At 68.5% G+C, this 53,330-nt stretch carries 56 protein-coding genes and 1 pseudogene (1 of these 57 only partly in view); 23 read left to right on the forward strand and 34 right to left on the reverse strand.

Going from position 1 to position 53,330, the window contains the following annotated elements:
- Positions 1-682 carry the 5' portion of a TauD/TfdA dioxygenase family protein gene (locus FHP25_RS23935; RefSeq protein ID WP_147849496.1) on the reverse strand. 167 nt of this gene lie to the left of the window's left edge, so the window shows 682 of its 849 coding nt (coding positions 1-682); it begins with the start codon at positions 680-682; its stop codon lies off the left edge, out of view.
- Positions 683-738: 56 nt separating this feature from the next.
- Between FHP25_RS23935 and FHP25_RS23940 the strand changes: the two genes are divergently transcribed.
- A complete protein-coding gene (locus tag FHP25_RS23940) occupies positions 739-1,377 on the forward strand; it encodes a TetR/AcrR family transcriptional regulator (protein WP_178133740.1) in 639 nt (212 codons plus the stop codon).
- Here the strand turns inward: FHP25_RS23940 and FHP25_RS23945 are convergent.
- Positions 1,374-2,195, reverse strand: coding sequence for an NUDIX hydrolase (locus tag FHP25_RS23945; protein ID WP_147849498.1), 822 nt, complete (start codon positions 2,193-2,195; stop codon positions 1,374-1,376). The two genes, FHP25_RS23940 and FHP25_RS23945, sit on opposite strands and share 4 nt — an antisense overlap.
- A 65-nt stretch (positions 2,196-2,260) precedes the next feature.
- Positions 2,261-3,286, reverse strand: a complete 1,026-nt coding sequence (locus tag FHP25_RS23950) for an NADP-dependent oxidoreductase (RefSeq protein ID WP_147849499.1) — start codon at positions 3,284-3,286, stop codon at positions 2,261-2,263.
- A 212-nt stretch (positions 3,287-3,498) separates the two neighbouring features.
- Between FHP25_RS23950 and FHP25_RS23955 the strand changes: the two genes are divergently transcribed.
- Positions 3,499-3,687 carry a hypothetical protein gene (locus FHP25_RS23955; protein WP_147849500.1) on the forward strand — a complete coding sequence of 63 codons (189 nt, stop codon included), beginning with the start codon at positions 3,499-3,501 and terminating at the stop codon, positions 3,685-3,687.
- Between the two features lie 45 nt (positions 3,688-3,732).
- On the opposite strand, the gene FHP25_RS40910 is transcribed toward FHP25_RS23955, so the two are convergent.
- Positions 3,733-3,900 (reverse strand): hypothetical protein, encoded by a 168-nt coding sequence (locus FHP25_RS40910; RefSeq protein ID WP_178133741.1) that lies wholly within the window; start codon positions 3,898-3,900, stop codon positions 3,733-3,735.
- 158 nt (positions 3,901-4,058) lie between these two features.
- Here FHP25_RS40910 and FHP25_RS23960 point away from each other — a divergent pair, with 158 nt between their 5' ends.
- The 4 genes from FHP25_RS23960 (at position 4,059) to FHP25_RS23975 (ending at position 6,340) form a co-directional block, all read left to right on the forward strand.
- Positions 4,059-4,502 carry a PPC domain-containing DNA-binding protein gene (locus FHP25_RS23960; RefSeq protein WP_147849501.1) on the forward strand — a complete coding sequence of 148 codons (444 nt, stop codon included), beginning with the start codon at positions 4,059-4,061 and terminating at the stop codon, positions 4,500-4,502.
- A 31-nt stretch (positions 4,503-4,533) separates the two neighbouring features.
- On the forward strand, positions 4,534-4,920 hold the full coding sequence (locus FHP25_RS23965; protein WP_178133742.1) for a hypothetical protein: 387 nt from the start codon (positions 4,534-4,536) through the stop codon (positions 4,918-4,920).
- 134 nt (positions 4,921-5,054) lie between these two features.
- Complete coding sequence (locus FHP25_RS23970) at positions 5,055-5,780, forward strand: alpha/beta fold hydrolase (RefSeq protein WP_178133743.1); 726 nt, start codon at positions 5,055-5,057, stop codon at positions 5,778-5,780.
- A gap of 47 nt (positions 5,781-5,827) precedes the next feature.
- On the forward strand, positions 5,828-6,340 hold the full coding sequence (locus tag FHP25_RS23975) for a thioesterase family protein (RefSeq protein WP_147849504.1): 513 nt from the start codon (positions 5,828-5,830) through the stop codon (positions 6,338-6,340).
- 23 nt (positions 6,341-6,363) lie between these two features.
- Here FHP25_RS23975 and FHP25_RS23980 read toward each other — a convergent pair whose 3' ends face one another.
- The 6 genes from FHP25_RS23980 to FHP25_RS24005 all read right to left on the reverse strand — a co-directional run bounded on the left by FHP25_RS23980 (position 6,364) and on the right by FHP25_RS24005 (position 11,809).
- Positions 6,364-7,155, reverse strand: a complete 792-nt coding sequence (locus tag FHP25_RS23980; protein WP_178133744.1) for a MipA/OmpV family protein — start codon at positions 7,153-7,155, stop codon at positions 6,364-6,366.
- Positions 7,156-7,166: 11 nt separating this feature from the next.
- On the reverse strand, positions 7,167-7,646 hold the full coding sequence (locus tag FHP25_RS23985; protein ID WP_147849506.1) for a GNAT family N-acetyltransferase: 480 nt from the start codon (positions 7,644-7,646) through the stop codon (positions 7,167-7,169).
- A 156-nt stretch (positions 7,647-7,802) separates the two neighbouring features.
- On the reverse strand, positions 7,803-8,009 hold the full coding sequence (locus FHP25_RS23990; protein WP_147849507.1) for a DUF2783 domain-containing protein: 207 nt from the start codon (positions 8,007-8,009) through the stop codon (positions 7,803-7,805).
- A gap of 2 nt (positions 8,010-8,011) precedes the next feature.
- Positions 8,012-9,679 carry an FAD-dependent oxidoreductase gene (locus FHP25_RS23995; protein WP_147849544.1) on the reverse strand — a complete coding sequence of 556 codons (1,668 nt, stop codon included), beginning with the start codon at positions 9,677-9,679 and terminating at the stop codon, positions 8,012-8,014.
- Positions 9,680-9,708: 29 nt separating this feature from the next.
- Positions 9,709-10,656, reverse strand: a complete 948-nt coding sequence (locus FHP25_RS24000; protein WP_147849508.1) for an MBL fold metallo-hydrolase — start codon at positions 10,654-10,656, stop codon at positions 9,709-9,711.
- Between the two features lie 109 nt (positions 10,657-10,765).
- Positions 10,766-11,809, reverse strand: a complete 1,044-nt coding sequence (locus FHP25_RS24005) for a S1C family serine protease (protein WP_147849509.1) — start codon at positions 11,807-11,809, stop codon at positions 10,766-10,768.
- A 256-nt stretch (positions 11,810-12,065) separates the two neighbouring features.
- Between FHP25_RS24005 and FHP25_RS24010 the strand changes: the two genes are divergently transcribed.
- Positions 12,066-12,581, forward strand: coding sequence for a PRC-barrel domain-containing protein (locus FHP25_RS24010; RefSeq protein WP_178133745.1), 516 nt, complete (start codon positions 12,066-12,068; stop codon positions 12,579-12,581).
- 82 nt (positions 12,582-12,663) lie between these two features.
- Here FHP25_RS24010 and FHP25_RS24015 read toward each other — a convergent pair whose 3' ends face one another.
- Entirely contained in the window at positions 12,664-13,683 is a 1,020-nt protein-coding gene (locus tag FHP25_RS24015) for a zinc-dependent alcohol dehydrogenase family protein (protein ID WP_147849511.1), read from the reverse strand.
- Positions 13,684-13,907: 224 nt separating this feature from the next.
- On the opposite strand from FHP25_RS24015, the gene FHP25_RS24020 reads away from it, so the two are divergent.
- The 5 genes from FHP25_RS24020 to FHP25_RS24040 all read left to right on the forward strand — a co-directional run bounded on the left by FHP25_RS24020 (position 13,908) and on the right by FHP25_RS24040 (position 19,482).
- Positions 13,908-14,291: a lytic transglycosylase domain-containing protein gene (locus FHP25_RS24020; RefSeq protein WP_218578547.1), complete on the forward strand. Its 384-nt coding sequence runs from the start codon at positions 13,908-13,910 to the stop codon at positions 14,289-14,291.
- Between the two features lie 89 nt (positions 14,292-14,380).
- On the forward strand, positions 14,381-15,619 hold the full coding sequence (locus FHP25_RS24025) for a DUF3419 family protein (protein WP_218578549.1): 1,239 nt from the start codon (positions 14,381-14,383) through the stop codon (positions 15,617-15,619).
- A 3-nt stretch (positions 15,620-15,622) separates the two neighbouring features.
- A complete protein-coding gene (locus FHP25_RS24030) occupies positions 15,623-16,273 on the forward strand; it encodes a class I SAM-dependent methyltransferase (protein ID WP_218578550.1) in 651 nt (216 codons plus the stop codon).
- A 283-nt stretch (positions 16,274-16,556) separates the two neighbouring features.
- Positions 16,557-18,263, forward strand: a complete 1,707-nt coding sequence (locus FHP25_RS24035) for a TldD/PmbA family protein (protein ID WP_231712449.1) — start codon at positions 16,557-16,559, stop codon at positions 18,261-18,263.
- A gap of 4 nt (positions 18,264-18,267) precedes the next feature.
- Positions 18,268-19,482 carry a lytic murein transglycosylase gene (locus FHP25_RS24040; protein WP_147849512.1) on the forward strand — a complete coding sequence of 405 codons (1,215 nt, stop codon included), beginning with the start codon at positions 18,268-18,270 and terminating at the stop codon, positions 19,480-19,482.
- Between the two features lie 120 nt (positions 19,483-19,602).
- Here the strand turns inward: FHP25_RS24040 and FHP25_RS24045 are convergent, their stop codons facing one another.
- Complete coding sequence (locus FHP25_RS24045) at positions 19,603-20,487, reverse strand: diacylglycerol/lipid kinase family protein (protein ID WP_231712450.1); 885 nt, start codon at positions 20,485-20,487, stop codon at positions 19,603-19,605.
- Positions 20,488-20,759: 272 nt separating this feature from the next.
- On the opposite strand from FHP25_RS24045, the gene FHP25_RS24050 reads away from it, so the two are divergent.
- On the forward strand, positions 20,760-21,479 hold the full coding sequence (locus tag FHP25_RS24050; protein WP_408068541.1) for a UDP-2,3-diacylglucosamine diphosphatase: 720 nt from the start codon (positions 20,760-20,762) through the stop codon (positions 21,477-21,479).
- 9 nt (positions 21,480-21,488) lie between these two features.
- Positions 21,489-22,565 carry a glycosyltransferase family 4 protein gene (locus tag FHP25_RS24055; RefSeq protein ID WP_147849515.1) on the forward strand — a complete coding sequence of 359 codons (1,077 nt, stop codon included), beginning with the start codon at positions 21,489-21,491 and terminating at the stop codon, positions 22,563-22,565.
- Between the two features lie 11 nt (positions 22,566-22,576).
- On the opposite strand, the gene FHP25_RS24060 is transcribed toward FHP25_RS24055, so the two are convergent.
- Positions 22,577-23,314 (reverse strand): ribonuclease activity regulator RraA, encoded by a 738-nt coding sequence (locus tag FHP25_RS24060; protein WP_147849516.1) that lies wholly within the window; start codon positions 23,312-23,314, stop codon positions 22,577-22,579.
- A gap of 273 nt (positions 23,315-23,587) precedes the next feature.
- Here FHP25_RS24060 and FHP25_RS24065 point away from each other — a divergent pair, with 273 nt between their 5' ends.
- Positions 23,588-25,504, forward strand: a complete 1,917-nt coding sequence (locus FHP25_RS24065) for a C1 family peptidase (protein ID WP_231712451.1) — start codon at positions 23,588-23,590, stop codon at positions 25,502-25,504.
- 259 nt (positions 25,505-25,763) lie between these two features.
- Here the strand turns inward: FHP25_RS24065 and xseA are convergent, their stop codons facing one another.
- Positions 25,764-27,299, reverse strand: coding sequence for an exodeoxyribonuclease VII large subunit (xseA, locus tag FHP25_RS24070; protein WP_147849518.1), 1,536 nt, complete (start codon positions 27,297-27,299; stop codon positions 25,764-25,766).
- A 111-nt stretch (positions 27,300-27,410) separates the two neighbouring features.
- Between xseA and purD the strand changes: the two genes are divergently transcribed.
- The 3 genes from purD (at position 27,411) to FHP25_RS24085 (ending at position 30,791) form a co-directional block, all read left to right on the forward strand.
- Entirely contained in the window at positions 27,411-28,703 is a 1,293-nt protein-coding gene (purD, locus tag FHP25_RS24075; RefSeq protein ID WP_147849519.1) for a phosphoribosylamine--glycine ligase, read from the forward strand.
- 62 nt (positions 28,704-28,765) lie between these two features.
- Positions 28,766-29,887: an MBL fold metallo-hydrolase gene (locus tag FHP25_RS24080; protein WP_147849520.1), complete on the forward strand. Its 1,122-nt coding sequence runs from the start codon at positions 28,766-28,768 to the stop codon at positions 29,885-29,887.
- Between the two features lie 133 nt (positions 29,888-30,020).
- Positions 30,021-30,791: a hypothetical protein gene (locus FHP25_RS24085; protein WP_147849521.1), complete on the forward strand. Its 771-nt coding sequence runs from the start codon at positions 30,021-30,023 to the stop codon at positions 30,789-30,791.
- A gap of 15 nt (positions 30,792-30,806) precedes the next feature.
- Here FHP25_RS24085 and FHP25_RS24090 read toward each other — a convergent pair whose 3' ends face one another.
- From FHP25_RS24090 to FHP25_RS24100, 3 genes are read right to left on the reverse strand one after another with little or no spacing between them, the layout of a single operon-like run.
- Positions 30,807-31,388: a VOC family protein gene (locus FHP25_RS24090; protein ID WP_147849522.1), complete on the reverse strand. Its 582-nt coding sequence runs from the start codon at positions 31,386-31,388 to the stop codon at positions 30,807-30,809.
- 23 nt (positions 31,389-31,411) lie between these two features.
- Positions 31,412-31,774: a VOC family protein gene (locus FHP25_RS24095; protein ID WP_147849523.1), complete on the reverse strand. Its 363-nt coding sequence runs from the start codon at positions 31,772-31,774 to the stop codon at positions 31,412-31,414.
- Positions 31,775-31,802: 28 nt separating this feature from the next.
- Positions 31,803-32,867: a tartrate dehydrogenase gene (locus FHP25_RS24100; protein WP_147849549.1), complete on the reverse strand. Its 1,065-nt coding sequence runs from the start codon at positions 32,865-32,867 to the stop codon at positions 31,803-31,805.
- Positions 32,868-33,002: 135 nt separating this feature from the next.
- Between FHP25_RS24100 and FHP25_RS24105 the strand changes: the two genes are divergently transcribed.
- Both FHP25_RS24105 and queA read left to right on the forward strand, forming a co-directional pair.
- Positions 33,003-33,581: a queuosine precursor transporter gene (locus FHP25_RS24105; protein WP_147849524.1), complete on the forward strand. Its 579-nt coding sequence runs from the start codon at positions 33,003-33,005 to the stop codon at positions 33,579-33,581.
- Between the two features lie 9 nt (positions 33,582-33,590).
- Positions 33,591-34,637, forward strand: coding sequence for a tRNA preQ1(34) S-adenosylmethionine ribosyltransferase-isomerase QueA (gene queA, locus FHP25_RS24110; protein WP_147849525.1), 1,047 nt, complete (start codon positions 33,591-33,593; stop codon positions 34,635-34,637).
- A gap of 14 nt (positions 34,638-34,651) precedes the next feature.
- On the opposite strand, the gene FHP25_RS24115 is transcribed toward queA, so the two are convergent.
- Positions 34,652-35,140, reverse strand: a complete 489-nt coding sequence (locus FHP25_RS24115) for a hypothetical protein (protein WP_147849526.1) — start codon at positions 35,138-35,140, stop codon at positions 34,652-34,654.
- A gap of 197 nt (positions 35,141-35,337) precedes the next feature.
- Here FHP25_RS24115 and tgt point away from each other — a divergent pair, with 197 nt between their 5' ends.
- The 3 genes and pseudogenes from tgt (at position 35,338) to FHP25_RS41490 (ending at position 37,323) form a co-directional block, all read left to right on the forward strand.
- Positions 35,338-36,486 (forward strand): tRNA guanosine(34) transglycosylase Tgt, encoded by a 1,149-nt coding sequence (gene tgt, locus FHP25_RS24120; protein ID WP_147849527.1) that lies wholly within the window; start codon positions 35,338-35,340, stop codon positions 36,484-36,486.
- A pseudogene (locus tag FHP25_RS42660) lies at positions 36,417-36,593 on the forward strand (hypothetical protein); the annotation flags it as partial. The gene tgt and the pseudogene FHP25_RS42660, both read left to right, overlap by 70 nt.
- A 178-nt stretch (positions 36,594-36,771) precedes the next feature.
- Positions 36,772-37,323 (forward strand): hypothetical protein, encoded by a 552-nt coding sequence (locus FHP25_RS41490; protein WP_231712452.1) that lies wholly within the window; start codon positions 36,772-36,774, stop codon positions 37,321-37,323.
- 3 nt (positions 37,324-37,326) lie between these two features.
- Here the strand turns inward: FHP25_RS41490 and FHP25_RS24130 are convergent, their stop codons facing one another.
- The 16 genes from FHP25_RS24130 to rsmD all read right to left on the reverse strand — a co-directional run bounded on the left by FHP25_RS24130 (position 37,327) and on the right by rsmD (position 53,285).
- Complete coding sequence (locus FHP25_RS24130) at positions 37,327-37,845, reverse strand: hypothetical protein (RefSeq protein ID WP_147849528.1); 519 nt, start codon at positions 37,843-37,845, stop codon at positions 37,327-37,329.
- A gap of 131 nt (positions 37,846-37,976) precedes the next feature.
- Positions 37,977-38,276 carry an AzlD family protein gene (locus tag FHP25_RS24135; protein WP_147849529.1) on the reverse strand — a complete coding sequence of 100 codons (300 nt, stop codon included), beginning with the start codon at positions 38,274-38,276 and terminating at the stop codon, positions 37,977-37,979.
- Positions 38,273-38,965 carry an AzlC family ABC transporter permease gene (locus FHP25_RS24140; protein WP_147849530.1) on the reverse strand — a complete coding sequence of 231 codons (693 nt, stop codon included), beginning with the start codon at positions 38,963-38,965 and terminating at the stop codon, positions 38,273-38,275. The genes FHP25_RS24135 and FHP25_RS24140 overlap by 4 nt, the downstream gene beginning before the upstream one ends.
- On the reverse strand, positions 38,962-39,825 hold the full coding sequence (locus FHP25_RS24145) for an AraC family transcriptional regulator (RefSeq protein ID WP_147849531.1): 864 nt from the start codon (positions 39,823-39,825) through the stop codon (positions 38,962-38,964). The genes FHP25_RS24140 and FHP25_RS24145 overlap by 4 nt, the downstream gene beginning before the upstream one ends.
- 61 nt (positions 39,826-39,886) lie before the next feature.
- Positions 39,887-41,746 carry a calcium-binding protein gene (locus tag FHP25_RS24150; RefSeq protein ID WP_147849532.1) on the reverse strand — a complete coding sequence of 620 codons (1,860 nt, stop codon included), beginning with the start codon at positions 41,744-41,746 and terminating at the stop codon, positions 39,887-39,889.
- 126 nt (positions 41,747-41,872) lie between these two features.
- The gene (locus FHP25_RS24155) at positions 41,873-42,310 is read right to left on the reverse strand and encodes a hypothetical protein (RefSeq protein ID WP_147849533.1); all 438 of its coding nucleotides are present in this window, start codon (positions 42,308-42,310) and stop codon (positions 41,873-41,875) included.
- A gap of 14 nt (positions 42,311-42,324) precedes the next feature.
- Complete coding sequence (gene mdoH, locus FHP25_RS24160) at positions 42,325-44,355, reverse strand: glucans biosynthesis glucosyltransferase MdoH (protein ID WP_147849534.1); 2,031 nt, start codon at positions 44,353-44,355, stop codon at positions 42,325-42,327.
- A gap of 2 nt (positions 44,356-44,357) precedes the next feature.
- A complete protein-coding gene (locus tag FHP25_RS24165) occupies positions 44,358-45,938 on the reverse strand; it encodes a glucan biosynthesis protein (RefSeq protein WP_147849535.1) in 1,581 nt (526 codons plus the stop codon).
- A gap of 191 nt (positions 45,939-46,129) precedes the next feature.
- A complete protein-coding gene (locus FHP25_RS24170; protein ID WP_178133746.1) occupies positions 46,130-46,528 on the reverse strand; it encodes a hypothetical protein in 399 nt (132 codons plus the stop codon).
- Positions 46,529-46,583: 55 nt separating this feature from the next.
- Positions 46,584-48,434, reverse strand: coding sequence for a DNA mismatch repair endonuclease MutL (mutL, locus tag FHP25_RS24175; RefSeq protein ID WP_147849537.1), 1,851 nt, complete (start codon positions 48,432-48,434; stop codon positions 46,584-46,586).
- A gap of 145 nt (positions 48,435-48,579) precedes the next feature.
- Positions 48,580-49,881, reverse strand: coding sequence for a glucose-6-phosphate isomerase (locus FHP25_RS24180; RefSeq protein WP_147849538.1), 1,302 nt, complete (start codon positions 49,879-49,881; stop codon positions 48,580-48,582).
- Between the two features lie 106 nt (positions 49,882-49,987).
- Positions 49,988-50,629 (reverse strand): bifunctional nicotinamidase/pyrazinamidase, encoded by a 642-nt coding sequence (pncA, locus tag FHP25_RS24185; protein ID WP_147849539.1) that lies wholly within the window; start codon positions 50,627-50,629, stop codon positions 49,988-49,990.
- A gap of 358 nt (positions 50,630-50,987) precedes the next feature.
- Entirely contained in the window at positions 50,988-51,434 is a 447-nt protein-coding gene (locus tag FHP25_RS24190; RefSeq protein WP_231712454.1) for a nucleoside deaminase, read from the reverse strand.
- Between the two features lie 8 nt (positions 51,435-51,442).
- Positions 51,443-51,919, reverse strand: a complete 477-nt coding sequence (gene queF, locus FHP25_RS24195; RefSeq protein WP_147849540.1) for a preQ(1) synthase — start codon at positions 51,917-51,919, stop codon at positions 51,443-51,445.
- On the reverse strand, positions 51,916-52,665 hold the full coding sequence (locus FHP25_RS24200; RefSeq protein ID WP_147849541.1) for a histidine phosphatase family protein: 750 nt from the start codon (positions 52,663-52,665) through the stop codon (positions 51,916-51,918). Before FHP25_RS24200 ends, queF begins: the two co-directional genes overlap by 4 nt.
- Complete coding sequence (rsmD, locus tag FHP25_RS24205) at positions 52,662-53,285, reverse strand: 16S rRNA (guanine(966)-N(2))-methyltransferase RsmD (RefSeq protein WP_147849542.1); 624 nt, start codon at positions 53,283-53,285, stop codon at positions 52,662-52,664. Before rsmD ends, FHP25_RS24200 begins: the two co-directional genes overlap by 4 nt.
- Positions 53,286-53,330 lie beyond the last annotated feature (45 nt).

A 53,330-nucleotide genomic window follows, 5' to 3' on the forward strand; every position in this document is an offset into this window, starting at 1 on the left:
GATGCTCCAGCAGCGGCTTGCTGTCGGCCTCGGACCAGCCCTCGAAGCGCAGGGTGAACGCCGGATTGACGTAGAGCGCCTTGCGGCCCGACTCCGGATGGGTGATCACGACGGGATGTGAGACCTCGCCGCGCACCGCCTGGGCGTTGCCGATGCGGCCGGTCGTGTCGGCGCCGGTGGTCTTGTGATAACCCTTGGCGCCGAAGACATGCTCGTCGGAGTGGATGGCGCGCAGGCCGTCGAGGGTACGGCGCAGCCCTTCCGACAGGGCTTCATAGGCGGCGTACATGCTGGCGAACAGCGTGTCGCCGCCCTCCTCCGGCACCTCGCGCGCCAGCAGGATCGAGCCCATCGCCGGCGCCACGTCGTAGCTGTGGTCGGTATGCCAGCCGCCGCCGATATTGTTCTTCTGCTCCTTCTCCTTGCGCACCTCGGCGATCTCGGGATAGCCCTCGACCGGCGTGAAGAAGCGGTTGATGTCGATCGGCCCCCAGCGCCGCGCAAACGCGATGTGCTGCTCCGGCGACAGGGTCTGGTTCCGGAAGAAGACGACACCGTGCGCGACGAACGCGTCGCGCACTTCCTGCCACTGGCGATTTGACAGATTGGCGAGATCGACACCCGAGATCTCCGCGCCGCAGCCGCCGGTCAGACGCCGCACCTCGATCGTCTCGTACGTCATTCTTTCCTCCGGGATCGTCTTCGCCTATAATCTGAATCTGAACCATGATTCGGATTATGAGTCAAGCCCAGCCTTCTCCCAGCGACGACCGGGTCGGCGCCTTGCCTGCCAAGCAGGCGCGCAGCCGGCGTACACGCGACCAGCTCCTGGCCGCCGGCTACAGCCTCGTCGAGGCCCGCGACTTCGAGGCCATGTCGATCGCCGATATCGCCAAGGCCGCCGGCTGCTCCGTCGGCGCGTTCTACTACCGCTTCGCCGACAAGGAGGCCTTCTTCCGGGCGATGATCGCCCACCGGCTGGAAGAGGCGCGCCGCCATGTCGGCGGCCTTCTGGCAGTCCCGGACGGCACTGATCCGCTCGAGACCGTGGTCGGCGCCGTGGCCGAAACCTTCCGCCGCCGGCCCGGCTTCCTGCGCGCGGCGCTGCGCAAGAGCATGGAGGATCCGTCGGCCTGGGAGCCGATGCGGGCGCACGGACACTTCGTGGCCGACCAGTTCCTGGAACGCCTGTCACGGGACGCCGGCCGGCGGCCGGCGCCGCACGTCGAGCAGCGCATCCGCTTCGCGTTCCAGATCATGAACGGCACGCTGATCAACGCGCTGATCAACGCGCCCGGCCCGCTGCGGCTCGACCACCCGGCCCTGACACGCGAGCTGCTGCGCGCCATGCGGCTGGTCATCGATGCGGGCGACTAGCCGCGGAAGCTGGCGTCCATCTCGCGCTCGAACACGGCATAGCCGGATTCCCTGCCGACAGTAAGGAACCGGCGGCCGTCGCGGACCTCGATCACAGGCAGGACCGTCGGTGGCGCGAAGGTGCCATAATGCGCCAGCAGCGCCGGCACCGTGGCGATCTCCGCCAGCTTCATCAGGTTGAGCTTGGTGGGGAACAGCACCGTGCGACGCCCGGCATCGGCATCGGCAACGGCTTGCGTCGGCTGGACCCACACCGAGTCCACCGATTCATGCCCATCGTGCAGCGCCAGCTGATCGGACGGCGCAGCCGCAACAAAGAACCGCGTGTCGAAGCGCTTGGGCACGAATGTCGGCGTGATCCAATGCGCATAGGACAGCATCGTATCGCAGGCCAGCACGAGACCCTCGGCGGCCGCCATGGCAGCCATCGAGACCTCGCCCTTGACCAGCGCCTGGCGATAGCGGTCCTCGATCGGCTTCAGCGCCGCGGCCGCGATCAGCTCGGCCTCGCCACGCCGGCGCGCCAGCAGGACACCGGCTTCCTCGAAGGCTTCGCGGATGCCCGCGACCCGGAAAGCCAGCTCGGCCTGCGACAGGCCTTCGACGCCGGTGCACAGATCCCGCAGCCGTGGATCGCTGTCGGCGCTATCGACCTTCCCGCCCGGGAACACCAGCGCCCCCGAAGCGAAATCGATCTGATGGTGCCGCACCACCATGAACACCTCGGGTGGCGAAGCCGGATCGCCGTCAATGGACGGACGCAGCAGCAGCACGGTGGTGGCTGGCACCGGGACGACCGGCGGTTTCTTTTCAGACATGGGATCCTGTTGCGTTGAAAAGCCTGTGCGTTGCATGCGCCGTGCCGGCGCCGGCGCGATGACGCCTACCTGCGCGTGGGGTCGTCGGACACCTGAACCAGCAGCTTGCCGAAGTTGCGTCCCTTCAGCAGGCCGATGAAAGCCTCGGGTGCGTTGTCGAGCCCTTTCACGACGTCCTCGCGATACTTGATCTTCCCGGCCTTCACTGCCGCCGGCACTTCCTTCCAGAAGCCGGCCATCTCGGCAAAATGGTCGCTGACGATGAAGCCTTTCACCAGCGCCCGCTTGACCAGGAGCAGCCGCCAGTCCGGACCAGGGTTCATCTGCATCTCGTTGTACTGCGAGATCAGCCCACACAGCGGCACGCGCGCGAAATCGTTGAGCTGCGGCACCACAGCCGCCTGCACGGCGCCGCCGACGTTCTCGAAGTACACGTCGATGCCCTTGGGGCAGGCGGCGCGCAGCGCCTTGAACAGGTTGGCGCCCTCGGCCCGATAATCGACGCAGGCATCGAAGCCGAGCTCCTTGACCACGTAGTCGCACTTCTCCTTGCCGCCGGCGATGCCCACGGCACGGCAGCCATGCAGCCTGGCCAGCTGGCCCACGACGGAACCGACCGCGCCCGATGCCGCCGACACCACGACCGTCTCGCGCGCCTGGGGCTGGCCGATCTGCATCAGGCCCCACCATGCCGTCTGGCCCGGCATGCCCAGGACCGACAGCGCCGCCGAGAGCGGCGCCGCATCGGGATCGAGCTTCATCGACATGGCGCCGTTGGATACGGCGTGGCTCTGCCAGCCCGAATACTCGACGACGAAATCGCCTTCCTTGAACTTGGGGTTGCGTGACTTCAGCACCTGGCCAACCGTGCCGCCCACCATGGCATCGCCCAGGTTGACGTTGGCGGCGTAGCCTTTGGCCTCGCTCATGCGGCCGCGCATGTAGGGATCGAGCGACAGCCAGATGGTGCGCGACAGGTATTCGCCATCCTTCGGCTCAGGTATCGGCGCGTCGACGACATCGAAATTCGCCAGCGTCGGCTCACCCTGCGGACGCGACTTCAGCAGCACGCGGCGGTTCATCTCGGCCATGGAAAGCCTCCCGATCGGATTGTTGCGGCACCGTAGTCGCATCGCCGCAGCGATGCCAGCGTATCGGTCCGATGATGGGACTGATGATCTGCTGGGCGAAACCCGGTATCAACCGGGCATCCGGGAACGCCGGACCGGCAGGGACGTTGCCTGCCTGCCGCCATCCCGCCCGGGCGCGCCGACACCCTGCACGCTGACGCGAGCATGACCCGATGCGCGTTATCGATCCTCAGGCGTTCTGGGCGCTGCTTGCCGGCATGAAGGTCTGCATGCTGATCACACGCGACGGCGCGGCACTGCAGGCCCGGTCGATGGCGCCCAATGTCGATGCCGATCGTGAGGAGATGCGCCTGGGACGCCGCCGGTGGCGCACGCCGCTACGCGTGGCTGCGTTTCCGTGATCCGGGCACCGGCCTGACCGGCGGCAAGTCCAGATCTGCCAGTTCTCAGAACCCCACCATCATGCGCGGGAAGGCAAAAGTGAAAGCCGACGCCAAGCCAAAGCCGAGCAGCAATGCCGCCAGCAGGTAGGCGACAAGCTCCCACCAGGTCGCGTGGTCACTGTGATGAGTATGGTCGGCGATAAACCGATGGAAGCGATCTACCGTGGCCATTGTTGCCTCCAGCTGCAGGTAGCGCCCTAACGGCGCCGGCAGGTGTAAGTTGCCTCGGTAGCCTTCATGTAGGTTGCAATGGGCACGACCTCAAGGGCGGGAACCGCATGGCTGACGCGCTCGTTGTCCCCGTGAGCGTTTGGTCATGGAGGTCAGCGATGCGCAGCCGACTGCTTCACGAGGACGACGGCCAGCGCACATTTGCGGTCGTGCTGGAAAGCGGCGAGGAAGCGCTTGAATCGCTCAATGACTTCGTGACGCGCGAAGGCATTGGTGCAGCGCAACTCTCCGCCATCGGTGCCTTCAGCAACGCTGTGCTGAACTACTTCGACTGGGAGCGCAAAAAGTACCTGCCCATCCCGGTATGGGAGCAGGTCGAGGTGGCGTCGCTGACCGGCGATGTCGCCCTGTCCCCGGACGGAAAACCGGCGTTGCATGTTCATGCGGTGCTCGGGCGCCGTGACGGCTCAGCGCTCGCTGGACACCTCACCGAAGCGCGGGTCAGGCCGACGCTGGAGGTGGTGGTCACCGAGTCGCCGGCCCATCTGCGCAAGAAGCACGATCCGAAAAGCGGCCTGGCTTTGATCCGGCCGGATGCATGACGCCGCAGCCATGCGGCGGGGAGGACGAACAATGCGCGTCCGAGCATCTTTCACACTGACCCTTGCCGCCGTGCTCGCATTGCCGGCGATGACCAATGCAGTGGAGTCCGAGCGCGTGGTCTGGAGAGGCTCGTATACAGCCTCCTATTCCGCCATCGCCGAGTGCCTGGCCCAGAAGATGTCCGGCGACTACGGCATGCCGGCGGCAGTGCGCACCCTCACCTATCGCATCCAGGTCGGCCTCTGGCGCGAAGGCACCCATCGCGGCCAGCCGGTTGCGGCTTTCTACATCCAGCCCGCCGGCGACGGCCCGGTCGAGATCACGTGGAGCCGCAGCGACAGGCTGGGCAACGACACCTTGCGTCTCGACGAAGCGGCGCGCAACGCCGCCATCGATTGCGGCGGACGCTCCGCCTGACGCAGCGACGATGCGATCAGAAGCACCCGGAAGAACAAGAACGCGGCGCAGGCTTCGCATGCCGGAACGCCGCAGCACCTTTGCCTGAGACGGGCTCGACTCGCGGCATGGCGGTCCGCCATCATCTGATGGCCATGACCCGTTCGTCCGCCCGCACCTTCGTTTGCCTGCCTGGCGCCTGGATGGGCGGCTGGTCATGGACGTTCGTTGCCGAGCGGCTGCGCGCCGCCGGCCACGCTGTCTTCACCCCGACCTTCCGCGGACTGGCTGAACGCGCGCACGAGCTGACGCCGCAGACCAGCAACGAGACCTGCGCTGACGATGTAGTGGCCTGCCTCGCCGATCACGACCTGCGTGACGTCGTGCTGGTGGGGCACTCCTTCGGCAGCCTGATTGCCGGGCTTGTCGTCGATCGCGATCCGGCGCGCGTGGCGCATTTCGTGATCGTCGACGGCGGCATCCCGCGCGACGGCCAGTCGATCTTCGGTCGCATACCGGCGCAGATCGCCGCCAAGCGGCAGAAGCTCGCCCAGGATATCAACGGTGTGAAGGTATTGCCGTTCGCGCCCGTGACCAGCCTGATCATCGACGACATGGACCTGGCGCGCTGGACCCACCGCCAGCTCACGCCGCATCCGCTGCGCTGCTATGTCGATCCGATCCGGTTGCGGCACCCGCCGGGCAACGGCGTGCCGATGACCTATATCGCCTGCGTCAAGCCGCGCTACCCGGTGTCCGCCGGCAACCACGAGCGCGTGCAGGCGATGACCGAGGTGCGCTTCCGGCCCATCGAGGCTGGCCACAACTGCATCATCTCGGCTCCCGACCTGGTCGCCGCCGAGCTGCTGGCAGTGCCATGACGCAGAAGGCGTTGCGTCTATAGCCGCCCCTTCGCTACGGTCGACGCATGGTGACACTACCCTACCCCCTCGTGGACCTCGACCTCGCTGCTCCGCTTGACCGCCACCGTGCCACGGTGTTGCCGGAGTGGATCGACTGGAACGGCCACATGAATGTCGGCTTCTACGTCGTGGCCTTCGACAAGGCGACCGATACGCTCTGCACCCAGCTCGGCGTCGGCTGGGAGTACACGCGCGAGAAGGTCGGGATGACCTTCGTGCTCGAGGCGCATGTCACCTACGATCGGGAAGTGCGCGAAGGCGATCCGCTGCGCATCACGACGCAGGTGCTCGACTACGATACCAAGCGCGTCCACTATTTCCACACGATGCATCACGGCAGTGATGGCTGGGTGGCGGCGACCAACGAGCTGATCCTGATGAACATCGACTACGAGACGCGACGCTCGGCCCCCTGGCCGCCCGAGACCTACCGGCGGCTGGAGCTGATGGCGGCCGCACATGCGACGCTGCCGCGGCCCGACAAGGCCGGCCGCACGATCGCGATCAAGCGGCGATAGCGACGCCGCCGGTCCCGCCTGCGTCAGAACTGGTAGCCCACACCCAGCGCCACGAGGGGCTGCAGGTCGCGGTGCGTGATCGGGCTGAACGCCGCGTCGCCCAGCAACCGGCTGAGGCCGAAGGAGAGCTGGATGAATCCGTGCTCCAGCGCGCGGTAGTGCAGCGAGATGCCGCCGTGCACGTCCTTCATGCCGGCACGCACCGTCGTGACGGGCTGGCCGGTGGCGATGGACTGGTTCTCGTTGATGCCGAAATAGGCGCGCATGTAGCGCCCGTTCGCCCAGGTCGCACCGACGCCGCCTTCGATCGTCAGGGACCTGGTCAGGGTGAAGCGCACGCCGTAGTCGAAGTTGACGACGACACCGTTGTCGCCGCCGGCGGTGCGGCCGGCGTCGATGGTGAACTCGCCGAAATCGGTACGGTAGGCCGCGGCGATCTTGAACACCGGGGCAAGGTCGATCCGCCCCAGCCCGTGAGCCCGGCCGTTGTTGTTGCGCCCTTCCGAATAGTAGATCGACGGGCCGACCCGGAACCCGCCCGCCTTGAAGGCCCAGACGCCCAGGCCATTGTCGTCGTTCAGGAAGACACGGTCCTTCCAGGTGGCGTCTGCCATCGGCTCGAACTGCAGGCTCATGCGCTGCGAGCCTTCGAACACCGGCGCAAACGCGACCCCCGCGCCGACATAGCCCGAGAAATCAGCCCAGGCCGAGGTCCTTCCCCTGGCGTCGGTGTCAGCTTGCGACTGGGCTGCAGCCGGCCCGGCACCCAGCGCCAGCATTGCCGCCATCAGGAACGCCGGGACGGTACGCGCCAATGGATCCATGCTCATATGGCCGCCAGGCGCCGCAGCGCATCACCCCGGATCCGATAGGGCAGCCACGTCTCGATATGCGTGCAGCCGATCGCTTCGTAGAAGCGGCGCGCCGGATTCCAGTGCAGGACATTGAGGTCGATGCGGCCATAGCCCCGGTCGTGGCATTCCCGTGCCAGCGCCGCCATCAGCGCCCGGCCGACACCCGCCTGCCGCACGTCCTCCTCGACCCAGATATCTTCCACGAACATCCCGCGACGGGCTTCCCAGACGGAGTAGTTGAACGTGTAGAGGGCGAAGCCCACCGGCCTGCCGTCGAGCTCGGCGATCATCGTGGCGAATTTCGCTTCCGGTCCGAAGCCGTCGCGCTTCAGGATCTCGGGCGTCGCCTGGACGGCATCGGGCTCGCCCTCGAACGTGGCGAGCGCCACGCAGAAACGGTGGATGGTGGCGGCGTCTTGCGGCAGCGCCTTGCGGACCGTGATCTGTGGCATTGAGGGATCGCGCTCAGAAAGTGGGGTGGCCGCCGTCGATCGACGGCACTGCGCCTGCAATGTCGCCGGGCGCGATGATGCCGGTGCATCCGTGGAGGATCTTCCCCGTCACGCCATTGCCCTCCTCCGGTCGGACGCAGCCACGCGACGGCTGCGTCACGCGGTCGGCACCAGCCCAGCCAGCGCCGCATCGACTGCCTCGCGGATCGCCGCCTCGTCACCGACCTGATTGGCCAGCAGCAGGATCAGGCGTGCATCAAAGGCGCGGCATTGCGCGTCGTCCAGCCCTTTATGCGCATCGACGATCAGGTTGTACACATCGTCCGGCCGCGCGAGGTTCAGATCATGCCGCAGCGCCGTCATCGTCATCCCTCCACAAGGCCGGCGGCGCGCCGCAGGCCGGCTGCCAGCGCCGCAAGATCGAGCGCCCGCCACCGGCCGGCGATCACCTGGTCGGGCCGCACGAGGTAGGTGGTGCCCGGACGGGCATCGCAACGACGCGCCAGCATGCCCTTCGTGTCATGCAAGGCGTCCCAGCCAGCCGGGCGGGCGCCGGCATCACGCATGACGGCGAGGCAGGCGACCGGGAACGGCGCGGCCAGGCGCGCGGCGGCATCGGACGGTAGCCCGTCCGGCGTATCGGCGAAGGTCACCACCGCGAAGCGTCCCGCGACGGCTTCGGTGGCCCAGATATCGTTGTCGTCGGCCAGCGGCGCGTCCGGCAGCACGTCGCCTGGCGGCGGCGCCGGCCCCCAATCCTCTGCGGCCCCGCCGGCATGCAGCGGCGAGTCGGAACAGCCGGTCGGGCGGCTCAGCCGGCCGCTGTTGACCATGGCACGCGCGAACGGAAAGTCCCGCGCCAGGTCGAGGACAGCGTCGCGCAAGACGCGGCTGGCGGGAAATTTGGGCGTGATGAAATCGGTGCTGCGCGTCGACTGTCGGATGTTCTCGCGCGCCGCCTGCACGCGCTCATGGCTGTAGCTCTCCAGCAGCGACGCCGGCGCGATGCCTTGGACAACCAGCGCCAGCTTCCAGCCGAGATTGTCCGCATCCTGCACGCCGGAGTTGCCGCCACGCGCGCCGAACGGCGAGACGACATGCGCCGCATCGCCGGCGAAGATCACCCGCCCATGCACGAAGCGCGGCAGCGTGCGGCAGGTGAACTTGTAGACGCTGCTCCACTCGTGGTCCCAGCGCGCAGCGGGACCGAACATGACGCCCAAGCGCCGGTCGATCGCTTCGATGCGGCGCTCGGCCTCGGCATCGGCGTCGCGGCCGAGCTGGAAGTCGACGCGCAGGACATCGTCGGCCTGGCGGTGCAGCAGCACTGAGTTCTGCGGGTGGAACGGCGGATAGAACCAGTATTTGCGGATGTTGGGCAGATCCGCCCGCATGCGGATATCGGCGATCAGGAATTGGTCGTCGAAGACCTCGCCTTCGTAAGGCAGCTTCAGCAGCGTGCGCACGGCGCTGCGCACGCCATCGCAGGCCACCAGCCAGGCGGCACGCAGCGTGTAGCGTCCGTCCGGGGTATGGACATCGACGGCGACATGGTCGTTGCCCGGCCGCACGTCGATGACCTTGTTGCGGAAGCGCAGGTCGACGCCGGCGACCTCGCCGCAGCGTTCGACGAGGAACTGCTCGCAATAGTACTGCTGCAGGTTGATGAACGCCGGGAAGCGCTGTCCCGGATCGGGCTGCATGTTGAAGCGATAGACCTGGCGGTCGCCGACATAGACTTCGCCGGTGTCCCACGTGACGCCCTTGGCGACCATGCGGTCGGCGACGCCCAGCCGGTGCCAGATCTCGAGCGTGCGCTGCGCCTGGCAGATCGATCGGCTGCCGATGCTGACCGTGTCGTCCTCATCGAGCACCGTGACCGGCACGCCCTTCAGGGCCAGGTCGAGCGCCAGGGTCAGCCCGACCAGCCCGGCGCCGACGATCACCACCGGGTAGGTCGACGCGACGCAGGCGCCGACCGTCAGCTCGGGTGGCGGCACATACGCGTACCGGGGATAGACGTAGCTGCCCATCTCGAAGCCGCCGACCGGAAGGCAGAGATCTACTCCAGCGACTTCCACATCTCGATGTCGCGTTCCGCCGTCCAGATGCGCGGATGCTCGATGCCCTTGGCCTCGTCGTAGGCACGCGACACGTCGAAGGGCATGCAGTGCTCGAAGATCACCCAGTTGCCATAGCGCGGGCCCAGCCTGGCCATCGCGGCATCGTAGGCCTTCTTGAGGTCGCCACCGGCAAGCGCGCTCTTCCTGACCTCGCCATAGAGCTCGGTGATGAAGGCCTGCGTGCCCGCGAGCCCCTCCTCCGCCGCTTCAGGCGTCATCAGGGCATCGCCACGGCCCGGCACCAGCGCCGCCGGCTTGAGGTCGCGCAGCCGCTGCAGCGTCTGCGGCCAGTCCTCGAAATAGGCATCGCCGGCGTAGGGCGTGGCCCCGAACTCCACCAGGTCGCCCGAGAACAGCACCCGCTCCTCGGGCAGCCAGGCGATGGTGTCGCCCTTGGTGTGGCCGCGGCCGGCATGGATGATGTCGACCTGGACCTTGCCCAGCCAGATCGTCATGCGATCGTTGAAGGTGATGGTGGGCCAGGTCAGCCCAGGAATCGATTCGGCATTGCGGAACAGCCGTGGAAAGCGCTGGAACTCCGACTTCCAGTCCTGCATGCCGCGCTCGACGATCAGCTCGCGCGTGGCCTCGCTGGCGATGATGTGCTCCGCGCCATAGGCCGAGGTGCCCAGCACGCGCACGGCATGGTAGTGGCTCAGCACCACGTAGCGGATCGGCTTGTCGGTCACGGTGCGGATGCGCTCGATGACCTGCTGCGCCATGGCCGGCGTCGCCTGGGCATCCAGCACCATCACGCAATCGTCGCCGATGATCACGCCCGTGTTCGGGTCGCCTTCGGCGGTGAAGCCGTAGGCGTGCTCCGACAGCCGGCTGAAGGTGATCTTCTTGTCTTCCAGGTCCGCCTGCGAGGCGAAGGCCTTGGCCATCGTCGTCCCTCCTTTGTCTCTACGCCGTTCGGCGCCGCCGCTGACGGTCAATTAGTTTCATATGTAACTGTACAGGCCACAGCCGAGTCAACCGGCGCGACGCCGGTGGTCACAGGCTCTGGTCCAGCCGCAGATACTTGTAGCGGTCCGTCGAGCGCACCGTGACCTCCTCCGATATGCCGTCGCGCTCGATGCCCAGCTTCACCGTCGAGCCGCTGGTGCCGCTGGCCCAAAGCTTGCGGTAGAAGTCGGCTACCTCCTCGACCTCGGTGCCGCCGACATCGCGAATGATGTCGCCGCGCCGCAGCCCGGCCTGGTCGGCTGGGCTGTCGGGCGACACGTAGGCGATGATCAGCCGGCCGTGCACTTCCTGGGTATAGACGCCGATCCAGGGCTTGGATGTCGGCGGACGCCGGCCTTCCTTCATGATGCCGAAGATCGGCTTCAGCCGGTTGATGGGAATGAACATGTTGCCCGGCAGCGTGCCGCCATGGGCGCGATAGGCATCGCCGACATAGAGCGAGCCGATGCCCAGCAGCGATCCCTCCTCGCTCAGCAGCGCCGCGCCACCGAACAGGCCGTAGGGCGGCGAGGTGAAGATCGCGTTCTCCAGCAGGTATTCCCAATAGCCGGCGAACTCCCGGCGGTCGACGACCACGGCCCGTTGGGCCATCTCCTCGCCGCCATGGCCGGCCACCGTGACCACGTCGCGGAATTTCAGCACATCCGAATCACCCAGCGGCAGCGGCCGGGCACGCAAAGGAAGCGCCGTGCGCAGCAGGCCGAAGCCGGATTCGTAGTCATAGGCCACCACGGTGGCCGATACGCGCCGGCCGCCGGCTTCGATGACCTCGACCGACTCGGCCTCCATGATGAGGTAGCCGACGGTCAGCACCAGGCCGTCCTCGTCGATCACCACGCCATGTCCCGCCCGCTCGGTTCCAAGCTGCTCGGCCGATCGGGCGGTGCGCGGGATGACCGCTTTCAGCGCCACGACGGCGGGCAATGCCCGCTTGACCGCATCCGGCAATCGCACGCGCTCACTTTGCGGTCCTGCCGGCTGATCCTGCTGCGCGTCCGCCGCTCCACCGAGGAAGACCGGGACCAGACTGGCGATGGCGATGTTGCGCCACTTGTTGCCCTGACGCGGCATCGTGCCCTCCTTCGCCGGCACGGCGCTGCTGCACCTGTGATGCAAGCGAGGTTAGCACGATGGCGTTGCGCTGAAAAATGTTCAGCCACGCACGCTGTAGTGAAAGATGCACAGGAGATATCTGAAAAGCCGCTTCAAGCCCGCGGATTCGACGCAACTTCCAGCCGCTCCGGCACGTTCACCCAACAAGCGTGCTGCAACGGGCCAACGCCCGCGCTGTCGCGCCCGACCTGTCCGCACTGTGTTGGAGAAAGCCATGAAAAGCAAGCATGTGACCCTCCCGACGGTCGCCTCGGTGCTGGCGTTGTCGCTCGCCTTCACCGGACCGGCCCTGTCGCAGACGACAACCACACCCGGATCACCACCGTCGCCGCCGCCCGTGAGCTCGACCACCGACAAGGGCGTGGTGCCCGATGGCGCCGTGGCGCGGGCCAACGCCATGATCGGCACGTCGGTGCGCAACAGCGCCGGCGACAAGATCGGCACGGTCGACGACCTGCTGATAGGCAGCGATTCGAAAGTGAACTATGCAGTGCTGAGCGTCGGCGGCTTCCTTGGCATTGGTGATCGCCTGGTGGCCATCCCCATCAGCGACCTGCAGATGGCGGCAGACCACATGGTCTATCCGTCGGCCACCAAGGAATCGGTAGCCAAGATGCCGAAGTTCGATCGCAGCGCCGTGTACTATCCTGGCTACGTGAAGGACGTGCCGCGCACGCCGCCGAGCACGCCGTCGCCGGGCACCGGCACGACGCCGCGCACCACAAACTAGCGCTCCTTCGCATTGAGCGCCGCGAGGAAGGAGGGTGCAAGCGCACCCTCCTTTCCTGTCCCGACCATGGGCGCCTGCGCTGTCATCCGATCCCGATGCAGACCTTCCCGAAATGCCGGCCGGCGCTCATATGCGCCATGGCGTCAGCCCACTTCGCCAACGGAAAGACGCTGTCGACCACCGGCTTCAGCTTGGCCGCATCGATCGCCCTGATCATCTGATCGAGGTCGGCACGGTTGCCGACCGTGACGCCCTGCAAGCGCAGGTTGCTCATCACGATCAGCGCCACCGGCATGTCGCCGGCCGCGCCGTCGAGCACGCCGATCATGCTGAGGGTGCCGCCGAACCGCGTCGCGCGGATCGATTGCGCCAGCGTGCCGGCGCCGCCGACCTCCACCACCTGGTCGACACCCTGCCCGCCATTGGCGGCACGCGCCGCCTTGCCCCATTCCGGCGTGGTCTTGTAGTTGATGCCGACATCGGCGCCGAGCGCCTTCAGCCGCGCGATCTTCTCGTCGCTCGACGACGTGGCGATGACGCGACAGCCGCGCAGCTTGGCGAACTGCAGCGCGAAGATCGACACACCGCCGCTGCCTTGCGTGAGCACCACGTCGCCCGGCTCGGTGGTCGCCTGAGCCACCACCGCGCTCCAGGCCGTAAGGCCGGCACACGGCAGGCAGGCGGCTTCCTCGTACGACAAATGATCGGGTATGACCGACACGCCGGTCTCGTCGAACACGCCGAACTCGCGCAGCGCCCCGTCGTTGGGTCCGCCCAGCGGCGCCTTGTCGGGCAGCGCGCGCGGGTCGAGCCGATGCGCCGGCCCGGCCAGCCATTTCTGGAAGAAGCTCATCGTGACGCGATCACCAGGCTTCACGCGCGCCACGCCCGGCCCGACCTCGGCGACCTCGCCGGCGCCGTCGGACACCGGCACGAAGGGCGGCTTCGCCACCGAACCGTAGCCACCCTTGACCATCAGCAGATCGCGATAGTTCAGCGACGCGGCGCGAATGCGCACCAGGACCTGGCCCGGCCCCGGCTTGGGTGTCGGCAGGTCGCGCAATTCGAGCTTGCCGAATGCTTCGAGGATGACGGCTTTCATGGAACGGAACTCGGATCAACGGTTGCGGGTATGGCACGAAGGATGACGACACCAGCCGGATGCGGCAAGCCGCAGGTCTCGATCGCCCATGCTTCACCGCCGTGAAAGAAGTGACCGCCCCGTTTTTGCCCCATTTGGCAGGCCATGACGCTTGATCGCCTTCGTCGCGTCCGATCTAGTGCGGGGCTGGCACCTCATTTGACCCGCCGAGGGAGGATGAACCGATGACCCGCTGCCAGATGCTGACCGCCGCGATCACGGCATCGTTGCTCATCCCGGCGGCGGCCAGCGCGCAGGCACCGACGGCGGGTCTGAACGAGCTGATCGCCAAGCACGCCAGAGCCAATGGTGTGCCGGAAGCTCTCGTGCACCGCATCTGCCGCGAGGAGAGCCGCTATCAGCCGCGCGTGGTCGGTGGCGGCGGTGCGATGGGACTGATGCAGATCAAGTACACCACGGCGCGCGGCCTGGGTTATCGCGGCTCGGCGGCCGGCCTGCTTGATCCCGACACCAACCTCACCTGGGGCGTGCGCTATCTCGCCGGCGCCTACAGGATGGCCCAGGGCGACGCCAAGGTCGCGCGCGTCCTCTACGGCACGGGCTATTGAATATCGGGCGGCGTGGCCGCCTGTCATCAAACCAACATCACCTGTCATCTAGGTTGTCACGCGCAGGACATGCAGCGTGAGGATCAGGCGTGAGCGTCGACAGCCAGCGCGGCGGCGAGCTGCTGAAACGAGCCGTCCATCGCAACGGAGCCTTGTCCCGCGACGGGATGCTCGAGCACCTCTTCACATGGGCCTTCAAGGGGCTCGTCTATCCGCAGATCTGGGAAGACCCCGAAGTCGATCTCGAGGCGCTGGCGATCGGCTCCGATTGCCACGTGGTGGCCATCGCCTCGGGCGGTTGCAATATCCTCTCCTATCTCACGGCAGACCCGGGACGCATCACGGCCGTCGACCTCAACCGCGCCCATGTCGCGCTCAGCCGGCTGAAGCTCGTGGCGGCGCAGCACCTGCCGAGCTGGCCGGCGTTCTATCGCTTTTTCGGCGAGGCCGACGACAAGGCCAATGTCGCCGCCTACTGGCGCTTCCTCGCGCCCCGCCTCGATGCCGCGAGCCGCGCCTACTGGGAAGGCCGCGGCCTGCTCGGGCTTGGGCGGCGGCGGGTGACGCTGTTCGCGCGCAATTTCTACCGTCACGGACTGCTCGGCCATTTCCTCAGCGCCGGCTACTGGGCGGCTCGGCTCTACGGCGTGGATCTGCGCCAGGCGCTGCGGGCCCGGACGCTGGCCGAGCAGCGTCGCTTCTTCGATTCCGCGCTGGCGCCGCTGTTCGACAAGAAGCTCGTGCGCTGGGCCACCAGCAGCCGCATGTCGCTCTACGGGCTGGGCATCCCGCCGGCCCAGTACGACACGCTCGCCGCAGCGGCCGACGGCCATGTCGCCACGGTGCTGCGCGCCCGGGTCGAGCGGCTGGCCTGCGGCTTCAGCCTCGCGGACAACTACTTCGCCTGGCAAGCCTTCGGTCGCGCCTATGCCGATGACGCCGACGGGCCCCTGCCGCCATACCTGCGGCGCGACCACTTCGAGGCGGTGCGCACACGCGCCGATCGGGTCGAGGTCCTGCATCGCTCGCTGACCGACTACCTGGAAAGCCGGCCGGCGCGCTCCATCGACCGCTACGTGCTGCTCGATGCCCAGGACTGGATGACCGACGATCAGCTCAACACGCTGTGGCAGCAGATCACGCGCACGGCCCGGCCCGGGGCGCGGGTCATCTTCAGAACCGCAGCCGCGCCGAGCCTGCTGCCCGGCCGGGTCGCTCCCGACACGCTGGCATGCTGGCACTACGACGATGCAACGTCGCAGGCGCTGACGGCGCGTGACCGCTCGGCGATCTACGGCGGGTTCCATCTCTACATCCGGCAGGGATGACCAGTGGGCGCCGAGGCCGCCGCGCTGCTGATGGACCGGATGTACCGGCACCAGCGGCATGTTTACGACGCCAGCCGCAAATATTATCTCCTTGGACGCGATCGCCTGATCGCGCGCCTGCAGCCGGCGCCGGGCGCGACCGTGCTGGAGATCGGCTGCGGCACCGGCCGCAACCTGATCGCGGCGGCCCGGCGCTATCCGCACGCGCGCCTCCACGGCCTCGACGTCTCGTCGGCGATGCTGGACACGGCCGGCCGCCGCGTTGCGCGCGCCGGGCTGTCGTCGCGCATCCGGCTGGCCGAAGCCGATGCCACCGCCTTCGACCCGGCTGTCTGCTGTGGTGCCGCACGCTTCGATCGCGTGTTCATCTCCTACAGCCTGTCGATGATCCCTGCCTGGCGTGACGTGGTCGACGGCGTGCCGCGGCTGCTGGCGCCCGGTGGGGCGCTGCACGTGGTCGATTTCGGAGACCAGGCGCATCTGCCGCGCTGGCTGCGGCAGGGGCTGCGGCGCTGGCTGGCCCTGTTCGATGTGGCGCCGTGCGACGATCTGCCCGCCTTGCTGCGCGCGGTCGCGGCGCGCTCCAATCTTTCTGTCAGCGTCGAGCCGCTTTATCGCGGCTATGCACGCTACGCGGTGATGCACAACCCCTGACCGCATCGATGCCGCCTCGGCCGCCCGGCAGGCTCGCCCGGCGCGCGCCGCTCGGCTATGGTGCGGCATGCCTGCCTGCCATAGCTTGCCACTGATCAACGGCCGCGTCCCCGCTCACCGTCGGGGCACGATCGCCCGTGACGCGACGAGTCACGGGATCGTGAGCGAGGTCGGCCATGGCTCGAGGCCGTGTTGGCGGGCTGCGGTCTTGGGGTCGCTTCCGCGTCAATTGTGTCCTATTACCACCACCGCAGCTCGAGTTGAGCGCGTGCGGAGTTCGTGAATGGCAGCAGCAAAGAAGAAGACGGCAAAATCCAAGGCACCGGCGTCGGTCAAGAAGGCGGCGCCGAAGAAGGCCGTTGACCTTCGGCCCAAGGCCGGCGGCGCCAAGGCCGCGTCTGCCAAGCCGCAAGCGCCGGCAAAGGCCAAAGCCGTCGCCAAGCCCGTTGCTGCAAAGCCAAAGGCCGCCGTAAAGGCCACGAAGCCTGTCGCGAAGCCGAAGGCGGCAGCGCCCGCCGCCAAGGCGACACGCAGCACGCTGCCCGAGCCCAAGACCAGGCCTGTGAAGCCGCCGCAGAAGCCTGCCAGCGCGGCGAAGCCGGCGCGCAAGGCGCCGGCAGCGCCGGCGATCAAGCCCGCAGCGCGGCCGGCGCCGCCTGCCATCGACACCGCGCTGCTGCACGACATGGTCGCCTGGGCCAAGGCTGCCGGCGCCGATGCCGTCGACGCCATCTACGTCGAAGGCACGCAGCTCTCGGTCAGCCAACGGCTGGGCGCGCGCGAGCAGCTTGAGCGCAGCGAGGGCCGCGACCTGGGCTTGCGCGCGTTCGTCGGGACGCGGCAGGCGATCGTCTCCTCCACCGACCTTGAAGCCGGCGCACTGAAGGAGCTTGCCGGCCGCGCCGTGGCAATGGCGCGGGCCGTGCCCGAGGATCCGGTATGCGGGCTGGCGCCGGCGGAGATGCTGGCGCGGCAATGGCCGGACCTCGACCTCGATGACGGGGCCGAGGCCTCGGTCGAGCAGCTTGCCGACTGGTGCGCGCGTGCCGAGGATGCGGCGCGCGCCGTTGCCGGCGTCACCAACTCCGAAGGCGCCTCGGCGTCCTGGGGTCGCACCCGCGTAGCGCTGGCTGCCAGCAACGGTTTCGCCGGCGACTACAGCCGCGGCGGCTACTCGCTCTCCTGTTCCGTGCTGGCCGGCGACGGCACCGGCATGGAGCGCGACTACGATTGGACCAGCGGCATCTATGTCGACCAGCTCGAGGCGCCGGAGAAGATCGGCCGCACGGCCGGCGAGAAGGCCGTCAGGCGGCTCAATCCCCGCCGCATGAAGAGCACCAAGGCCCCGGTCGTCTACGACCAGCGGGTCGCTTCCAGCATGCTGGGCCACCTCGCCGGCGCCATCAACGGCCGCGCGATCGCGCGCAAGACGTCGTTCCTGCTCGACAGGCTGGGCCAGCGCATCTTCAAGCCCGGCCTTCGCATCATCGATGACCCGCACCGCAAGCGTGAATCGGGCTCGCGCCCGTTCGATGGCGAAGGCCTGCCGACCCGCCGCTGGAACATCGTCGATGACGGCACCCTCACCACCTGGGTGCTGGACCTGGCATCGGCACGGCAGCTCGACCTCGCGCCCACCGGACACGGCAGCCGCGGCGTCTCGGGGCCGCCCGGCCCTTCGACCAGCAACCTCTATCTGGAGGCCGGCAGCGCCTCGGTCGACGAGCTGATCGCCGATATCGACAATGGCCTCTACATCACCGAGCTGATCGGCTTTGGCGTCAACGGCGTCACCGGCGACTACAGCCGCGGCGCGGCGGGCTTCTGGATCGAGAACGGCAAGCTCGCCTGGCCGGTCTCCGGCATGACTGTTGCCGGCAACCTCAAGGACATGTTCCTCAACCTGACGCCGGCCAACGACCTGGTCTTCAAAGGCGCCGTCAACGCACCGACCGTGCGCATCGACGGCATGACCATCGCCGGCGAGTAGGATCATGAAGGCCGTCCGTCCCCTGCTGCGCCCGATCGCCCTCGCCGGCTGCCTGCTCGCCGTGGCGAGCGTGCCGGCGATGGCGCAATCGGGCGACTTCCGCGCCTGCCTCGATGCCATCCGCGACACGGCCGTCGGCCAGGGCGTGCCGCAGGGCACCGCCGACCAGGCGCTGCGCACGGTCACGCCCGATCCGCGCGTGCTCGAGCTGGACGGCCGGCAGCCGGAATTCACGCTCACGCTCGGGCGCTACCTTGCCAACGCGATCAGCGCCGAGCGCATCGCCAAAGGTCAGCAGATGCTGGCGCGCCATCGCGCCGTGCTCGATCCGATCGAGCGTGAGTACGGCGTGCAGGCGAGCTACCTCGTGTCGTTCTGGGGCCTGGAAACCAACTACGGTGCCATCATGGGTGACTTCTCGGTCATCCGCTCGCTCGCCACGCTGGCCTGCCGGAGCAAGCGCGCGGCATTCTTCGCCAACGAACTGGTGCAGGCGCTGAAGATCCTCGCCAACAATCACATGACCGTGGCGCAGATGAAGGGCTCATGGGCGGGCGCCATGGGCAACACCCAGTTCATGCCCTCGACCTACGTCAACTACGCCGTCGACCGCGACGGCAATGGCCGCGTCGACCTGTGGACCAGCCTGCCCGACGTCTTCGCCTCGTCCGCCAATTTCCTGTCCAGGAGCGGCTGGAAGCGCGGCCAGCCGTCGCATGACGAGGTGGTGCTGCCGCCAGGCTTCGACTACGCCCGGGTCGACCTGTCGACCGAGCGCCCGGTGCGGGAGTGGCAATCGCTGGGCGTGCGCTACGCCGACGGTCGGCCGCTGGCCGATTTCGGCGAGCGCGCCGCCATCGCGCAGCCCGCCGGCTACCGCGGGCCGGCCTTCATGCTGTGGCCGAACTACAAGGTGATCATGATCTGGAACCGCTCGCAGCTTTACGCCATCTCGGTGGGCGAGCTGGCGCGGCAGATCGCGGGCGGCCCCGGCCTGATGCAGCCGCCGCCGGCCGACGACCAGCCGCTGGCGCGCGAGACGGTGATCGACATGCAGGGCCGCCTGCAGCGGCTGGGACTCTACGGCGACGAGATCGACGGCCTGCTCGGCCCGCGCACCCGCGCCGCCATCCGTGATTTCCAGATCCGCGCCCGCGTGGTCGCCGACGGCTACCCTACCGCCGACACCGTGGCCCGCCTGCGCGCCGCCGCGCCGTAGTCTCTTGCCGGGAGCGCGCCACTCCAGTGGCGCACCGGCACGGAGGGCCGGCCTATCAATTCACCGCTCATGATCCGGCGCTACGCGCCGGTGCGCCACTGGAATGGCGCGCCCCCAGCCTCACGCCGGCGGCATCAGCAGCCGCAGGCGGCGTGGCGCGACGGTGACGGTCACCGGCAGCGCCGCCGTGTGGTCGCCGTCGACCTGGACCGGCTCGTCGCCCTCGCCGCCCGCGATGCGGACCTCCGTCGCCTCGATCACGCGGTAGCCTGCCATCGTGGGTAGCCGGCCGGTGACCAGGCCGGCGCCGTAGCGCACGACCTGAGCCCGGCCGCCACGCTCGAACAGGCACACCGACAGGATCGGCCGGCGCAGATCGGCCGCCGGCGCCACGACGAAAGGCCCGCCATAGAAGCGGCCGTTGCTGACGACGGCCGAGGCCGCCGGATATGGCCGCCCGTCAATCGTCACCCGATAGCGCCGATCACGATACCGGATCATCTCGACCAGCGACCGCCAGACATAGGCGCCCTTGCCGAAGCGTCGCTTCAGGTCGGTGCCGACCGTGGCGACAACATGCGCATCGAAGCCGGCTCCGACCATCAGCAGGAAGCAGGAGCACGCCCCCGCCGCATCGGCGAGCCTTCCGACCATGATCGGCGTCGCTTCACCTTGCACGAGGGCCGCCGTCAGGGCCTCGATACGGGTGCCGACGCCGATCTCGCGGGCCAGCACATTGGCCGTTCCCAGGGCGATGATGCCCAACGCCAGGTCGTCGGCCGGACGGGCCATCAGGCCGTTGACGACCTCGTTGATGGTGCCATCACCGCCGGCTGCCACGACCGCGTCGTAGCGGCCGGCGTCAGCGTCGCGGGCCAGCCGCTCGGCATCGCCACGGGCTTCGGTATCGACGATGTCGACCACGAGGCCGCGCGCGCGCACCGCGGCCGCGACCGCGTCGAAGACGCGGGGATGGCGCCGTCCGGCTGTCGGGTTGCGGATCACCAGGAGGCGGCGGATGGGGAGGGGCGCGGCGGGTTGCATACCAGGACGTGTGGAGGAAGTGCGTGCCCGGCCGTAATCGAACCGCCGCACAAGAGTCACAATGCCATCATCGATCAAACGTACAACGACTGCATTGAATCAACCCTTCGCGCCTTGCGCAACGAGAACCGGCAAGAGATGGTTCCATGAACGCGCTGCGGTCGGCGCCAGCAAGATGGCGGGCAATCTACCTCTCCGATATCCACCTTGGCACCAGGGGATGTCAGGCGGAGATGCTGCTCGACTTCCTGCGCAACAACGAGAGCGACTACCTGTACCTGGTCGGCGACATCGTCGACGGCTGGCGCCTCAGGCGTTGGTGGTACTGGCCGCAGTCCCACAACGATGTCGTGCAGAAGGTGCTGCGCAAGGCCCGCAAGGGTACCAAGGTCATCTATGTCCCCGGCAACCACGACGAGGCGGCTCGCGACTATTGCGGCCTGCTGTTCGGCGGTGTCGAGGTCTGCGCCGAAGCGATCCACGAGACGGCCGATGGCCGCAAGCTGCTGATCCTCCACGGCGACGTCTTCGACGGTGTGGTGCGCCACGCCAAATGGCTGGCCATCCTGGGCGACTGGGCGTACGCCGCCGCGCTGAAGCTGAACTACATCTTCAACGGCATCCGCCGCGCGCTAGGGCTGCCTTACTGGTCGCTGTCGGCGTACCTCAAGCACAAGGTCAAGAACGCCGTCGAGTACATCGGCCGGTTCGAGGCGGCGGTGGCGGCCGAAGCCCGCCGCCGCGGTGTCGACGGCGTCGTCTGCGGCCATATCCATCACGCCGAGATTCGCACGATCGACGGCGTGCTCTACTGCAACGATGGCGACTGGGTCGAGAGCTGCACGGCGCTGGTCGAGGACCGCGACGGGCACATGTCGATCCTGCGGTGGACGGAAGAGCGCGCGCGGCGGCTCGTTCCCGTCCCGGCGCCGGCCAGGCTGGCTGCCGAGTAGGCCGACATCGTGCGGATCGCCATCGTCACGGACGCTTGGCTGCCCCAGGTCAACGGTGTCGTGCGCACGCTGGATACCGTCCGCGGCGAGCTGGTGGCGATGGGCCACGAGGTCGAGATGTTCGGTCCCGACCGGTTCCGCACCTGGCCATGCCCGACCTATCCCGAGATCCGGCTTGCGCTCCTTCCGGCGCGACGGCTGGCCAGCCTGCTCGCGGCCTTCGCGCCGGAGGCGATCCATATCGCCACCGAGGGCCCACTTGGCATCGCCGCGCGGCGCCTCTGCGTGCGCCGGAAGCTGCCGTTCACGACCGCCTACCACACGCGCTTTCCCGAGTACGTGCGGGCCCGCTTCCTGTTCCCGACGGCCTGGACCTACGCCATCATGCGCCGCTTCCACGGACCGTCGTCGGGCATCATGGTCTCGACCGACAGCATCCGCAGCGATCTTGCCGCGCGCGGTTTCCGCAACATCCGTCCCTGGACGCGCGGCGTCGACCTCGAGCTGTTCCATCCACGCCCGCCCGGGGCGACGCTGCAAGACGGTGATCGGCCGATCTGGCTCTATGTCGGCCGCGTCGCGGTGGAGAAGAACATCGAGGCGTTCCTGGCGCTCGACCTGCCAGGCCGCAAATGGGTGGTCGGCGGCGGCCCGCTCCTGCCCAAATATGTCGCGCGATACCCGAATATACGCTTCACCGGCCAGCAGCAGGGCGAGCAGCTTGCGGCGCTCTACCGCGCGGCCGACGTGTTCGTCTTCCCCAGCCGCACCGACACGTTCGGCCTGGTGCTGCTGGAGGCGCTGGCGTCGGGCCTGCCGGTGGCAGCCTACCCCGTGCCCGGTCCGCGCGACGTGATCGGCAACGCGCCGGTCGGCGCCTTGAACGACGATCTGCGGGCGGCGGCGCTGATGGCGCTTGATGCCGACCGCGCCGCGTGCCGGGCACATGCCGCGCGCTACTCATGGCGGCATACGGCCGAGGTCTTCTTCGCCAACCTGGTGCCATTGCCGGCGCCTGAGACGGTGTGGCGGGCCGCCGCGCCTCAGTCCGCGGGCTCGGGCTCGCCAGCGCCCAATCGCGCCTGAGCCGGCCTCGCTCAGCCGGAGGGTTGCCCCGCATCCAGCCAGGCCTTGTACGCCGCCTTGGTCTCGTCATTGGGCGGGTAGAGGCCGGGTATGGCCTTGCCCTTCATCACCTGCAGCGCGATGAATTTCTCGAGGTGCTCCTGGTCGGCCGAGTCACGGGCCACCTCGTCCGCCAGATGACGCGGCACCACGACGACGCCGTCGGCATCGGACACGATCACGTCGTTGGGGAACACCGGCACGCCACCGCAGCCGATCGGCCGCTGCACGTCGATCGGCATCAGGCTGGTCATGCTGGGCGGCGCCGTCGGACAGACGGCGAAAACCGGCAGGTCCATGCTGGCGATGACCGGCGCATCGCGCATGCCGCCGTCCGAGACCACGCCGGCGATGCCGCGCACCATCATCCGCGCCGCCAGGATATCGCCGAACGTGCCGCTGCGCAGCTCGCCGCCCGTCGACACGACCACCACCGCGCCGGCCGGCGCATGCTCGACGGCTTCGCGTTGGGCATTGGACGGGTCGGTCGGCTTGGGCGGCGGCGTCAGGTCCTCGCGTGCCGGGATGTAGCGCAGCGTATAGGCAGGGCCGACCATGCGGGCGGCGTTGGGATTCATGGGCCGCAGGTTGATCGCCATGTTGCGCAAGCCGCGCTTCATGAGCTGCATCGTGATGGTGGCCGTGCTCGCGGCCTGGAACAGCTTGATCGTTTCCGGCGTCAACGCCTTGAAGACAACTGCCTCGCTCATGCGTTTCTCCTTCTGGCTGAGATCAGAGTGACGTTGACTGCGCCGTCATTCAATGCGCATGGCCCCGTCGCGTTGCGGCCTCTACTTGTGGTTGACATCGCCGCAGCTTTCATCCCCAGTTCCAGCCTGGGGAGCAAGGGGACTGACATGGCGAGACAAGCACGCGGGATCGGCAAGCCTGCCGCGAAGCGGGCGGTACGACCGAAAGTGCCACCCATCGAAGCCCCTGAAGCAATGGCGAAGCGACACCCGCCCCCCGCGGATGCACGCACATTGCGGGACCGTGACGATTCCACCATCAGGGTCGGCAATCGGAAATTCCGGGGCAAAGTCGCATGGCTAGCCGGACGCAAGCTCGACATCCTTCCAGACATGCCCGATATCCGCGACCGTATCTATCATCCCCATCTGCGCGCGTTGCACCCCGGGATCTACCCCAGGATCGCCTTTTCAATTCGCAACCAGGGCAATGACTCGAGTTGCACCGGGTTCGCATTGGCGCATGTGGTCGACGTCCTGCGCTTCAAGGAGATCGGTGCCGACAGCCCGCAGCGTGTCAGCGCGCGCATGCTGTACGAGATTGCCAAGCGCAACGACGAATGGGCAGGCACCGCCTACGAGGGCTCCAGTATCCGCGGTGCCCTCAAGGGCTTTTTCCGCAACGGCGTATGCAGCGATGCGACCGCGCCCGATCTCCCCGGTACCCAGGCATGGGTGTTGACGTACGATATGGCGAGGGAAGCACGAGAAACCCGGTTGGGCGCTTATTTCCGCCTCGAACCGGACATCAGCGACTACCACGCAGCGCTGAATGACGTGGGTGTAATCTACGCTTCGGCGCAGATTCATTCCAACTGGGCAGCGCCTGAGGAAGGCCGCATCAAGCCCAACGGAAAGCCTGAAGGCGGCCACGCCTTCGCTATCGTCGGCTACGACGATAGGGGTTTCTGGGTTCTCAATTCATGGGGATCGGCCTGGGGCGTCAATGGGATAGCGCACTGGGACTACAAGGACTGGGCAGCGACGATCATGGATGCCTGGGTCCTGCAGTTGGGCGTGCGCGCTCCCAACGCATTTGGTGCTGTACCGCGCGTTACGCCGTCGAGCACCAGCGGTTTGTTCGGCTTCGGCGAACCCAGCCGCGGCGATATCATCGGGCACTTTATCAATATCGACGATGGCCGTTTCATCACCGCTGGCAAGTACGGATCACCTGACGAAGTGGAGATGCAGGAAACCGTGACGCGGCTCACGTTGCCCGAAGCCAACAACGGCATTGGATACGATCATCTCGCCATCTACGCCCACGGCGGGCTGAATTCGCTCGCTGCCGAAGCCGAGCGAATTGCGACGTGGAAGCGGCACGACGTCTTCGGCAGGAACGCCATCTACAACTTCCACCTCATGTGGGGCTCCGGCTTTATCGATGAGGCGTTCGGGAAGCTTTCCGCCTCGCCGGCTGTCGGCCGCGTCGGCGGCCGGCTGTCCGACTGGCTCTTCGAAGCCGGGTTGGGGCGGGAAACCGGCGCTTATGCCTGGCGCAACATGAAGCAGGACGCCGAGTCGGCGTTCGACGGGCGTCCGGACTACGACGGTGGCTTCAGGGGGATGGCGCCGTTGCTGGCCGGACTCGACAAGGCGACAAAGCGACCCAGGCTACATCTGATCGGCCATAGCGCGGGTGCCATTGTCCTGGGGCACCTGCTGACGGCGCTCAGGCGCTTCAAGCTGAATGAGCTCAAGCTCGGCAGCATCCACCTGATGGCGCCTGCCTGCACGGTGGATTTCTTCAAGAAGCACTACGAGCCCTATCTTGAGGATCAGGGTGCGATGCGGTTGGAGGATGGCATCTACCTTTACAATCTCACCGATCAGCTGGAGCTGGACGACACGGTATCGAGCAACTTCCCGCTTCTGCCGTCCTATAGCCGCTCCTTGCTGTATCTGGTATCCCGCGCGTACGAAAATTCCCCTAATACCCCGCTGGCGGGCATGCAGCTCCACGCTGGCGCCATGCCCGCCGACCCGAAGCTCTCCGTCGCATACGCCTCATCGACATCCCCTCACACGAGGTCGAGCTCGCATGGGGGCTTCGACAACGACGCAACGACGTTGACCACGATTATGTCACGGATCATTGGCAGGGCGATTGCGTCACCGCCCACAGACGATGAGCTGACGGGTTACTGAGTCGGACGGCTTCGAAATCACGACCAGTGAATCCAAGGACCACGCACTTGGGTTGTGGCAGATGACCGCTCGCGCCGAGCGCGTCGAAACTTGTGCGCAATGTTTGGCGATGCCTCCAGCCGCCCTGGTCCGACCATGCGCGCAGCATCGGGGTTCATGGGCCGCAGTTTCTCCCTCACGATTTGGGAGCGCCGGCATCCTGCCAGCCGATGATCCGGCGCTACGCGCCGGTGCCGGCCGGAAGCCGGCGCTCCCGGGCTCAGAACAAATTGCCTTGCGGGCCACCGTCGCGGCGGCGCGACTTGGCGGCCGCCGGCGTCGCCGCAATGGGCCTGCCGTCCGCTGCATCGATGGTCGCCCCCACCGTGCCGTCGGCGAACTCGATGCGCACAGCGCTGCCCGGCACGGTGGCTGCGGCCGATGGCAGCGTATGCCCTGAGGCGTCGCGCACCAGTGTGAAGCCGCGCGCCAAGGTGCCTTTGAACGAGTAGCTCTCCAGCAGCTTGCCCAGCCCGTCCAGGGCCGTGCTGCGCTGGTCTGTGAGCCCGCGCGTCGCGCGTGCCAGCCGGTCCGACAATGCGGTGATCCGATCGCCGGCGCGCTCGCTCTTCTGCTGCGACTCGCCGGCGTAGCGGCGCAGCGCGCCGCTCAGCGCGCGCCATTCGCCGGCCAGCAGCTGCGCTTTGGCGTCGATGGTCTGGCGCGGCGTGCGCAGGCGATCGGCGACGCCGACGAAGGCAGCCCGCCGCAGCGCGACAAGGTTGATGGTCGCCGTCGACAGCCGCTCGCTGCACACGTCCAGGCGCTGCACACGCTCCTCGATCAGCCGCACGGGATCGGGCAGGCCGCGCGCCAAGCCTGCCAGGTCCCGCTCGGCTTCGCGCAGGCGGCGGTTCAGCGCGTTGAGCAGCCGGCCGTCATGGTCGCGGATATCGGCCAGCAGCTCGGCCCGCACCGGCACGGCCATCTCGGCTGCCGCGGTGGGGGTAGGCGCACGCCGGTCGGCCGCGAAGTCGATCAGCGTGGTGTCGGTCTCGTGGCCCACCGCCGATATCAGCGGGATGGCGGAGGCGGCCGCGGCGCGCACCACCACCTCCTCGTTGAAGGCCCACAGATCCTCCAGGCTGCCGCCGCCGCGCGCCACGATCAGCACGTCGGGCCGCGGCACCGTGCCGCCCGGCACGAGCTGGTTGAAGCCGGTGATCGCGGCCGCCACCTCCGCCGCCGCCGTCGTGCCCTGCACGGCCACCGGCCAGATCAGCACGTGGCGCGGGAAGCGATCGGCCAGCCGATGCAGGATGTCGCGGATCACCGCGCCGCTCGGCGAAGTCACGACACCGATCACATCGGGCAGGAACGGCAGTGCCCGCTTGCGCCCGGCGTCGAACAAGCCTTCGGCCTGCAGCTTCTTGCGCCGCTCCTCCAGCAGCTTCAGCAGCGCGCCCTGGCCGGCCAGCTCCAGCCGGTCGACGATGATCTGGTAGCGGGACGAACCGGGATAGGTCGTCAGCCGCCCGCTGGCGATGACCTCCAGCCCGTCCTCGACCTTCAGCCCGAGCCGCGGCAGCGTGCCCTTCCAGACCACGGCATCGAGCACCGCGTCCACGTCCTTGAGGCGAAAATAGCAGTGCCCCGAGCGCGGCATCGAGGGCTGCGAGATCTCGCCGCGCACCCGCACGCGGGGAAAGGCCTGCTCGACCTCGCGCTTCAGCGCGAAGGCAAGTTCCGAGACCGTGTACTCCGGAACGTTGTGGCCGGGGGCCTGCCGGACCGCCTCTTGATCGCTGGTTGCCATACCCCACCATATCGGGCTGGGCCCGTGGAAAACCACTGCTGAAGGTGCTTTGCCGACTGCCCATTCCGTGGTTCTGTCCGGCCGCCCGGCGGAAGCAACGGAGAACGACTGATGCGCATTCTGGTGGTCGGCAGCGGCGGACGGGAGCATGCGCTGTGCTGGGCGATCGCCGCCTCGCCGCTATGCGACAAGCTCTACTGCGCCCCGGGCAATGCCGGCATCGCGGAGGTCGCCGAGTGCATCGCCATTGGCCAGGAAGACCTGCCGGTGCTGGTGGACTTCGCGCAGCGCGAGCATATTGATTTCGTCGTCGTCGGCCCCGAAGGACCATTGGTCGCAGGCCTGGCGGACCGGCTGGCAGAGGCCGGAATCAAGGTGTTCGGCCCCTCGGCGGCAGCGGCGCGGCTGGAAGGCTCCAAGGGCTTCACCAAGGATCTGTGCCGTAAATACGGCATCCCCACGGCCGGCTATGAGCGCTTCACGGATGTCGGCGCGGCCGCGTCCTACATCCGCCGCCAGGGCAATATCTGGCAAAACCAGCCAATCGTGATCAAGGCCGATGGGCTCGCCGCCGGCAAGGGCGTGATCATCGCCACCAGTGAGGCCGAGGCGATCGCCGCCGTCGAGGACATGCTGTCGGGCAACCGTTTCGGGGCTGCGGGCAGCGCCGTGGTGGTCGAGGAATTCCTCCAGGGGGAAGAGGCGAGCTTCTTCGCCCTGGTCGATGGCACGCACGCGCTGCCCCTGGTCGCGGCGCAGGATCACAAGCGCGTCGGCGACGGCGACACCGGCCCCAACACCGGCGGCATGGGCGCCTATTCGCCGGCGCCCTGCGTCACGCCGCAGATCGCCGAACGCGTGATGGCCGAGATCGTGCGCCCGACCGTGCGCGCCATGGCGGCCGAGGGCGCCCCCTATCGCGGGGTGCTCTTTGCCGGCCTGATGCTGACGCCGAGCGGCCCCAAGCTGATCGAGTACAATTGCCGCTTCGGCGATCCCGAATGCCAGGTGCTGATGATGCGCCTGAAATCGGACCTGATGCCGGCGCTGATCGCCACCGCCGATGGCGCGCTGGCCCATTTCGACCTGCGCTGGCATGACGAGACGGCGCTGACCGTGGTGATGGCCGCCGAGGGCTACCCGGACTCCCCCAAAAAAGGCAGCGAGATCCGTGGCCTGGATGCCGCCGGCGCGATCGACGGCGTGACCGTCTTCCACGCCGGCACACGCCGCGACGGCGAGCGCATCCTGGCCAATGGCGGCCGGGTGCTGAATGTCACGGCAATGGCGCCGAGCGTGGCCGAGGCGCGCCGTCGCGCCTACGACGCCGTCGACCGGATCGACTGGCCGGGCGGCTTCTGCCGCCGCGATATCGCATGGCGGGCACTCGCTGCTGGCACATAGACAGGGGGGCAAGCGATCCGTACCCTTGATGCAGTGCACAAAATTTGATTTCGGATTGCAAAATGCCCGACTCGCATGACCACGCGCAGCGCCTGCTGGCGCAGCTGCGCTTTCCCAGCGGCGACGAGCCGCAGGCCGGCACCATCAAGAACGTGGCGCCCCAGGTCTACTGGCTGCGCATGCCGCTGCCCTTCCAGCTCAATCACATCAATCTGTGGCTGGTCGAGGACAGTGACGGCTGGTCGATCGTCGACACCGGCATCAACATGCCGGAGACTCAGCAGCATTGGGAGGTGATCTTCGCCAACGCGCTGAACGGCAAGCCGGTGAAGCGCGTCGTCGTCACCCACATGCATCCCGATCACGTCGGCCTGGCAGGCTGGCTGTGCGAGCGCTGGAATGCGCCGATGCACATGACGCTGGGCGACTACATGAGCTCGCAGGCGATCCGCAACGGCATCGTCGACGGCGCCGAGACGCGTGGCACGCATCTGCTGGCCAATGGCGTGCCGGCCGACCAGGTCGAGATCTTCGCCCGCCACCGCGGCGGCTATTCCAAAGGTGTCGGCCCGCTGCCCCCCAGCTTCGAGCGGCTGATCCACGGCCATCCCCTGATGATGGGCGGCCGGCGCTGGCAGGTGATCGTCGGCCGCGGTCATGCGCCGGAGCATGCCTCGCTCTGGTGCCCCGACCTTAACGTGCTGATCTCAGGCGACCAGGTGCTGCCCAAGATCAGCACCAATGTCGGGGTCTGGCCCAACGAGCCGCGGGCCGATGCCCTGTCGTGGTTCCTCGACAGCTTCGCGCGCTTCCGCGCGCTGCCGTCCGATGCCCTGGTGCTGCCCTCGCACGGCTTTCCCTTCGTGGGGCTGCACACGCGGCTCGACCAGCTCATAGCGCATCACGACGCCCGCCTCGGCGAGATCGCTGCGGCCGTCGCCCAGCGCGGCGAGGCGGGCGCCACGGCATGGGACATGGTGCCTACGCTTTTCCCGCGCCATCTCGACAACAACCAGGTGGTCTTTGCGTTCGCCGAAACCCTGGCCCATATGCACTGCCTGGAGACGCGCGGCCATGTCACACGCCGCACGGGCCATGACGGCGTGCATCGCTTCGTCTTCGCCAAGCCGGTGCCGCCGCCGACACAGCGCGACGACGATTCCGAGGTCTTCGATGTGGTGTGACGCGGCCTCAGCCGCCAACGCAAAGGATCCTTTATAGGAGCAATCAGGACATCTCATTGGTGCTTGTGGTCAGCCTCTGGCATAGTGAGCAATAAGGGCGATTGCTCACTTTTATTTCCACACCGAGGCACCCATGGGTAATGTCACCCTGGTGATGACACGCCAGCCGCTCACCGAGTTCCTCTGGCTCGGCGATCACTACGAGGTGATCGACGACGAGGCGGAGCGCACACATTATTTCGGCGTCAAGAACGCCACGACGGGTAAGCGCGTTGGCGGCGACAAGACGGCGCGCGGCGCGAAGAGCGGTCAATGGGGCCTCATGGCCGTCGTTGAAGGGCCCGTTGTCACCGCCGCCAGCCGCATGACGCTGGCGGGCGTCCTCGATCTCCTGAAATCCTTCGCCCAGCGCCCCGCGGCAGTGAACGCCAAGCCGCAGGTGGAGATGATCTCGCTGGCCGGACGCAACGTCTCGCTGGTGACCGACGGCAGCGCGCCCCTGAAGAAGCTGGCCGAGTTCGACACGATGGAGCGCTACCGCACCGATTCCAGTAAGAACTCGTGGTACGTCCGCCTGCCGCCGCGGCCGTTCAAGCCCTATCCGCTGGACATATCGCAAGTCGATCTTGTGGCCGGGTTCCACCAGAAGATGAAGGTCCGCAAGGGGCAGGCCGGCAAATGCCTGCGGGTCCGCGACCACGACGTGAAGCAGTCCAACGGCGCCATGGCCGGCATCCTGCTGCACGAGGCGACCAATCCGAGCTGGCTGACGGGCTGCATCTCGCCACGCACCAGGAACAACCGGCAGCTCTCATCCGACGTCAAGCCGTGCGTGGAGGCGCTCGACGTCGTCTACAGGGCGATGGGCACCGCTCGACGTGCCCATCTCATCATCGTCGACTGACGCCGCTTCGCGCCCTCATTCCTGCCTCAGCAGGGAGGGATCGCGCAACGTCGTGTCCTGTCCGCGCACGGGATCGCGGATCGCCTCGACGAGGCTGCGCGCGCCTTTCCATTCGTGGGCGGGCCGCACATGTCCATCGCTGCCGACCTGGTCGAGGCCCCAGTAGATCTCCAGGCGGTGGCCGTCGGGATCGCGAAACTCGACAGCGATCTGCACTCCGGCCCGGCGGCGGCCCTCGAAGTCGATCGGCACGCCCTGCGCACGCAGGCGGTCGCGCGCCAGGATCACCTCGTCGAGCGAGCCGACCTCGAAGGCGACGTGATGCAGCTCGGCGCTGCTTGATGGTTGCCCCATGCCACCGACCAGGGCGATGCCGTGGTGATCGGTGTTGCAGCGCATGAACACCATGCCGCCCGGCATCATCGCCTCGGGGTAGATGTCGGAGATCTGGAAGCCGAGCACCTCGGTATAGAAGCGGACCGATCGCTCCAGGTCGGTGACGTTGAACACGACATGGCCGATCCGCGTGATCCGGAACGGCATGCCGGCCGGCCGGTCATGGACCTTGAGCCGCTGCGGATCGACATTGTCTGCCATCGGGCATCCTCCCTTGCGGGGCGTCAGTGCGCCTTCATCGATGTCTCGTCCCACAACCGGATGAGGTGGCCATCCGGATCCGCGAGCTCCGCGCCGTACCCCCAGAACATCTTGGCCGGCGCATGGTTGAACCGGGCGCCGCGCGCCGACAGCTCGGCATGCGTCGCATCGACGTCATCGACCTGGAACCACAGCGCGACACTGCCACCGCGCGGCGGCGCCTCGGCCTGGACCAGGAAGATCGTGAAGTCGAAGCCGTCACGCACCGCCGCCGTGCACCGCTCGGGTATCTCGAACTCGACCGTCAGGCCCAGCGTGCCGACATACCAGTCCCGCGAGGCCAGCCAATCGGCGACCGGCAAAGCGAGGTGATCAAGCTTGCGCATGGCGTCGTGCTCCGGGCTGCGTGGAACGCTAGGTCAGGGCATCGCACACCGCTTCGGTCACCTGCGCCGTGCCGGCGCTGCCGCCGAGATCGCGGGTCAGCGTGGTGCCGGCGGCGGTGACCCGCTCGATCGCGCTCATCAGGCGCCTTGCGGCGTCGGCCTCGCCGAGATGCTCCAGCATCATCACCGCTGACCAGAACGTGCCGATCGGATTCGCCAGGCCCTTGCCCATGATGTCGAAGGCCGAGCCGTGGATCGGCTCGAACATCGAGGGATGACGACGCTCCGGATTGACGTTGCCCGTGGGCGCGATGCCGATGCTGCCGGCCAGCGCCGCCGCCAGGTCGCTCAGGATGTCGGCGTGCAGGTTGGTCGCGACGATGGTATCGAGGCTGCCGGGACGGTTTACCATGCGCACCGTCGCGGCATCCACCAGCTCCTTGTCGACCGCGACGTCGGGGAAGTCTTTCGCCACCTCGGCGGCGATCTCGTCCCACATCACCATGCCGTGGCGCTGGGCGTTGGACTTGGTGATGACGGTCAACTTCTTGCGCGGGCGCGACCGCGCCAGCGCGAAGGCGAACCGCATGATGCGCGTGACGCCGGCGCGGGTAAAGATCGACACTTCCGTGGCCACCTCCTCGGGATGGCCGCGATGCGAGCGGCCCCCTTGGCCGGCATATTCCCCCTCGCTGTTCTCCCGCACGATCACCCAGTCCAGCGTGCCGGGCGGGCAGTCCGCCAGGGGGCTCTTCAGCCCGGGCAGCACCCGGGTCGGCCGCACATTGGCATACTGGTCGAAGCCCTGGCAGATCTTCAGCCGCAGGCCCCAGAGCGTGACATGGTCGGGCACGCCGGGATCGCCGACGGCGCCGAAGTAGATCGCATCGAATGGCTGCAGCGTGTGCAGGCCGTCCTGCGGCATCAGGGCGCCGGTGCTGCGGTAGAAGTCCGAGCCCCAGTCGAAGGTGGTGACATCGAGGCGGAACTCGTTGGTCAACCGCGCCAGGCGTTGCAGCACGGTGAGCCCGGCGGGAATGACCTCCTTGCCGATGCCGTCACCGGGGATGGCCGCGATCCGGTATTCGCGCACGATCGGTCCCTTCTTGCTGCTCCTCGCCTGCAGGCAAGCATAGCGGCCTATCGACATCCTCGCCAACCGCCCTGGCCTGTCCTATAAGCCAGCCGCCCGCTGGCCTGTGTCGCCGGAAGGGGCTTGGAGAAGAAGATGACCGGTATCTCCCGCGGCATGGGCATTGCCATCGCCGCCATGGTCGGCGTGGTGGCTCTGTCCAACTACGTCGTGCAGTTCGAGATTTTCACGCACGCCGTGCTGGGCACCGTCACCTGGGGCGCGCTCACCTATCCCGCGACGTTCTTCGTCACCGATCTGGCCAACCGGGCCTTCGGTCCGCGGCGGGCGCGGCAGGTGGTCTATGTCGGCTTCGCCGCCGGCATCGTGGCGTCGCTCCTGCTGGCGCCCTGGCGCATCGCCCTGGCCTCCGGCACGGCCTTCCTCGTCGGCCAGCTGCTCGACATCGTCGTGTTCGACCGCCTGCGCCGGGCGCCCTGGTGGCAGGCCCCGTTCGCCGGCTCGGCCTTGGGCTCGATCGTCGATACGGTGCTGTTCTTCGGAGTCGCCTTCGTCGGCATCTTCCCGCTGCTGCCCGGCGGCGCCGGCCCGTCGGTGCTGTCGCTGATCCAGGGTGATCTGATCGTGAAGCTTTCCTTCGCGCTGCTCTTCCTGGCGCCGTTCCGTGCCCTGATGGGCGTGGTGGTGCCGATGCGGCCTGCCGTCTCGCCCTGATCGGCTGCCATGCGGGTCGATGCGTTCGATTTCGAGCTGCCGCCGCGGCTGATCGCGCAGCGGCCCGCCGTGCCGCGTGACTCGGCGCGTCTGCTGCATCTGCCGCGCGACGGCGCGCCGGCCGAGCACGTCGTGCGTGATCTGCCGGGGCTGCTACGGTCCGGTGACCTGCTGGTGTTCAACGACACGCGGGTGATCCCGGCCCGCGTCTATGGCCGGCGTGACACCGGCGGCCGGCATGAGGTGCTGCTGCTGCCGCCGGCCAGCCCCGGCGCCTGGACGGGCATGGCGCGCGGGACGGCGAAGCTGCGCGCTGGCACGCGCCTTACGTTCGACGGCGGGCTGTCGGCGACCGTGACCGGCTTCCGGGACGACGGCACCATCACGCTCGATTTCGGGGTCGCCGACGAGACGGTGCGGGAAACCCTGCACGCGCACGGCCATATGCCGCTGCCGCCCTATATCCGCGGCGGCCGCGACGATGCGCGCGATCGCGAGGATTACCAGACGGTGATGGCGCGTCGTGACGGCGCCGTGGCGGCGCCGACGGCGGCGCTGCATTTCACCGAGGCGTTGCTGGCCGACCTGCGCGCCGCCGGCATCATGACGGCCACCGTGACCCTGCATGTCGGCATCGGCACCTTCCAGCCGGTGCGCGTCGACGATACCGACCAGCACGTCATGCACACCGAGCAAGGCGAGATTGACGCCGCGGCTGCGGCGTCAATCGATGCCTGCCGTGCCCGTGGCGGGCGCGTGGTGGCCGTCGGTACCACGAGCCTGCGCGTGCTCGAGGCAGTGGCCCTGCGCCACGCCGGCAACCTGGTCCCCTGGCAGGGTGGCATCGACCTCTTCATCACACCGGGCTTCCGCTTCCGGGCCGTGGACCTGCTGCTGACCAACTTCCACCTGCCGCGCTCGACCCTCTTCATGCTGGTGTCGGCCTTTGCCGGCCTGGACCGCATGCAGGCGCTGTACGCCCAGGCGATCGCCCGCGACTTCCGCTTCTACTCCTATGGCGATGCCTGCCTGCTGCAGCGGCAGGAGGCAGCATGACGGCGCCGGCAGGCCTAGCGGTAGCGGCGCACGCAGGCCATCAGCTCGTTCAGCGCCACCGACGTGCCGACCAGCGTGATGGAAAAGCCGCTGGCGCCCTCGGGCTCGAAGAACATCCTGTTGCCCTGACGGATCTCATGGAAGAGCTGCTGGGAATCGGCCAGCGGGATCAGCAGCCGGTTCGCCGCCAGCGCCCGGGCGCGGCCGTTGCGCCGGCCGTTGGAGTCGATCCAGTAGGTCACCCCGCCTTCGGATCCGTTGCGCCAGTTCCAGTTCGGATTGGTGATAGCGACTCCCCATACCAAACCACGCGTCAGCATGAACAGGACCGAGGCGCCGCCACCATACTGGCCCGTGGCCGTGCAGTTCTGGAACGCGCCTTTGTCGGCGTTGGCCTCCACCATCCACGAGCCGGTGCTGTAGCGCTGCAACACCTCTGCACCGGCGCCGCCAGCGACGAACAATCCTGCCACACCCAGGATCGCTGCCAGATACCTACGCATCGTCAGTCACCCTATCCTTCTTCCATGGTGTTACGGGCAGCGCTTCGCCTGCTGCAGCTGCAGCGCAGCGACCGCCTGCCCTCGTTCAATGCTGCTGCGAACAATCCCCCGCGGCACCCCATCCCTGCCCACCGGCAGGTCCCCTACACACCTATTCTACCTCATTGTGCGGTCTTCATCGAGACCCTCGGACGACCATGACACTCGCCTTCTCGCTCCTGGCCAACACCCATGCCGCCCGTCGCGGCCGCCTCGTCACCGCGCATGGCACGGTGGAGACGCCCGCCTTCATGCCGGTGGGGACTGCCGCCACCGTCAAGGCGATGCTGCCGGCTTCGGTCGCGGCCACGGGCGCCCAGATCGTGCTGGGCAACACCTATCATCTGATGCTGCGGCCAGGCGCCGAGCGCATCGAGCGTCTGGGCGGCCTGCACCGCTTCATGAACTGGCCTGGCCCGATCCTGACCGATTCAGGCGGCTTCCAGGTCATGTCCCTGAGCAAGTTGCGCCAGATCGATGCGGGCGGTGTCGACTTCCAATCGCACATCGACGGCTCGCGGCAGCGGCTGACGCCCGCAATCTCGATCGAGATCCAGCGCCAGCTTGGCGCCGACATCACGATGAGCTTCGACGAGTGCACGCCATTTCCCGCGACGCACGCGCAGGCCGCCACGTCCATGCGGCTGTCCATGCGCTGGGCCGAGCGCGGCAGGCAGGCCTTCACGGCACGTCCCGGCCATGGCCTGTTCGGCATCGTGCAAGGCAGCGTCTATGAGGACCTGCGGCTGGAGTCGGCGCGCACGCTGACCGAGATCGGCTTCGACGGCTATGCCATAGGCGGCCTGGCGGTGGGCGAGGGCCAGGAGGCGATGTTCCGCACACTGGATGTCACCGTGCCGGCGCTGCCGGCCGACCGGCCGCGCTACCTGATGGGAGTCGGACGGCCGGCTGACATCGTGGGCGCAGTCCAGCGCGGCATCGACATGTTCGACTGCGTGATGCCGACCCGGGCCGGGCGCACGGCGCAGGCCTTCACCTGGCGCGGCGAGCTGAACCTGCGCAACGCCCGCCACCGCGACGATCCACGGCCGCTCATGGAGGGATGCGCCTGCCCGGCCTGCACCAGCCACAGCCGAGCCTACCTGCACCACCTGATCAAGAGCGACGAGATTCTCGGCGCCATGCTGCTCACCTGGCACAATCTGCAGTTCTACCAGGACGTGATGCGTGGCCTGCGCACGGCGATCGAGGCCGGCACCCTGGCTGACTGGGCCGCATGGTTTCACGAAGAGCACGCCAAGGGCGATATCGCGGCGCTGCCGGACGCAGACGGACCGGCAACGTGACCACCCTCAACGACGAGCAGCTGCTGGCGCGCATTGTGGACACGCTCGCTCCGCTGCCCGGCATCCGCGCCGTCGTGCTGGGCGGGTCGCGGGCCCGCGGCACGGCGACACCGGAATCGGACTACGACATCGGCCTCTATTATGACGGCCAGGTGCCCTTCGAGCACGCGGCGCTCAGCCGTGCCGCCGCCACGCTGGACGACGCCGACGCAACAGTGACTCCGATCGGCGACTGGGGGCCCCTGGATCGACGGTGGCGGCTGGCTGACCATCGGCGGCGCACGCGTGGACCTGCTGTACCGCAACCTCGAGCGCGTGCGCGCGGTGATCGACGAATGCCACGCTGGCCGGATCGAGGTCGCCTACCAGCCTGGCCATCCGCACGCGTTCGTCTCGGCCATCTACATGGGCGAGGTCGCACAGTGTCGTGTGCTGTCGGACACGGACGGCCTGCTCGCAGGCCTGGTGGCGCGCACGTGTCCGTACCCCTCGACGCTGCGCGCGGCGCTGCTGCAGCGTTTCGGGTGGGAGGCGAGCTTCGCGCTGGCCAATGCTCGCAAGAGCCTCGACCGGGGTGACGTCAACTACGTCGCTGGCTGCGCCTTCCGCGCCGTCGCCTGCCTGTGCCAGACGCTGTTCGCGCTGAACGGCCGGTATCTCATCAACGAGAAGGGCGCCGTGTCGGTGGTCGACAGCCTGGAGCATCGGCCGACGCGCTTCGCCGCGCGCGTCGCCGCGGCTTTCCGCGACATCGGCACCGGCGCCGGCACGGCCGGCCTTGATGGGCTGGACCGGCTTGCGTCGGAGACGGACACGCTGGCCGACCCGGCGCGCTGAGGCTCAGCGCACCGTCGCCGACTCGATGGCGGTGCGCAGCGCTTCCTCCCGCTCGGGATAGAGCTTGCTGGTGACGCTGGCGGCCAGGATGACGATGTAATTGTTGATCGTCGTGATGCGCATCAGATTCTCGATCGGCTGATCGACCGCCTGCACTGTGAACTCGAGCGCATACCATTGCCGGGCGCCGATCTCGACCAGGCCGTTCCGGCGCATCGTGATGCCGCTCTGGACCGCAACCCGGCGATACATGTCGGCGCCCAGATCGCTCAATGGCGGCGGGCTGCCGGGCGAGAACTGCCACCGGCTGACGGCGATCGTCTGTGTCAGGCCATCGCCGTCGGTGAAAGCGAATTGCGGCGGCTGCGAGCGCGGGTATTTCCGGGTGATCTCGTCCCGGGTCATCGGACGGAAGTCCGCCGGAAGCTGGAGCGACACGCCGCCGTCATACAGCTCCGTCTGCTGCGCCGCCGCCGGCAGCGCCACAAGCAGCAGCAACAGACACAGCGCGATCCGCCGCATACTCAACTCCTTCCCGCCGTTCACCGCGTTCCGGTTCCGCTATGTCCGATCATTATGTCAAGAGTAGGCGCGCATCGGCGGCGGCGCACAAGCCCGGTGCGATCGAAGCTGCGTTGGCCTGCAGAAAGGCGTCAGGTCAGGGATCGCAGCGCGACCACGCTCAGCACGCCCACGGCAACGGTCGCGAGCAGGGGCAGTCGTGTTGCGGCGATGATCGTCACCACGGCGGCCACCGTCTCCGGCCAGCCGGTCGCCAGCGCCGTGGGCGCGATCACGGCCACCAGCACGGCCGGCGGGATGGCGTCGAATGCAGCCTTGGCGCGGCCGCGCAGCGCCAGCCGATCGCCGATGAAGAAGCCGGTCACGCGGGTGAGATAGGTCACCACGGCCATGGCCACGATGGCCACCAGGGCGGCGGGATCGACGCTCATGGGGTGCTCCGCTCCGCGGGCGCGGCGCACCAGGCGGCGCCGATGCCGGCGACGGCGCCGGCCGCCACATGCCAGGGTGCGCCGACCGTGACATAGGCCAGGGCCGCGGCGGCGGCGCTGGCGATCACGGTGATCGCCGTGGCCCGCCCCTTCCACAGGCCGGCGATCAGGGCGATGAACAGCGCCGTGAACGCGAAGTCGGCGCCCAGGCGCTTGGGGTCGCCCAGGAAGGAGCCGAGCCAGGCGCCCAGGAAGGTCGAGCCGATCCAGACCACCGGCAGCATGGCTGCCACCGCGAACCAGTACGCCGGCGTGATGCGCTGCTGCAGCGCACGCCGCTCGGCCAGCGCCCACGCCTCGTCGGTCAGGACCCAGGCGGCGCCCAGGCGCTGCAGCAACGAGAAGCCGACCGTCTTGGGGGCAAGCGACGCCCCCATCAGGACATGGCGGGCGTTGATCAGCAGGGTCGAGAACGCGAGCGCCAGGATCGGCACCGGATAGGTCCACAGCTCCAGCGCCGCGAACTGCGCCCCGCCGGCGAAGACCAGGATCGACATCAGGCCGGCCTCGAGCACGGACAGCCCCTTGCCCACCCCGAGCGCGCCGAACAGCAGCCCGATGGGCATGGCTGCGATCATGGCCGGCAGGATGTCGCGCACGCCCTCGCCGGCTGAGGCGGGTGGGCTCATGCCGCCACGGCCGCGCGATAGACGCCGGGCGTGACGCCGATGCGCGCCTTGAAGGCGCGGGTCAGATGTGCCTGGTCGCAAAAGCCGGTCGCCGAGGCGACGGCGGCCGGCGCTTCGCCGCACCGCAGCCGCGCCTTTGCCGCGTCGACCCGCAGGTTGATCAGCCAGGCATGCGGCGTCAGGCCGGTCTCGCGGCGGAACGCGCGGATCAGATGGTGCGGCGACAGCCCTGCTTCGGCGGCCAGCACGGCCAGCGGCAGGTCCTCGGCATAGCGCTGCGCCAGCAAGGCTTTCGCGCGCGCCACCGGCCCCGGCTCGCGGCCGACGAATCGCGGGGCGATCCGCGCATGGCGCACCAGGCAGCGGGCATAGACCCGTGACAGCAGCTCGTCCGCCGCCAGCGTGTCCTGCGGCGCCTCCAGCGCCTGATGCGCCTGGACGAACAACGCCACGCCTTGCGGATCGCGCACGACGGGCTCGGTGAAAAAAGGCACCCCGCTCAGGGCATCGCCCGAGACCTCGGCGGCAACGCCTTGCAGCAGCGCGACCGTCGGATACGTCATGCGATAGCAATAGCCGTCGCCATGAGGTTCACCATCATGGACGTCGTGCGGATGGACGAAGGCGAGATCGCCCGGCCCGATGTAGCGGCGGCAGCCACGCACCATGAAGGTCTCGCATCCGGCCACGACACCGCCGATCACGTAGGTATCGTGGGTATGCCGCGCATAGCGGTGCGTATGGAAGGTAGCGGTCAGGCACTCCAGGCCGTCGAAACGGCCGGCCGTGAAGAAGCACGCCCGCTCGCCCCCGGCAAGCGGTGCCACGGCGATTGCCTCGGCCTGCGTGATCCCGTCCATGCCGCCAGCTTACAGCCGATCGGGAAGGCGGCGTCTTGAAGAAAATTGCTGCGGCGGGGCCTCAGGCGAAATCGTCGGCGGTCAGCACGATCCGACCCAGCAGCTCGACCTCGAAGTCCGCTCCCGCATCGCCATCGATGTCGGCGCTGACCAGGGTGCTGGCACCGGCAATTTCGTACCGCAGTTCCCCTGCCACCCCGTTGAACGCACCGGTGCCGATGAAGCGGGTGGATACATCTTGCAGGTCGATGACGTCGCCGTCGCTCTGGCTGAAGTCGACAATGGTGTCGCGATCCGCCCCGACACCTCCATCCCAGGCCAGGAAGTATTCGAACCGATCGGCCCCTGCGCCACCGCTCAGGATGTCCCGCTCCAGGTCGCTGGCATCCAGCCGGTCGTCGCCGTCGCCGCCATACAGCTGGTCGCTGCCCGAAGATCCCCAGAGCCGGTCGTTGCCGCCACCACCCATGAGCACGTCATCGCCACTGTCTCCGTACAGGTAATCGTCACCGAGACGGCCATCGATCCGGTCATTGTCCCCGCGGCCTTCGATATGGTCGTTCTCGTTGCCGCCGCTGATCGTATCGGCATAGGCGGTAGCGTCGATCTCGAGCTTCTCGACATTGGTGATGGTGGTCCCGTTCGATGCCGTGGTGGTCGCACCGGGCGTGGTATCGAGCACCAGCGTCAGGCCCTCGGTCAGATGCACGAAATCGGCGAGCAGACGGTCGCTTCCCTCGCCGCCGTCGATGACATCGACTCCGATGGGCGGCACGAAGGGAAAGGGGCTGGGATAGATATAGGCGCCATAGATCAAGTCGTCGCCGGCGCCGCCGATGATCGTATCGTTGCCGTCACCACCCCACAGCAAATCGTTGCCCTTCCCACCATCGAGCCAGTCATCACCGGCATCTCCGTTGAGGCGGTCCGTGTCGTTGCCGCCAACGAACATGTCGTCATGGCTGGTGCCCTCGATAGCGAGCTGCTCGACATTCCTCAGCGTGGTGCCGGTCGAGATCGTGGTGACCGCTCCAGGCGTGGTGTCGAGGATCGCCGTTGCGCCACCCGACAGGCCTGTGAGACTACCCCACCAGACGTCGGTGCCATCACCGCCATCGATCATATCGCTGCCGTTCGCGTCGAAAGAGAATTCGTCATCCCCGGCGCCCCCGACGAGCGTGTTGGACCCACCTCCTCCGACAATGAGGTCATCGCCAGCGCCGCCGACAATCGTATCGTCGAAGTCGGTGCCCCGGACGCTGATAGCCTCGACATTCCTGACGGTGGTGCCGGTCGAGACCGTGAACGCTCCGGGCTGGAGGTCCGGGATCACCGCGACACTTCTGGTCAGGTCCTCGAAATTGCCGATCCAGAGGTCGGTACCTTCACCACCGTCCACGCGGTCAGCACCGCCTCCCGTTCCCAGCCGGTCGTCGCCGGCACCGCCATGGAGCCGGTTGTTGCCGCCGACATCGGTGATCGTGTCATCACCGGCGCCCCCTTCGAGGACATCGTCGCCCTCTCGATCGTAGAGCTGATCCTCGCCGGCGCCGCCATCGAGGATATCGTTGCCAGCGCCGCCGGTGAGCCGGTCTGCGCCGTCGCCACCGTAAAGCCGATCATCCCCACTGCTCCCGGCAAGCTCGTCATGGCCATCGCCACCATAGAGATCATCGGCACCTAGGCCACCGTCGAGCCAATCGTCGCCCGCCTCGCCATAGAGCCGATCATCTCCCACCCAGCCGTAGAGCCAGTCCTTGCCCGCACCGCCGTAGAGCTCGTCATCACCATCGATGCCGTCAAGCTGATCATCGCCAGACCGACCATCGAGACGATCATCACCGGCCCCACCGACAAGATCGTCATTGCCGGCCCCACCGACGATCTCGTCGTCGCCGGGCGTTCCCTTGATCATGACCATGGTCGAGCTCCCGCCTTGCTGGCAATTCCTCCCGATGGTAGCAGCGCGATTGCATAGCCAAAAGATAATCTCTCGTCAGTTGCAGTTCCCTGCATGCGCTTGCAAACATGACGCGCGCGTTGCGACCTAGAGCGGCTGCTCGGGCATGTCGAGCGGGGCCGGAGCCGGCAGTGGCCGCGGCAGGGCGCTGTAAAGCTCTCTGCGGAAGTCTTCGGCAGGGATGGTCGCAAGGAACTGATCGGGCCACCGGCGTGCACCATCGATGGCGATGAACGCGGCGCGCAGGGCCTCGGCCGGAAGGCGGCCGTTTCTGTCGCCCAGCGCGGCGGCCCAGCGTGCGACCAGGGTATTCAGCGCGTCGCGCGCGAGCTTGTCGCTGTCGTGCTGCGATCGTGCTGCCGGCGCAGCACATGCGGCTGCGACGCGCTCGACCAATCGCTTCTGCCGATCGAGAGCGAAAGCGCCCCATGCCGACAGCAGCCGGTCGATCGACATGGCCAGCGGCCCGGCGACGATCGCCGGAACCGGCGAATGCTCATTGTCTCCTGGTGCTGCCATGCGCATCCTCGACCGCAAGACTATGCCGCGCGCTGCAGGCGGCGCTGCTCGACCGTGGACATGGCGTGCTCCAGCGCCGCGGCGCTGCCGAGCAGCGCACGCCGTTCCACCGGCGCCAGCAGATCAGCGCGGATCGCGGCACGCTCGGCCGATTCGATCAACGCATCATTGGCAGGCGCGCGGTCCTGCAGCAGCGCCAGATGCAACGCCACCAGACGCCGGTCCTGCAACACCTGCTCGAAGCTGGGCAGCGGCTGGTCGGCCTGCCGCCTCAGCTCCTCGCCGAGCATGCGCAGAGCCGGCGTCGGCGCGGTCTCCTCCGGCGTCCAGAAGAACCCGCGCCGCTGCATGAACAGGCCGGCGCCCGTACGGCTCGACAGCACGTTGAGCGGCACCGCCACGGCCATGCCGAGCACGATCGGCGCCACCCACCACAGGAAATCGATGGCGTACCAGAACACGACCCCGCCCCACGCCAGGCCGATCAGGCTGTGCACCGTGTGCCGGCGCATCGCCTCCGACCAGGCGATGCCGCGGTCGTCGCGCGGCTGCGAGGCCCAGCCGACGCTGCGGCCCGCCAGGATGGTGGCCACGAAGGTGCTGTGGAACAGCATCATCACCGGCGCCAGCAGCAGGGAGAACGCCACCTCGGCCAGCGCGCTGGCGATCAGCCGGCCGCCACCACCGAAGCTCTGGCGCCGCGCGCGGCTGCCCAGGGTCAGCGCCAGGCTGAACAGCTTGGGCAGGAACAGCACGGCGGCGGTCACGGCCAGCAGCGCATGGCTCTCCGCCGGACGGTATTCCGGCCAGATCGGAAACAGGTTGTAGCCCGGCAGGAAGTAGGCATGCCCCGCCAGCGCCTGCTGGATCACGACGTAGCTGCTGAGGAACAGCAGCAGCAGCCACAGCGGCGAGGCGACGAAGGCCAGCACGCCCATCCCCAGGTGCAGGCGGCTCACCCAGTGCAAGCGCGGCGCCCGCAGGATGCGGGCATGCTGCAGGTTGCCCTGCGCCCAGCGCCGATCGCGCACCGCGTAGTCGATGATGTTGGAGGGGATCTCCTCGAAGCTGCCGCCGAGCTCGGGCAGGAACCAGACATGCCAGCCGCCGCGGCGCATGCAGGCGGCCTCGACGAAGTCGTGGCTCATGATCTCGCCGCCCAGCGGCGCCTTGCCGCGCAGCTTGGGCAAGCCGCAATGCGCCGCGAAGGCACGCGTGCGCAGGATGGCGTTGTGGCCGTAGTAGTTGCCCTCGCCGGCCCACCAGAAGCTGTGGCCGACCGCCAGCAGCGGGCCGTAGAGCCGGCTCGCGAACTGCAGCCAGCGCGCGAACAGCGTCGTGCGGTTGGCGGCGACGGCCAGCGTCTGGATGATGCCGGCCTTGGGATTGGCCTCCATCAGGGCCGCCAGCCGCACGATGGTGTCGCCCTCCATCACGCTGTCGGCATCGAGCACGACCATGCATTCATACGCGCCGCCCTGGGTGCGCACCCAGTCGGCGATGTTGCCCGCCTTGCGCCCGACATTGGCGGCGCGGTGGCGGTAGAACAGCCGCCCGCCGGCGTCGAGCGCACGGCAGGTGTCGTGCCACATCGCCTCCTCCGCCACCCAGATGTCGGGGTCGGTGGTGTCGCTCAGCACGAAGAAGTCGACCTGCGCCAGCTGACCGGTCGCCGCCACCGACCGGTAGGTCGCCGACAGGCCCGCGAAGACGCGCCGCGTGTCCTCGTTGTAGATCGGCATCAGCACGGCGATGCGTGTGCGCAGCGCCGGCAGCTTGCCATCGGCGGCGCTCTCGCGCCGCAGGGTCACGGGATGGCGGCCCAGCAGCGACAGCACGAAGCCGGCCGCCGCGGCCCAGAACGACACCGCGATCCAGGCGAAGCTGATGGCGAACACCGCCAGCACCGCCCCCTCGGCGACAGTGAGTCCGTTGGTGCCCAGCACCACGCCCATCAGCCATGTGGCGCCGGCGGCGCTGGCGAGCACGAGCGACACCATCAGGCCACGCCGCCAGAAGGCCCATCGGGCGCTGGGTTCAAGGTGCAGCATGGTCAGGGCCGCCAGCGATAGGTCCAGGTCTCCGTCAGCGCCTCGTCGTAGAGCCGCAGGAAGGCGCGCATCTCGATCGGCTTCTTGCCGTCAGGCTCGATGTCGGCGACCAGCCGCCACGCCTTGCCCGGGATGATCGGCTGCAGCTGGGCGTCGAGCAGCTTGCCTACCGTGACGCTGACCTGGGCGCTGACGGGATGCTCGGGCCGCAGGTTCTCGAGCTCGCCACCTGCGAAATCGACCACCACCCGTCGTGCCGTCTTGGACGGCTTGCCGGTGCCGAACAGGTCGGACACGCCGACGCGGGTCGCGATCGCGCGGCCGCCGGGCGGAAAGCGCGCCGCCTCGGCAAAGCTGTGCAGGCGGTACTTCAGCTCCAGCCGCTGTCCGGCCTTCACCGGCTCGCGGCCGACCCAGAATGCCACGACGTTGTCATGGATCTCCGAATCGGCAGGGATCTCGATCAGCCTGACCTCGCCCTCGCCCCAGTCGCCCACCGGCTCGACCCAGAGGCTGGGCCGACGATGATAGAGCGCCTGCAGGTCCTGATAGTGATCGAACGTGCGGTCACGCTGGATCAGCCCGAAGCCGCGCGGGTTCTTGTCGCCGAAGCTGGCGATGTCGAGATCGGCCGAGTTGCTCAGCGGCCGCCACAGCCACTCGCGCTGGCCGGTCTCGATCAGCAGCCCGTCCGAGTCGTGCACCTCCGGGCGGAAGTCGCCGGGCCGCCGCCGGTCGCTGTTCTTGCCGGCGAGGAACATGCTGGTCAGCGGCGCGACGCCCAGCAGGCCCACGCCATGGCGCGTGAACAGGGTCGCCGTGACCTCCAGGCGCGTCTCCGTGCCCGGCCGCAGCGTGAACTTGTAGGCGCCGGCCAGCGCCGGGCTGTCGAGCAGCGCGTGGAACGTGATCTCGCGCGCTTCGGGCGCCGGCGTCTCCAGCCAGAAGGCGCGGAAGGCAGGGAACTCCTCCTGGCGCTGCAGGCCGGTGTCGATCGCAAGGCCGCGCGCCGAGATGCCGTAGACCTGGTTGCGCCCCAGCAGGCGGAAGTAGCTGGCGCCGATGAAGGCGGCGATCTCATCCACGGGCTCAGGCCCGTGCAAGGGATAGTGCAGGCGGAAGCCGGCCAGCGGCACCTGCTCGGGCGGCGGCTCCTTCAGCTTGACGTCGTTCCAATTGAACAGGTCGCGGCTGGCGACGAACGGATTGGCGACGCCGTCGGTGACGATGTTGATGGCCACCGGCGTGCTGTAGATGAAGCCCGCAGCGAAGAACTGCGCACGGAAGAACGCCTTGCGGTCGCTCCACAGCGACGCCGCCGGCCGGAAGCGGATCTGCTGGTAGCGGTCGTAGGTGAGGTCGCGCCACTCGGCCGGCAGGGCGGCCGGCGCCGGCGCCTGGTACGGCGCCATGGCCAGGCGCCGCGCTTCCTCGATGACGACGTCGTAGTCGAACGCCGCCGGCGGCGGGGCCGGGATCTGGCCGGCCGGCGCCGGCAGCTGCGCCCTGGCGGCGGCAGCCGGGCCCAAAGCGGCAGCGACCAGCGCCCCGATCGTCAGGTCACGCCGCGTGCATCTTCCCATGGCCTGGCTATTCCCCATCGGGCGACTCTCGTCAGCAACGCTGGGCCGCAAGGCAGGTTGCATCCGTGCAGGATCACGCAGGCTCATTTCGGGTACGCTCACGCTGATGGTCGTCGACCATGTGAGCGGTAGAGCGGCTTTGGGACCGCAATGCGGCGCAATCGCGGGGGTCGTGAGGCGATTGCCGAGCCTCAGCGGGCGCGTGTCAGCGTCGCATTGCGACGACAGGGACCCTCGGTCTCGCGGATCTGCATCGTGGCGCCATCGACGCGGCCGCTCCAGCGCGACCGCTGACGGTCGCGTTCACGCATCGAGCGCAGCCCGATGATGCTGACCGCGCCGCTGCCGTCGGCACGGCCGTTGAGCTGCCACAGCGCCGGCGGCGTCGGCAGCTGCTCGCCCCGCTTGCCCAGCACGCGCGGCGGGCCGGTGTCGGGCTCGCTGGCGGTTCCATCCAGCAGGCCGCTCTCGACGGTGATGCGCACGTCGAGCGGCGCGCAGCTGCCGCCGCCTTCGGCGCGGCCGACCCAGCTGCCGTCGGCGGCGATGGGCGGTGGCGCCGGCTGCGCCGCAGCCGAACCCACCATCATGAGCAGCATGCCCAGGGGCAGAAGAGCGCTCGTTGCTCCACGAAGTATCATGCCATCACCGTCGACCGAACAGGCGCTCGATGTCAGCGAGCTTGAGCTCGACATAGGTCGGGCGGCCATGATTGCATTGGCCTGAATGCGGCGTCGCCTCCATCTGGCGCAGCAGCGCATTCATCTCGTCGACGGAGAGCCGCCGGCCGGCGCGCACGCTGCCATGGCAGGCCATCGTGCCGCACACGTCCTCCAGCTTCTCCTTCAGCGACAGATGGTCGCCGAACTCGGCCAGCTCGTCGGCGAGGTCGCGCACCAGGCCCGCGACATCGGTGTCGCCCAGCAGCGCCGGTGTCTCGCGCACCGCCACCGCGCCGGGGCCGAACGGCTCGATCACCATGCCCAGCTCGCCCAGCTGCCCGGCGCGCGCCAGCAGCCGGCGCGCCGCGTCCTCGCCCAGCTCGACGATCTCGGGAATCAGCAGCATCTGGCGCTTCACGCCCTGCTCGGCCAGCGCGTCCTTCATGCGCTCGTAGACCAGCCGCTCATGCGCCGCGTGCTGGTCGACGATCACCACCCCGTCCTCGGTCTGGGCCACGATATAGGTCTCGTGCACCTGGGCCCGCGCCGCGCCCAGCGGATAGCGCCGCGGATCCTCGATCGGCGCCATTTCGGCGCGCGCCGAGACCTGGTCGACGCCGGCCAGCGTCGCGGCTGCGGCCGGCTGCGGCGCGAAGAAGGCGGCCGCCGCTTCCGCCAGCCCGGCGGATGGCCGCGGTGGCGGATACGATGACGGCCACGCCGCGGCACGCGGTCCGCCACCGCCGATCGGCAGGCCACCCAGCGGCCGCGCCGCGCCCAGCGCCGCCTGCGCCACGGTCGTGCTGGCGCGGTGGCCGGCCGCGGCCAGCGCCTGGCGGATCGCGCCCACGATCAGGCCGCGCACGATGCCGGCATCGCGGAAGCGCACCTCCGTCTTGGCGGGATGCACATTGACGTCGACCATGCCGCGCGGCGCGTCGAGGAACAGCGCCACCAGCGGATGGCGGTCGCGCGCCAGGAAATCCTGATAGGCGCCGCGCACCGCGCCCACCAGCAGCTTGTCGCGCACCGGCCGGCCGTTCACGAACAGGTACTGGTGCTGGGCCGTGCCGCGGTTGAACGTGGGCAGGCCGACATGGCCGGTGAGCACGAAGCTCTCGCGCTCGGCACGGATGGGCAGGCTGTTCTGCGCGAAGTCGCGGCCCATGATGGCGGCCAGGCGTTCGAGGCGGGCGCCGTCCTCGCCATCCTCCACCAGCGTCGGCGCGATGGCGGGGTAGTTGAAGAGCGTGCGGTCCTCATCCTCCAGCGCGAAGGCGACCTGCGGATGCGCCATCGCCAGGCGCTTGATGGTGTCGGCGACCTGCGCCTGCTCGGTGCGCGGCTCCTTGAGGAACTTCAGCCGCGCGGGCACCGCGTAGAAGAGATCGCGCACCTCGACGCGCGTGCCAGGCGGATGCGAGGCCGGCGCCGGCTGGCCCTTGTTGCCGCCCTCGATGCGCAGGGCCCAGGCGCTGTCGGCGCCCTTGGGCCGCGAGGTCAGCGTGAAGCGGCTGACCGACGCGATCGACGGCAGCGCCTCGCCGCGGAATCCCAGCGTGCGGATGTCGAGCAGGTCGTCATCGTCGCCGAGCTTGGAGGTGCAATGCCGGTCGACCGCCAGCTCCAACGCATCGGGCGCCATGCCGACGCCGTCGTCGGTGACGGTGATCAGGCTGCGGCCGCCTTCGACCAGGCTCACCGCGACGCGCGTGGCGCCGGCGTCGATGGCGTTCTCCACGAGCTCCTTCACGGCCGACGACGGCCGCTCCACCACCTCGCCCGCAGCGATGCGGTTCACCAGCGTCGGCGACAGGCGGCGGATGGTGGTCATTTTTCCTCCCCACGCAGTGGGGAGGTGCCCCGAAGGGGCGGAGGGGAGCCGACGAGGTCTTTGTAACTGAGACCACGTGAGCTCCCCATCCGCCCTTCGGGCACCTTCCCCGCAAGCGGGGAAGGGAAGATGTTTGCCAACGGGATCACTTCTGCCCCGCGAGGTACTTGCGGGTCAGCACCTTGCCTTCTTCGACGGCCGGCTGATCGAAGGCGTCGACCCGCAGCAGGTCGGCCGCGATGATGGTCTCGAGCATGAAGTGCATCAGCAGCGCGCCCATGACGCGCTCGTCCAGATGCTCAATGCGCAGCGTGCGCGTCGGGCGGCCGTTCCTGGCCAGGGTCGCGGCCGTCGCGTTGGCTTCGGCCAGCAGCAGATCACCCAGCGAGCGGTCGGCGAGATAGGTCAGCGAGTCATCGCCATCCAGCGCCGCGCGCCGGATCTTCGTGCCCTCGCCGGCCGTGTCGCGGATCACCAGCGTGAAGAGCTTGTCGGCCGGCCCGTCGAGATAGAGCTGCAGCTGGCTGTGCTGGTCCACCGTGCCCATGGCGCGGATCGGTGTCGTGCCGTAGCCGTTCTTGCCCAGGCTCTCGGCCCAGAGCTGCCGGAACCACAGCCCGAAATATGCCAGCCGGTCGACATAGGGCATCAGCACCGTGGTGCCGGCGCCGCGCTCGCGCCACAGCGCCACCGACAGCGCCGCGCCTGTCGTCGGCGCGGTCGCCGTTTCTTCGCCGGCGGCCAGCAGCGGATCGAGCACGCTGGCGGCGCCTTCGCGGATCGCGGCCGCATCCAGGCCTGCGATCATCGCCGGCAGCAGGCCGACCAGCGACAGGACCGAGAAGCGCCCGCCGACACCGGGGTCATGATCGAGGATGGCACCACCGACGCGCTGGGCGATCTTGCGCAGCGCGTTGTCCTTGGGCTCGGTGATGGTCAGCAGATGATCGGCAACCTTGCCCTTGCCGAGCTTGGCCTCCAGCGCCTCCAGCACGACGAAGAGCTGGGTCAGGGTCTCGGCCGTGCCGCCCGACTTGGAGATCGGCACGAAGGCCGTCTTCGCCAGATCCAGCCGCGTCAGCAGCTCGGCGAAAGTGGCCGGGTCGACATTGTCCATGAACCACAGCTTGGGCGCGCCTTGCGCCGGGCCGAAGCCGATGTCGTTCAGCGCCGCCAGCGTCTGGCCGCCGAGGCTGGAGCCGCCGGTGCCCAGGATCACCACATGCGCGAACTGTCGCAGCCGCTCGACATGCGGCTTCAGCGCCGCGAGATCGTCTCGCGCCGCCGGCAGACGCAGCAGCGGCAGCGAGCCATCCTCGTGACGGCTCTTGATGCCGGCCTGCGCCGGCAGCGCCTGCTCAAGCTCGCGCTCGAAGGCACGTTGCGAAAGGCCATTGCCACCGATGGCCTCGGAGAAGATGTCGTCGATCTGGTGTTGATACAGCATGAGTCGAATCTGGTGTTGATACAACACAAATATGGTGCGTCTGATCGAGCGAGACTAGAGGAGCATCGGCAACGGTCAAAGCGCCGCGCCCCAAGCCTGTGGACTTTCAAGCGCCCAGCGCGGCGGCCGTCGTCAGGACCACGCCGGCAGCTTGCATCGCCGCGGCCTGCGCCGCGCGGCTGCCGTCCAGGTCGATGGCGGCGCAGGCGTCCTCGACCACCGCCACCGAGAAGCCGAGGCGCCGCGCGTCCAGCGCCGAGTAGGCGACGCAGTAGTCGAAAGCGAGCCCGCAGCACACGACACGCGAGACGCCGCGCGACCGCAGCCAGCCGTCCAGCCCGGTGGTGGTGACGCGGTCGTTCTCGAAGAAGGCCGAGTAGGAATCGACGGTCGGCCGCATGCCCTTGCGCACGATGAGCGCGGCACGGTCGGTCAGCAGCTCCTCATGAAAGGCGGCGCCTGACGTCCCCTGCACGCAATGGTCGGGCCACAGCGTCTGCGGCCCGTAGGCGACGGTGATGGTCTCGAACGGCGCCCTGCCCTTGTGCACCGACGCGAACGAGCCGTGCCGCCGCGGATGCCAGTCCTGCGTTAGCACGACCAGGTCGGCCGCGCCGATGAGCGCGTTGATTGCCGGCAGGATCGCATCGCCGCCCGGCACCGCCAGCGCGCCGCCGGGGCAGAAATCGTTCTGCACATCGATCACCAGCAGGGCCGATCCCGGCCCGAGTCCCGTCGTGTCGCTCATGGACTGCTCCTAACAGCCCTTCTCCCCGCGAAGGCCAGGGCATTCGCATATGACCTCGCTGTCATCCCGAGCGCCAGCGAGGGATCTCCTGCGGCAAGGCGCACGGTGCGCAATTCGCGGGAGATCCCTCGCTACGCTCGGGATGACGGTAGGGGCATATGCGAATGCTGCCGCGAAGGCGGGGAGAAGGTGGCGCGAAGCGCCGGATGAGGGGCTTCGCGGTGCGACTGCAGCACAGGTGCCGATATTCGAATCCATTTTCGAACCGTGCCACGCCCGCAACGGCGAGAAGCCCCTCATCCGCCCTGCGGGCACCTTCTCCCCGCCTGCGCGGGGAGAAGGGAAGATTCCGGAGCGATCAGCGCCGCGCACGGAAGAAGCCTCGCAGCAGGTCGGCGGCCTCGGTCTCGGCAATGCCCGAGTAGACCTCCGGCGCGTGGTGGCATGTGGGCTGGGCGAAGATGCGCGGGCCGTGCTCGACGCCGCCGCCCTTGGGATCGGCGGCGCCGTAGTACAGGCGCCTGATGCGCGCGAAGGCGATCGCCTGGGCGCACATCGGACAGGGCTCCAGGGTCACGTAGAGATCGCAGTCGACGAGGCGCGGCGCGCCCAGCTTGGCGGCTGCTTCGCGGATCACCAGCAGCTCGGCATGGGCCGTCGGATCCTTCAGGGCCTCGACGCGGTTGCCGTCGGCCGCCAGCACCGCGCCGTCGGGGCCGATGATCACGGCGCCGATCGGCACCTCGTCGCGCGCCGCCGCGGCGCGCGCCTGCGCCAGCGCCAGGGTCATCGGCGACGGCTTCATCGCCGCGCTCAGCCGCGGCCGCGATAGGGCGCGACGCCCTGGTCGGGCAGCCACAGTCCTTTGGGCGGCGCGCCGGTCTGCCAGAACACGTCGATCGGCATGCCGCCGCGCGGATACCAGTAGCCGCCGATGCGCAACCATCTCGGCTTCAGCGCCGCCACCAGCCGCTTGGCGATCATCAGCGTGCAATCCTCGTGGAAAGCGCCGTGGTTGCGGAAGCTGGCGAGGAACAGCTTCAGCGACTTGCTCTCGACCAGCTTCGCCGCCGGCGCGTAGTCGATCACCAGATGCGCGAAATCCGGCTGGCCGGTCATCGGGCACAGCGAGGTGAACTCGGGCTGCGTGAAGCGCACCAGATAGAGCGTGCGCGGATGCGGGTTGGGCACGCTCTCCAGCACCGCCGCGTCGGGTGAGGCCGGCAGGCTGGTGGCGCGGCCGAGCTGCTTGAGGTGCTTGTAGTCGGGCATCCGACTCGTCCCTGTCATGCCTTCCCCGCCTGCGGGGAAGGTGGCCGAAGGCCGGATGGGAAGCACACGTGGTCCCTGTTACGAAGACCACGTCGGCTCCCCTCCGCCCCTTCGGGGCACCTCCCCACTTCGTGGGGAGGAACACTCGTCGCGATGCGCGTGACGGCGCCGCCCTGCAGGCGGAAGAACGCATCCTGCGGCTCCTCGAGCGACACGGTCTCGTCGGGCGCCAAGCGCGCATAGGCGCCACGCAGCAGCCGGCCGATGGCGCCGTGCGAGAAGGCGGCCACGGGCTGGCCGGCCGCCAGCGACAGCAGCGCCTGCAACGCCGCCCGCGCGCGCGGCGCGGCCATGGCGTAGCTCTCGCCGCCCGGCGGCTGATGCGCCCACTTCAGGTCGTTGCGCTCGGCCAGGGTGCCGGGCCATCGCCGCTCGATCTCGGCCCGCGTGAGCCCGTCCCAGTCGCCCCAGGTCACCTCGCGCAGCCGGTCGTCGAAACGGCAGCCGGCGGCATCGATGCCGGCTTCGCCGCAGGCCAGCGCCACCGTCTGGCGCACGCGGCCCAAGGGGCTGGCCACCACCACGACGTCGCCGGCCGCGATGCCGGCCACCTGCAGCTCGGCGCGCAGCGCGGCGCCCATCGCACGCGCCTGCGCCTGGCCCCGCTCGGTGAGCGGCGAGTCGAGCGCGCCCTGGATGCGCTCGATCGCATTCCATTCTGTGCGGCCGTGCCGGAAGACATAGATCGGATGCCGATTGCTCATGGCGCCGGATCCGACGGCTCGTAGCGCAGGAAGATGATCTTGGCGGCACCGTAGCGGCGCTGGTCGAATGCCGTGAAGCCGGGCACCGCCTCGAGATCCTCCTTGCCGCCGACCTCGACGACGCATACGGCGCCCGGCGCCAGCCATCCGACGCGCGCCAGAGCCGCCAGTGCGCGCGGCGCCAGGCCGGAACGATAGGGCGGATCAAGAAACGCCAGCGTGCACGCGCCGTCGCGCGGCGCCGGCTGCGGCTGGGTGGCGTCGGTGCGCAGCACGCGCGCGCTGGCCGCCTCCTTCAGCGTGCGCAGATTCTCGCCCACCGTGCGCACGGCCTCGGACGAGCTGTCCATGAACGTGACATGCGCCGCCCCACGCGACAGCGCCTCGATGCCCAGCGCGCCGCAGCCGGCGAAGGCATCGAGCACGCGCGCGCTCGGCAGCGGCGAGGTGCCGTCGCCGTTGAGGTCGGCATGCATCAGGATGTTGAACAGCGATTCGCGCGCCCGCGACGCCGTCGGCCGCACCTCGACGCCCGGCGGCACCACCAGCGGCCGGCCGCGATGCTTGCCGGCGCCGATGCGCGGCGCCACCGGCTCCGGCGCACGCTTGGCCCGGCTCATGGCCGGCCTCCCGGCCGCTTGCCGCCGCGGTCGGCGCGCGCCCCG

Origin of the sequence: Vineibacter terrae (assembly GCF_008039615.1) — a bacterium.
Lineage (GTDB): Bacteria > Pseudomonadota > Alphaproteobacteria > Reyranellales > Reyranellaceae > Vineibacter > Vineibacter terrae.

What these genes read in the sequence shown, in the direction of transcription:
- FHP25_RS23940 (WP_178133740.1), top strand. Translation starts at nt 739, where the DNA reads ATGAGTCAAGCCCAGCCTTCTCCCAGCGACGACCGGGTCGGCGCCTTG.
- FHP25_RS23945 (WP_147849498.1), bottom strand. Translation starts at nt 2,195, where the DNA reads ATGTCTGAAAAGAAACCGCCGGTCGTCCCGGTGCCAGCCACCACCGTG.
- FHP25_RS23950 (WP_147849499.1), bottom strand. Translation starts at nt 3,286, where the DNA reads ATGGCCGAGATGAACCGCCGCGTGCTGCTGAAGTCGCGTCCGCAGGGT.
- FHP25_RS23955 (WP_147849500.1), top strand. Translation starts at nt 3,499, where the DNA reads ATGCGCGTTATCGATCCTCAGGCGTTCTGGGCGCTGCTTGCCGGCATG.
- FHP25_RS40910 (WP_178133741.1), bottom strand. Translation starts at nt 3,900, where the DNA reads ATGGCCACGGTAGATCGCTTCCATCGGTTTATCGCCGACCATACTCAT.
- FHP25_RS23960 (WP_147849501.1), top strand. Translation starts at nt 4,059, where the DNA reads ATGCGCAGCCGACTGCTTCACGAGGACGACGGCCAGCGCACATTTGCG.
- FHP25_RS23965 (WP_178133742.1), top strand. Translation starts at nt 4,534, where the DNA reads ATGCGCGTCCGAGCATCTTTCACACTGACCCTTGCCGCCGTGCTCGCA.
- FHP25_RS23970 (WP_178133743.1), top strand. Translation starts at nt 5,055, where the DNA reads ATGACCCGTTCGTCCGCCCGCACCTTCGTTTGCCTGCCTGGCGCCTGG.
- FHP25_RS23975 (WP_147849504.1), top strand. Translation starts at nt 5,828, where the DNA reads ATGGTGACACTACCCTACCCCCTCGTGGACCTCGACCTCGCTGCTCCG.
- FHP25_RS23985 (WP_147849506.1), bottom strand. Translation starts at nt 7,646, where the DNA reads ATGCCACAGATCACGGTCCGCAAGGCGCTGCCGCAAGACGCCGCCACC.
- FHP25_RS23990 (WP_147849507.1), bottom strand. Translation starts at nt 8,009, where the DNA reads ATGACGGCGCTGCGGCATGATCTGAACCTCGCGCGGCCGGACGATGTG.
- FHP25_RS23995 (WP_147849544.1), bottom strand. Translation starts at nt 9,679, where the DNA reads ATGGGCAGCTACGTCTATCCCCGGTACGCGTATGTGCCGCCACCCGAG.
- FHP25_RS24000 (WP_147849508.1), bottom strand. Translation starts at nt 10,656, where the DNA reads ATGGCCAAGGCCTTCGCCTCGCAGGCGGACCTGGAAGACAAGAAGATC.
- FHP25_RS24005 (WP_147849509.1), bottom strand. Translation starts at nt 11,809, where the DNA reads ATGCCGCGTCAGGGCAACAAGTGGCGCAACATCGCCATCGCCAGTCTG.
- FHP25_RS24010 (WP_178133745.1), top strand. Translation starts at nt 12,066, where the DNA reads ATGAAAAGCAAGCATGTGACCCTCCCGACGGTCGCCTCGGTGCTGGCG.
- FHP25_RS24015 (WP_147849511.1), bottom strand. Translation starts at nt 13,683, where the DNA reads ATGAAAGCCGTCATCCTCGAAGCATTCGGCAAGCTCGAATTGCGCGAC.
- FHP25_RS24020 (WP_218578547.1), top strand. Translation starts at nt 13,908, where the DNA reads ATGACCCGCTGCCAGATGCTGACCGCCGCGATCACGGCATCGTTGCTC.
- FHP25_RS24035 (WP_231712449.1), top strand. Translation starts at nt 16,557, where the DNA reads ATGGCAGCAGCAAAGAAGAAGACGGCAAAATCCAAGGCACCGGCGTCG.
- FHP25_RS24040 (WP_147849512.1), top strand. Translation starts at nt 18,268, where the DNA reads ATGAAGGCCGTCCGTCCCCTGCTGCGCCCGATCGCCCTCGCCGGCTGC.
- FHP25_RS24050 (WP_408068541.1), top strand. Translation starts at nt 20,760, where the DNA reads ATGCTGCTCGACTTCCTGCGCAACAACGAGAGCGACTACCTGTACCTG.
- FHP25_RS24060 (WP_147849516.1), bottom strand. Translation starts at nt 23,314, where the DNA reads ATGAGCGAGGCAGTTGTCTTCAAGGCGTTGACGCCGGAAACGATCAAG.
- xseA (WP_147849518.1), bottom strand. Translation starts at nt 27,299, where the DNA reads ATGGCAACCAGCGATCAAGAGGCGGTCCGGCAGGCCCCCGGCCACAAC.
- purD (WP_147849519.1), top strand. Translation starts at nt 27,411, where the DNA reads ATGCGCATTCTGGTGGTCGGCAGCGGCGGACGGGAGCATGCGCTGTGC.
- FHP25_RS24080 (WP_147849520.1), top strand. Translation starts at nt 28,766, where the DNA reads ATGCCCGACTCGCATGACCACGCGCAGCGCCTGCTGGCGCAGCTGCGC.
- FHP25_RS24085 (WP_147849521.1), top strand. Translation starts at nt 30,021, where the DNA reads ATGGGTAATGTCACCCTGGTGATGACACGCCAGCCGCTCACCGAGTTC.
- FHP25_RS24090 (WP_147849522.1), bottom strand. Translation starts at nt 31,388, where the DNA reads ATGGCAGACAATGTCGATCCGCAGCGGCTCAAGGTCCATGACCGGCCG.
- FHP25_RS24095 (WP_147849523.1), bottom strand. Translation starts at nt 31,774, where the DNA reads ATGCGCAAGCTTGATCACCTCGCTTTGCCGGTCGCCGATTGGCTGGCC.
- FHP25_RS24105 (WP_147849524.1), top strand. Translation starts at nt 33,003, where the DNA reads ATGACCGGTATCTCCCGCGGCATGGGCATTGCCATCGCCGCCATGGTC.
- queA (WP_147849525.1), top strand. Translation starts at nt 33,591, where the DNA reads ATGCGGGTCGATGCGTTCGATTTCGAGCTGCCGCCGCGGCTGATCGCG.
- FHP25_RS24115 (WP_147849526.1), bottom strand. Translation starts at nt 35,140, where the DNA reads ATGCGTAGGTATCTGGCAGCGATCCTGGGTGTGGCAGGATTGTTCGTC.
- tgt (WP_147849527.1), top strand. Translation starts at nt 35,338, where the DNA reads ATGACACTCGCCTTCTCGCTCCTGGCCAACACCCATGCCGCCCGTCGC.
- FHP25_RS24130 (WP_147849528.1), bottom strand. Translation starts at nt 37,845, where the DNA reads ATGCGGCGGATCGCGCTGTGTCTGTTGCTGCTGCTTGTGGCGCTGCCG.
- FHP25_RS24135 (WP_147849529.1), bottom strand. Translation starts at nt 38,276, where the DNA reads ATGAGCGTCGATCCCGCCGCCCTGGTGGCCATCGTGGCCATGGCCGTG.
- FHP25_RS24140 (WP_147849530.1), bottom strand. Translation starts at nt 38,965, where the DNA reads ATGAGCCCACCCGCCTCAGCCGGCGAGGGCGTGCGCGACATCCTGCCG.
- FHP25_RS24145 (WP_147849531.1), bottom strand. Translation starts at nt 39,825, where the DNA reads ATGGACGGGATCACGCAGGCCGAGGCAATCGCCGTGGCACCGCTTGCC.
- FHP25_RS24150 (WP_147849532.1), bottom strand. Translation starts at nt 41,746, where the DNA reads ATGGTCATGATCAAGGGAACGCCCGGCGACGACGAGATCGTCGGTGGG.
- FHP25_RS24155 (WP_147849533.1), bottom strand. Translation starts at nt 42,310, where the DNA reads ATGCGCATGGCAGCACCAGGAGACAATGAGCATTCGCCGGTTCCGGCG.
- mdoH (WP_147849534.1), bottom strand. Translation starts at nt 44,355, where the DNA reads ATGCTGCACCTTGAACCCAGCGCCCGATGGGCCTTCTGGCGGCGTGGC.
- FHP25_RS24165 (WP_147849535.1), bottom strand. Translation starts at nt 45,938, where the DNA reads ATGGGAAGATGCACGCGGCGTGACCTGACGATCGGGGCGCTGGTCGCT.
- FHP25_RS24170 (WP_178133746.1), bottom strand. Translation starts at nt 46,528, where the DNA reads ATGATGGTGGGTTCGGCTGCGGCGCAGCCGGCGCCACCGCCCATCGCC.
- mutL (WP_147849537.1), bottom strand. Translation starts at nt 48,434, where the DNA reads ATGACCACCATCCGCCGCCTGTCGCCGACGCTGGTGAACCGCATCGCT.
- FHP25_RS24180 (WP_147849538.1), bottom strand. Translation starts at nt 49,881, where the DNA reads ATGCTGTATCAACACCAGATCGACGACATCTTCTCCGAGGCCATCGGT.
- pncA (WP_147849539.1), bottom strand. Translation starts at nt 50,629, where the DNA reads ATGAGCGACACGACGGGACTCGGGCCGGGATCGGCCCTGCTGGTGATC.
- FHP25_RS24190 (WP_231712454.1), bottom strand. Translation starts at nt 51,434, where the DNA reads ATGAAGCCGTCGCCGATGACCCTGGCGCTGGCGCAGGCGCGCGCCGCG.
- queF (WP_147849540.1), bottom strand. Translation starts at nt 51,919, where the DNA reads ATGACAGGGACGAGTCGGATGCCCGACTACAAGCACCTCAAGCAGCTC.
- FHP25_RS24200 (WP_147849541.1), bottom strand. Translation starts at nt 52,665, where the DNA reads ATGAGCAATCGGCATCCGATCTATGTCTTCCGGCACGGCCGCACAGAA.
- rsmD (WP_147849542.1), bottom strand. Translation starts at nt 53,285, where the DNA reads ATGAGCCGGGCCAAGCGTGCGCCGGAGCCGGTGGCGCCGCGCATCGGC.